The following is a 57,464-nucleotide window of genomic DNA, read 5'->3' as shown; positions in this document are numbered from 1 at the left end:
AAGCCTAACACCAGTAAAATTAGCAGAACGTGCAGCTGAATTTATCTTAAACCAAGCGGACATTTATAATGAAAAAAGTGCGGTAAGTTTTAAGATTATTTCAGGTGAGGAACTTGAGCAACAAAGTTATCATGGAATTTGGACTGTGGGTAAAGGCTCTATTAACTTACCAGCCATGTTGCAACTAGATTTCAATCCAGCACAAGATCCGAATGCGCCTGTGTTAGCTTGTTTGGTTGGCAAGGGAATTACTTTTGACAGTGGTGGTTACAGCATTAAACCAAGTGATGGAATGAGCACAATGCGTACTGATATGGGCGGTGCTGCACTATTAACGGGGGCTTTAGGTTTTGCTATCGCTCGTGGATTAAATCAACGCGTTAAACTGTATTTATGTTGCGCAGAAAATTTGGTAAGCAATAATGCATTTAAACTGGGTGATATTATTACTTATAAAAATGGCGTGACAGCAGAAGTGCTCAATACTGACGCTGAAGGTCGTTTGGTGTTGGCCGATGGATTAATTGAGGCTGATAACCAAAATCCAGGTTTTATTATTGATTGTGCGACTTTAACTGGGGCTGCAAAAGTGGCAGTAGGAAATGACTATCATTCGGTATTATCTATGGATGATGATCTCGTGAAGAATCTTTTCCAATCAGCACAAGCAGAAAATGAACCCTTCTGGCGTTTACCATTTGAAGATTTTCATCGTTCACAAATTAATTCATCTTTTGCCGATATTGCTAATATTGGTTCGGTTCCAGTTGGAGCTGGAGCAAGCACTGCAACGGCATTTTTATCGTATTTTGTAAAAAATTATCAGCAAAATTGGTTGCATATTGATTGTTCCGCGACTTATCGTAAATCTGGTAGTGATTTATGGGCTGTTGGGGCAACAGGGATTGGTGTGCAAACTTTAGCAAATTTAATGTTATCAAAATCATTGAAGTAAGGAGATATGATGACAGAAAGAACTTTTTCGATTATTAAACCTGATGCGGTAAAGCGCAATCTAATTGGGGCGATCTTAACTCGTTTTGAGCAAAATGGCTTTAAAATCATAGCTTCTAAAATGGTACGCTTAACTCGTGAGCAGGCTGAAGGCTTTTATGCAGAGCATCAAGGAAAAGAATTTTTTGCTCCTTTAGTTGATTATATGATGTCTTCACCGATAGTGGTTTCTGTACTTGAAAAAGAAAATGCAGTGAAAGATTACCGCACTTTGATTGGTACAACGAATCCAGAAATTGCAGCAGAAGGTACAATTCGTAAAGATTTTGCATTAAGTCAGCGTGAGAATTCAGTTCATGGTTCGGATAGTGTGGAAAGTGCAAATCGTGAAATTACTTATTTTTTTACTGATTCTGAAATTTTTGAGCGTTGATTGATAGTAAAAAGCACCTAAAGTAGTTTAGGTGCTTTTAAATTTTTAATGTTTATAAAGTTAGACCTTCTTAAGGTTTATAAATGAACTCAATTCCTTCATCATCTTCTTCGGTCCAATCATCATCCCAATCTTCGTCATCATCAAATTGATGCTCCGCTAGTTGTTCTTGATGGTAATCTTCCCATTTGAATTTCACTTCTTCAGGTGCAACTTGTTGTGTTTCAGCTTCCCGTGGATTCGCTATGATAAAGTCCATAATATCACGACAAAGTGGTGGAACATTTTTCCCTGTTGCAGCTGAAATCAGGTAATAGTCTTCTTCCCAACCTAATTGTTCAGCAATTTCTTGAGCTCGCTCTTCAGCTTCTTCATCACTCATCGTATCAATTTTATTAAATACTAACCAACGTGGTTTTTCTGATAATTTTTCGCTGTATTGGAAAAGTTCAGATTCAATAATAGCCACGTTATCTGCTGGATTAGATCCATCAATTGGGGCTATATCAACTAGGTGAATAAGCACTCTACAACGTTCGAGATGTTTCAAAAAGCGAATTCCTAGTCCTGCGCCATCTGCTGCGCCCTCAATTAATCCTGGAATATCAGCGACTACGAAACTATGTGAGTCGTCCACTTTCACAACACCGAGACTTGGTACCAGGGTAGTAAACGGATAATCTGCAACTTTTGGTTTGGCTGCTGAAACGGCACGAATAAAAGTGGATTTACCAGCATTAGGTAAACCGAGCATTCCAACATCGGCAAGTAGCATTAATTCGAGTAATAAATCGCGTTTTTCGCCCGGTGTTCCCATTGTTTTTTGACGCGGTGCACGGTTTACCGATGATTTGAAACGGGTATTCCCTAAACCGTGATAACCACCTTTGGCTACTAACATTTTTTGACCGTGTTGGGTTAAATCTCCCAAGGTTTCTTTGGTGTCGTTATCAATAGCACGAGTCCCTACGGGAACAGGTAAAATAATATCTTTACCTCGACGTCCTGTACAATCTGAACTCCGTCCATTCTCTCCGCGCTCTGCCGCAAAGCGTTTATTAAAACGGTAATCGATTAAGGTATTGAGGTTTTCATCAGCTTGTAAATATACATCGCCACCATCGCCACCGTCGCCACCGTCAGGGCCACCTTTCGGAATAAATTTCTCTCGACGAAAACTTACGCAACCGTTGCCACCATCCCCAGCCTCAATTCTAATAAGGGATTCATCAATAAATTTCATTAAAACTTCTCCAAAATAAACCGCACTTTAATGAGTTTTATGCGGTAATAATTTATGTCCAATCGCGGATAAAATTGCCCCGCATACTACAACAAATGCGCCAATATAGCTAATGTTATTCAATTCTGGTGCCGCAAAATCTGCTGGGCTAAAATAATGGGCAATATGGGAAAATAGTATTGTGAAAAGAGGTACAAGTGTGATAACAACACTGACTTTTGATACATCCCAACGATTAAGTGCTTCCGCATAAGAGCCATATCCAATTAAGGTATTTACACAGCAGTAAATAAAACAAATCAGAGCTAAAGGTGTGAGTTCTTGTACTTGCGAGAATTCAGCCATCGGCATAAAGGCTATGGCACAACCTAAATACATCATTAGCAAGATTTGTTGTGAATTAAATTTACGCAACATTAATTTTTGCGCCATTCCATAAGCGACCCAAATAAGGGATCCTGCTACGCTTAAGATGACACCTGTTGAATACTGATTTAGTCCAGCAAATACATCAAAACGATCATTAAAGAATAAGCCTAAACCAATTAACAATAAGAAAAGTCCAATCTTTTGGTGCAACCCCAATTTTTCTTTGAAGATCAGTACACCACAGATGAGCATTCCAAAAGAGGATAAATGAATAAAAATTTGTGCAACTGAAGGTTCAATATAATTCAGCGAACTACTAAATAATAGAAAATTGCCGGTAAGGCCAATTACCCCAATAAGAGCAAGCCAAGCATATTGACCGACTTTCATTGGTTCAGGTAATTTCTTTTTATAAGCAAGTAGAGCTAATAATGAGATTGCGGCTACAATAAAACGATACCATACGATAGTTTGTGCGTTCATTACAGACAAAGCTTGTTTTAGGGCGATAGGTAAGGATCCCCAAGCCATAGCGGTAATAAGCGCAAAGGTAAAGCCTAATATAGGTTGTTGTTTCATTGCTTGCTCGCTTATGTGAAATTAAAAAAGACAAAACGCCCCACAAAATTGTAGGGCGTTTCAATCGAATAGATTTTAAATTATTCAGTAACAATACTTACGTATTTACGGCTTTTCTCGCCTTTTACTTCAAATTTAACTTTACCATCTGCAGTTGCGAATAAGGTGTGGTCTTTCCCCATACCTACGTTGTTACCTGCGTGGAATTTAGTACCACGTTGACGAACAATGATGCTACCTGCTAATACAGATTCGCCACCGAAACGTTTAACACCAAGGCGTTTAGCTTCAGAATCGCGACCGTTACGAGTTGAACCACCAGCTTTTTTAGTTGCCATCTACTTGATCTCCTCTGAAATTATGCTTGAATCCCAGTGATTTTCACTTCTGTGAACCACTGACGATGACCTTGTTGTTTACGGCTGTGTTTGCGACGACGGAATTTAACGATTTTAACTTTCTCGCCACGACCTTGTGCAACGACTTCAGCCACTACTTTTGCGCCAGCAACTACTGGTGCACCGATTTTAACATCTTCACCATTAACGACCATCAACACAGAATCGAACTCAACTGTTGCGCCAGTTGCAAGTTCAAGTTTTTCTAAACGAACAACTTGACCTTCGCTCACACGGTGTTGTTTACCGCCACTTTGGAAAACTGCGTACATAAATACTCCGCTTAATTGTGTTTCCCTGCTCTTTAGCAGTCCACACTTAAAAATTCATATAAATAGGTCGCAAATTCTACGGAAAAATCCTACTTATGGCAAGAATTTATTTACAATAAAATAAAAAAATTCCCTTCATTTGCGGATTGATTTCAGAAAGTCTGAAAATTCGGGTAAAATGCACCGCACTTTTGACTAATAATTGATGAAAAAATGAAGAAACAAGATCTTATGAGCATAGACGAGATCCAGAAACTTGCAGATCCCGACATGCAAAAAGTGAATCAAAATATTCTTGCTCAGCTTAATTCAGATGTTCCATTAATAGGGCAGTTAGGTTTTTATATTGTTCAAGGTGGTGGTAAGCGGATCCGTCCATTGATCGCAGTTCTCGCAGCTCGATCTTTAGGGTTTGAAGGCTCTAATTCAATTACTTGTGCTACTTTTGTTGAATTTATTCATACTGCCTCTTTACTACATGATGATGTGGTGGATGAGTCCGATATGCGTCGTGGGCGAGCTACGGCGAATTCAGAATTTGGGAATGCTGCAAGTGTGCTGGTAGGAGACTTTATTTATACGCGTGCATTTCAATTAGTTGCACAATTAGAGTCATTGAAGATTTTGGGAATTATGGCCGATGCGACTAACGTTTTAGCAGAAGGCGAAGTTCAGCAGTTAATGAATGTTAATGATCCCGAAACGAGCGAAGCTAATTATATGCGTGTCATTTATAGCAAAACTGCGCGTTTGTTTGAAGTGGCTGGTCAGGCTGCGGCAATTGTTGCGGGCGGAACAGAAGCTCAAGAAAAGGCTTTACAAGATTATGGGCGTTATCTTGGAACTGCATTTCAGCTCGTGGATGATGTATTGGATTATAGTGCAAACGCACAAGCTCTAGGTAAAAATGTAGGCGATGATTTAGCTGAAGGAAAACCAACTCTTCCTCTGCTACACGCTATGCGTCATGGTAATGCTCAACAGGCAGCTTTAATTCGCGAAGCGATAGAGCAAGGCGGTAAACGTGAAGCTATTGATGAAGTATTAGCTATTATGGATGAGCATAAGTCTTTAGATTATGCAATGAATCGTGCGAAAGAAGAGGCTCAAAAAGCAGTAGATGCAATTGCAATGTTGCCAGACAGTGATTATAAGAAGGCATTGATTTCTTTGGCTTATTTGTCTGTGGATAGAAATTATTAGCCATTAATTTAGCTTATATACTTGATATCAATTAATTTTAATTAAACTTTATGAATACAGAACTTCAATCTAAACCCGAGCAAAGTGCGGTTAACTTTCAAGGCAAAACTCGTAAACAAAAGGTACGCAAAGATCCTAATGCACCTTTTATTCGTGAAAAACTTGAGTTGCCAGATGGACATAATAAACTCCTTTTACATTCATGCTGTGCGCCTTGCTCGGGTGAAGTGATGGAAGCAATCCTTGCATCTGGCATTGAATTTACGATTTATTTTTACAATCCGAACATTCATCCACTCAAAGAATATTTAATTCGTAAAGAAGAAAATATTCGTTTTGCCCAAAAATTTGGCATTCCATTTATTGATGCAGATTACGATCGTCAAAATTGGTTTGATCGTGCTAAAGGAATGGAATGGGAGCCTGAGAGGGGAGTTCGTTGCACTATGTGTTTTGATATGCGTTTTGAAAAAGCTGCTGAATATGCTCATGAACATGGCTTCCCTGTATTTACTAGTTGCCTGGGCATTTCTCGCTGGAAGGATATGAATCAAATCAATGGTTGTGGGCATCGCGCTGCGGAAAAATATGATGATGTTATTTATTGGGATTATAACTGGCGAAAAGAAGGTGGCTCGCAACGCATGATTGAGATTAGTAAGCGTGAGCGGTTTTATCAACAGGAATATTGCGGCTGTGTGTATTCTTTACGTGATAGTAATAAATGGCGAGAAGAGACTGGTCGTCAAAAAATTGAAATCGGAAAATTGTATTATAGTGCTGATTAATATGATGAACACAAAAAAGGCTTGGAATCCCAAGCCTTTTTCTTTGCGAAATTATTCGCCCAAACGCTCTTTAATACGAGCTGATTTACCTGAACGTTCACGTAAGTAGTAAAGTTTAGCTTTACGTACCGCACCTTTACGTTTAACAGCGATAGAATCTACAGCTGGAGAGTGAGTTTGGAATACACGCTCAACGCCTACGCCGTTAGATACTTTACGTAAAGTAAATGCTGAGTGCAAGCCACGGTTACGAATTGCAATAACCACGCCTTCGAATGCTTGCAAACGACGTTTGCTACCTTCAACTACCCATACTTTAACTTCTAAAGTATCACCTGGGCGGAAGCTAGGTACGTTTTGTTTTAATTGTTCTTGTTCAAGTTGTTTGATAATGTTAGACATTGTTTGATCCTTTATTGATCCTAGATGTAACTGAAACTAACTGTTATGCTCGGCTTTCGCCTCTTTTAACAGTTTACGTTGTTCGTCAGTCAGAGCTAGGCCTTCTAAGAGCTCAGGGCGTCGGAGCCAGGTTCTTTGTAGCGATTGTTTTAATCGCCATTTACGAATTTCTTCGTGATGTCCCGACATCAGCACGGGTGGTACAGTTAATCCTTCTAACACTTCTGGTCTGGTGTAATGCGGGCAATCTAATAAACCATCTGCAAAAGAATCTTCTTCTGCGGAGGCTTGTTTGCCTAATACACCAGGAATAAAACGCGCAACAGCATCAATTAATGTCATTGCTGGCAATTCCCCACCAGTTAGAACGTAATCGCCGATTGACCATTCTTCATCAATTTCAGTTTGAATCAATCGTTCATCAATACCTTCGTAACGTCCGCATACTAAAATCAATTTCTGATTTTGAGCAAGATCGGTTACGCCGCCTTGATCGAGTTTACGTCCTTGTGGCGAAAGGTAAATCACCTTTGCGCCTTCTCCTGCCGCTGCTTTTGCAGTATGAATCGCATCCCGTAAAGGTTGTACCATCATCAGCATTCCCGGGCCACCACCATAAGGGCGGTCATCTACGGTTTTATGCTTGTCGAATGTAAAATCTCTTGGATTCCAACATTCTACTTGCAGAAGATTATGTTTTACGGCTCTACCTGTAACCCCAAATTCCGTAATTGCTTTAAACATTTCGGGGAATAATGAAATCACCCCTATCCACATAAAAAGCCTACTACATTACGTTTGTGCATACTTGAGATTAGAAACCAGCGTCCCAATCCACTTCAATAGTTTTCGTGGTGAGATCGACTCTTTTAACTACTTGTTCATACAAAAACGGAATTAACCGCTCTTGTTTTCCAAAAGCATCTTTCGTATTGGCTTTCACCACTAATACATCATTAGAACCTGTTTCCATCATCTCTGTCACCGTTCCCATTGTATAACCTTCTAGGTTTACGACTGAGCAACCAATTAAATCGTGCCAGTAATAATCGCCTTCTTCTAGTTCTGGGAAAACAGATAAATCCACACCGATTTCAACATTTGCTAAAATTTGTGCGGCTTCACGATCATCAACGCCTTTTAATTTAACGATGATTTCGTGATTATGATGACGCCAGTTTTCTAATTCAGTTGGCTGCCACTCACCTTTGATTTTTAAAAACCAAGGTTGATAATCAAAAATGCTTTCAGCTTGTTCTGTTGATGAATAAATACGTAACCACCCACGAATACCGTAGGTTGAGCCTAATTTGCCCACAACTTCAATACGTTGTTGTTCCATATTTTTCACCTATCTTAGTTTAAGAACTAAATCAAAAAGCGAGATTATGCTTTTTGAGCTTCTTTTACCAAAGTTGCAACACGATCTGAAAGTGACGCACCTTGAGCAACCCAGTGGTTAACACGGTCTAGGTCGATACGAACACGTTCTGCGTTACCTTGTGCGATTGGGTTGAAGAAACCTACACGCTCAATGAAACGACCATCACGTGGTGAACGGCTGTCAGCTACTACGATTTGATAAAATGGGCGTTTTTTAGCTCCGCCACGAGATAAACGAATGGTTACCATAACCTTCCTCTAAATGTTTAATTACTAAAAGAATATTCCCAAATTCGAAAGCGATTTAAGAATATAGCTTACTTTTTTCTCTGTATATATAGACAAAAAGCCTGCGAATTTTATACTTTTTGAGCAAAATTGCAAGTTTTGGATGAGCATTCTAATAAGTACGTTACATCCCCCTTGAAAAGCTAAATATTATCATTCACATGCAATTTTGTTTTACGTATAATCTGAGAAACTCTCAAGCAGTTTTAGGTCAAGTTTACGCGTTAAGCGGTATTTTACATTGATAAAATATCAGTTAAATGAGGTTTATTATGAAAATCGGTTTTCATTCTGTGTTACTTGGATTAGCGTCATGTATTGGCATTCAACAATCTGTGATAGCGAGTCCTCCTTCGTCTTCTCACCAATCAGTATCTACTGAGTCCGCTGAGGCTTTAAAGCAACAATTTTCAATCGCTTTAGCCAAACAAGAAAAGCAACAAGTTTCGATTTTACAGAAAAAACTCACCGCACTTTTTTCTTTACCTCCTCAATTCCTAGATAATCAGATCCAAATAAGCGAAAAAATCCTCACTCGTATTTTTAAAACAGATAAAAATCTCACTCCTAAATTTCTCGATTATTTATACTTTGAGCCGATAAATACTGGCGATGCTAATTTAATTCAGGAAATGAAGAAAAACTTATTGGTGTCTTTTTTAGCGAATGAGCAGGCAAAAATTTATATTCGTCAAACAGATAATTCGGAGCAATTTGTTCAGGCTTTAATAGAACGAGGGGCAAAACCAGATCAAATCATATTATTGTCTTTGGATGCTAAAGGCATATTTCAAAAAATTATTGAACAGATACGTCAAGATTTTCCTAATCAAACAACTTTTTCTATTACCGAGAATCGAGTGAGTTTGATAACCCCATCTTCTGAAATTAAGCCCCGCCTTGCTCTAGCTAATATGATGTTTGCTCGCCAATTTAAAGGGGTCGAAGTTGATGATTTTTCGTATTTAGATCAAGCACGTGAAAATCTTCAACACAATAACTATGCTATTCGTTATAAGACTTTCCAAGCAATGCTTGAAGGCTTAAATTAATCTGTTTACTCACAAGGAGCCATTATGTTTTTATCTAAAAAATCAGTTACCTTTGCAGTTAGTGCGTTAGCAATGCTTTGCTCTGGCGCAACCTTTGCTAAAGAAGCGCCGCAAGCACATAAAGCTGTGGAGTTAAGTATCTTACATATTAACGACCACCATTCTTATTTGGAACCGCACGAAGCGAGAATTAATTTAAATGGTCAACAAACAAAGGTTGATATTGGTGGTTTTTCTGCTGTGAATGGAAAACTTTATGAGTTGCGTAAAAAGTATAAAAATCCATTAGTGCTACATGCTGGTGATGCGATTACCGGTACACTGTATTTCACCCTTTTTGGCGGTTCCGCTGATGCGGCTGTTATGAATGCTGGTAATTTCCATTATTTTACTTTGGGTAACCATGAATTTGATGCGGGTAATGAAGGTTTATTAAAACTACTCGAGCCATTAAAAATTCCAGTACTTTCAGCCAATGTTATTCCTGATAAAAATTCAATTTTATATAACAAATGGAAACCTTACGATATTTTCACTGTGGATGGAGAAAAAATTGCTATTATCGGTTTAGATACCGTGAATAAAACGGTTAATTCATCTTCACCAGGTAAGGATGTGAAGTTCTATGATGAAATTGCTACCGCACAAATTATGGCAAATGCGCTAAAACAACAAGGTATTAATAAAATCATCTTACTTTCACACGCAGGTAGTGAAAAAAATATCGAAATTGCTCAAAAAGTGAATGATATTGATGTGATCGTTACTGGCGATTCACATTATTTATACGGAAATGATGAATTACGTGGTTTAAAATTGCCAGTAATCTATGAATATCCACTTGAATTTAAAAATCCGAATGGCGAACCGGTATTTGTAATGGAAGGCTGGGCTTATTCTGCTGTGGTGGGTGACTTAGGCGTGAAATTCAGTCCTGAAGGTATTGCGTCTATTACTCGTAAAATTCCTCATGTGTTAATGAGTTCTCATAAACTTCAAGTGAAAAATGCGGAAGGTAAATGGACCGAACTAACAGGTGATGAACGTAAAAAAGCGCTTGATACTTTAAAATCAATGAAGAGTATTTCACTTGATGATCATGATGCAAAAACAGACATGCTTATTTCAAAATATAAAAGTGAAAAAGATCGTTTAGCACAAGAAATTGTTGGCGTCATCACTGGCTCTGCAATGCCGGGTGGTTCAGCAAACCGCATCCCAAATAAAGCGGGCTCTAATCCAGAAGGTTCTATCGCGACACGCTTTATTGCAGAAACGATGTATAACGAACTCAAAACAGTAGATTTAACTATTCAAAATGCAGGCGGTGTTCGTGCGGATATTTTACCAGGCAATGTAACCTTTAATGATGCTTATACTTTCTTACCTTTCGGCAATACGTTATATACCTATAAAATGGAAGGTTCGTTAGTGAAACAAGTACTTGAAGATGCGATGCAATTTGCTTTAGTTGATGGTTCTACTGGGGCATTCCCTTATGGAGCAGGCATTCGTTACGAAGCGAATGAAACACCAAATGCAGAAGGTAAACGCTTAGTGAGCGTGGAAGTATTGAATAAACAAACCCAGCAATGGGAACCGATTGATGATAATAAACGTTATCTCGTTGGTACCAATGCTTATGTAGCTAGCGGTAAAGATGGGTACAAAACTTTTGGTAAATTATTTAACGATCCTAAATATGAAGGCGTTGATACATACTTGCCTGATGCGGAAAGTTTCATTAAATTTATGAAAAAACATCCGCACTTTGAGGCTTATACTTCATCAAATGTGAAATTTAATGCTTCAACTGATGCCTTACCTAAAAAATAAAATTGAAAAATAGACTAAAAATAGCGCGTATTTAACGCGCTATTTTTGTTATGAGTTTGCTGCTTTAAGATGCCGTAGATGATTGAGAATCGTGATTATTCCACACCTGAATGGTTTCTCGTGGAAAATAAATTCCCTAGAAAGGTTGAAAAATAGGGTGGTTTATTGCGATAATCTAGGCCATTTTTGGGGAGATCTTTCAAGTAGTCAAATTTGTTTTAGACTGTGTATTTTTGTTAGAAAGATCAAATTTTTATTTCACCTTTAATTTAATTAGAAAAGAACAATGGCGGAAAAACGTAATATTTTTTTAGTGGGGCCAATGGGTGCAGGTAAAAGCACTATCGGTCGTCAATTAGCACAACAGCTTAATATGGATTTTATTGATTCCGATGCCGTGATTGAAGAGCGTACGGGAGCAGACATTAGCTGGATTTTTGATTTGGAAGGGGAAGAAGGCTTCCGTAAGCGTGAAGAACGCATTATTAACGAACTCACACAAATGCAAGGTATTGTGCTTTCAACTGGTGGTGGCGCAGTGCTTTCTAAAGAAAGCCGTAATTATTTATCTGCACGCGGTATTGTGATTTATTTGGAAACAACGGTGGAAAAACAATTCCAACGTACTCAACGTGATAAAAAACGTCCATTGCTCCAAGATGCAGATAATCCTCGTCAAGTATTGGAAGATTTAGCAAAAATTCGCAATCCGCTTTATGAAGAAATTGCGGACATCACTTTGCCAACCGATGAGCAAAATGCCAAAGTAATGGTAAATCAAATTGTTGATTTAATTGATAATATGAATGGATTGAATGGTGCACTTTAAACACACCTAAGGATAAATTATGCTGTGCGTCAACGTGGAATTGCAAGAGCGTCGCTATCCTATTTTAATTGGTAGCGGATTGTTACAAGATGAACGTAGTTACCCGATTAAACGTGGGGATCGCGTGATGATTGTAACGAATCCCACGGTTGCACAGTTTTATCTTGATACAGTCATCTATGCGTTAGAAAAACGTGGTTGCGTGGTCGATCATGTTTTATTGTCAGATGGCGAAAAATACAAAACGCTTGAATCTTTAAACTTAATTTTCACCGCACTTTTACAAGGTAATCATGGACGAGATACCACGATTATTGCATTGGGCGGCGGTGTAATTGGCGATGTTGCGGGATTTGCTGCGGCAAGTTATCAGCGCGGTGTGCGTTTAATTCAAATTCCAACCACATTGCTTTCACAAGTGGATTCTTCAGTGGGCGGTAAAACGGCGGTTAATCATGAATTAGGCAAAAATATGATTGGTGCATTCTATCAGCCATCAATGGTTATTATTGATACGCTCACGCTTAATACGCTTCCTAAACGTGAAGTAAACGCGGGTCTTGCCGAAGTTATCAAATATGGCGCCATTTTAGATTACGAATTTTTTGAATGGCTAGAACAACATATTGATGAACTTGTCGCTTTGCATCCTGAGGCGCTTCAACATTGTATTTCTCGTTGTTGCCAAATTAAAGCGGATGTGGTTGCGAGAGATGAAACAGAAAAGGGCGATCGTGCATTGCTCAATCTTGGGCACACTTTTGGTCATGCCATTGAAACTCACTTAGGTTATGGAAACTGGCTTCATGGTGAAGCTGTTTCGACAGGAATGATGATGGCAGCGGCGCTTTCGGAGGAACTTGGAGATATTTCTATTGCAGATGTGTCTCGCCTTGAAAAATTACTTGCTCGTGCCAATTTGCCCACCGTATCACCGGATACGATGCAGCCGGAGGACTATTTACCGCATATGATGCGTGATAAAAAAGTTCTAGCGGGTAAATTGCGTCTGGTGCTACTCAAATCTCTAGGCCAAGCTTATGTAGCGAATGATACCGATCATACCCTCGTGTTAAATGCAATTCGTCGTTGTACTCAAACGGATTAAGATGTTACGTCCGAAAAAACAATCTTTAAAACCTAAGTTAAAACACCGTCCATTTTTAAAATGGGCGGGGGGGAAGTTTCGTTTAACGGACGATATAAATAAAGCCTTTCCAAACAAAAAAAACTGCTTAATTGAGCCATTTGTGGGGGCTGGAGCAGTATTTCTTAATTCTAATTTTGAACGCTATATTTTGGCAGATATCAACCCTGATTTAATCAATCTATTCAATATTGTTAAAGAAAATGTAGAGGGTTATATCGAAGCTTGCAAGCCGATTTTCTTTGCTGATGATGCCAATACACCTGATTATTACTATACCAAACGTCGTCAATTCAATGCTTCTACGGATCCTTTCGAACGTTCGATTATTTTTTTGTATTTGAACCGTTTTGGTTTTAACGGATTATGCCGCTACAACAGCAAGAATGAATTTAATGTGCCTTTTGGGGCTTATAAAACTCATTATTTTCCAGAAGATGAATTACGTTATTTCGCTCATAAAGCGCAAAGTGCGGTGTTTTTATGTTGTGATTTTCAAAAAACTTTTGAATTTGCCGATAAGAATTCGGTGATTTATTGCGATCCGCCTTATGCTCCGCTACAACAGGATACTAATTTTACTGGTTATGCGGGCAATGAGTTTGGTCTGATGCAGCAACGTGCTTTGGCTGATTTAGCGAAATCTATACAAAAAGAAAAACAAATTCCGATATTGATCTCTAATCACGATACTAAATTTACGCGTGAAATTTATAACGGTGCAAAATTTAAACGGGTAAAAGTCCAACGTTCTATTAGTCAGAATTCAGAAAAACGCGTAAAAGTGAAAGAATTGATTGCGATATTTGGTGCTCGTAAATAATAAAAATAAACCGCACTTTTGTTAGTGTTCGGTTAGATGACTGTTTTCTTTAAATCATCCATCGTATTAAAATTCTCGAAGTTGCCTTCTTCTTGCGTAAACTTTACTGAAATCCCGCCATTTTCTTTCATAAACTGTAAAAGGCGTCGTTCACCCGATGCTAGATAGTGTCGCAATTTTTCCTTTAGCTGAACGGACATCAAACAAAAAACGGGATGTTCACGTTCCTCATCGCAAGCATACGCAATTAAAGTGCGGTGATTTTCAACCGCACTTTTGAGTTTATCTAAAAGATTAGTTGGGAAAAAAGGTGTATCACAAGGTGTAAAAAGGATGAAGTCGCTTTTTGTTTTTTCTAGGGCTGTTAGCATGCCACTTAATGGCCCTTGAAAATCGGGCAGTTCATCGGAGAAAACAGGAAAGCCAAATTTTGCATATTCTGTTTGATTTCGGTTAGCGTTAATTGAAATCTGATGAATTTGTGGTTGCAAGCGATGAATAACATGTTGAATTAAAGATTGTTTACCTAAAATCTGTAATCCTTTATCTTGCCCGTCCATTCTGCGTGCTTTGCCACCAGCCAAAATTACCGCGCTTATTGTGATTGTCATATTTTAATCTATCGTTATTTCAAGTATCATTTGCCTATTTTTTACGATTAAAAAGGAAATAGCAATGAAATGTAAGCGTTTAAATGAAGTTTTGGAACTTTTACAGCCTTATTGGTCTAAAGACCCGGATTTGAGCTTAATGGAAATTTTGCAAAAAATTGCCAATGAATCAGGTTTCCAAAAGCCATTAAATGAATTAACTGATGAAGTGATTATTTATCAGTTAAAAATGGATGGTACCGATAAACATGAGCCAATTCCTGGTCTCAAAAAAGATTACGAAGAAGATTTTAAAACCGCATTGCTCCGTGCTCGCGGTATCATTAAATAAGAAGGAAAGTAAATGAAAAAAGTATTACTTGCGTTAGGTTTAGGTATCAGCACGCTTATGTCTGTAAATAGTTTTGCCGCAGATTTACAAGAAGGCAAACAATATGTTCAAGTGAGTCAACAGGCTTCACAGCAAAAAGAAGTGATTGAGTTTTTCTCATTCTACTGTCCGCATTGTTACGCCTTTGAAATGGAATACAAAATTCCACAACAAGTCGCAGATGCTTTACCAAAAGACGTGAAATTTAAACAATATCATGTGAATTTCTTAGGTCGCCAGTCTGAAAACTTAACGCGTGCTTGGGCGTTAGCAATGGCATTGGGGGCAGAAAGTAAAGTAAAGGCACCATTATTTGAAGCGGCCCAAAAGGATGCTTTGAAATCAATGGATGATATTCGAGCTATTTTCTTATCGAATGGTATAACTGCCGAGCAATTTGATGGTGGCATTAATAGTTTTGCAGTGAATGGTTTAGTCAATAAACAAGTAAACGCCGCAGAACAATTTAAAGTACGTGGCGTACCTGATTTTTATGTAAATGGTAAATTCCGTGTAAACCCTGAAGGGTTAAATTACGATGATTTCGTGAAAGATTATGTGCAAACCGTAAAAGGTTTATTGCAAAAATAACGAAAAATTGGTTTAATGCCTGCCCTATTTTGTAAATATTAATGAAAGAAGAGAGAATATTATGGCTGCAAGTTTTAGCGTAACGCGTCGTTTCTTTGACGACAAAAACTACCCACGTGGTTTTTCCCGTCACGGTGATTACACAATCAAAGAATCACAGGTGCTTGAGCAATATGGCCAAGCGTTCAAAGCACTAGACTTAGGGGAACGTGAGCCAGCGACTAAAGAAGAAAAAGATTTCGTCGCTTTTTGCCGTGGTGAGCGCGCAGCAGAGACTTTCTTTGAAAAAACTTGGAATAAATATCGTACTCGTATTAACACTAAAAAACGTGTTTACACCTTATCTGGTGATGTGAGTGAAGCTGCCTCTGGCGGTGAAGATTATTCCGGTGAATAAGATACGTTAAATAAGGCAGGCGGAAGTCTGCCTTTTGTTTTTGAATAGCTTGTGAAATCTCGCGTAATTCACAGCTGATAACTTTATTCTCCTATCTTTGTATGAACGATTCGTCTTCATACACCCTATAAATACTAATTTCTATGCAATTACCGATTTCTCAATACAACGAACTGCTACAAAAAAAACTTGAAAAATTAACTGCACTTTTGCGCCCTTTCAATGCGCCGGATATTCAAGTTTTTGACTCTCCAACAAGTCATTATCGTATGCGTGCGGAGTTTCGTATTTGGCACGAGCAAGATGATTTTTATCATATTATGTTTGATCAAGCGACGTTGCAGCGTTATCGCGTGGATGAATTTCCAATCGCCAGCATGCTAATTAATCGTATGATGCAAACCTTATTACCTTTGTTAAAACAACAAGAAGTGCTACACAAAAAATTATTCCAAATTGATTACCTTAGCACCTTGAGTAATAAGATTATTGTGAGCTTGCTTTATCATAAAACACTCACTGAAGAATGGGAAAGTGCGGCTAAAAATCTAAAAGATTTACTCGAAAAGCAAGATTTTGATGTGCAAATAATCGGGCGTGCAAGTAAACAAAAAGTCTGTTTTGAGCAAGATTATGTGGACGAAGTTTTACCTGTGAATGGCAGAAATTATGTTTATCGCCAAGTCGAGAATAGTTTTACGCAGCCAAACGCAACAGTAAACTGCAAAATGCTTGAATGGGCAATTGATTGTACCCAAAATAGCGAAGGTGATTTATTAGAACTTTACTGCGGAAACGGTAATTTTTCTATCGCACTTGCACAAAATTTCCGTAAGGTATTGGCAACAGAAATCGCCAAACCTTCCGTAGCCGCCGCACAGTTTAATATCACTGAAAATAAAGTAGATAATTTACAAATTATCCGTATGTCGGCAGAAGAATTTACGCAGGCTATGAATGGGGTTCGAGCCTTTAATCGCTTGAAAGGGATTGATTTAAAATCTTATGAATGTAATACCATTTTTGTCGATCCACCTCGCGCAGGGCTTGATCCTGATACAGTGAAACTTGTACAAAATTACGATCGCATTTTGTATATTTCCTGTAATCCACATACGCTGTGCGATAACCTTGTTGAACTTTCAAAAACGCACCGCATTGAAAAAGCTGCGTTATTTGACCAATTCCCTTACACTGACCACATGGAAAGCGGCGTATGGCTCATTCGCAAGTAGGTATTCAACTAATTTCTGAATCTCCAGAAAAAACATTAGCAGAATTGACCGCACTTTGTGCTGAACATCATATTATTCATAATGAACAAAGCCCACTTGCGCTTGTTCAAACCGATGACCGTTTAGAATTGCGCAAATTAGATGAACCTAAACTCGGGGCGGTTTATGTTGATTTTGTTGGTGGTACAATGGCTCATCGTCGTAAATTCGGTGGTGGTCGCGGTGAAGCTGTAGCGAAAGCAGTTGGGATTAAAGGTTCGGAATTGCCAACGGTTATTGATGCAACAGCAGGTCTAGGGCGTGATGCCTTTGTGCTAGCCTCGATTGGCTGCCAAGTTCGTTTAGTTGAACGCCATCCTGTTGTTTTTTTACTTCTGCAAGATGGTTTAAATCATGCTTATCAAGATGAGGAAATCGGCGAGATGTTGCAACAAAATTTGCGCTTGCTGAATGTTCACCATATTAATGAACTTGATCCTAATAGCGATTATGCCGATGTGGTTTATCTCGATCCAATGTATCCGCATAAACAAAAATCTGCACTAGTAAAAAAAGAAATGCGCGTCTTCCAGCATTTAGTTGGAGCAGATTTAGATGCCGATGAATTGCTTTTACCTGCACTACAATTAGCTAAAAAACGTGTGGTTGTGAAGCGTCCTGACTATGCGGAATTTCTTGGTGGAAAACAACCGCACTTTAGCCGTGAAACGAAAAATCATCGCTTTGATATTTATATGGGACAAGCGGCTACGCCCGCTTTTGGAGAAGAAAAATAATGCTAAGAGAAAGTGCGGTTGTCATCAGTTATGAAAATGGCATTGCCAAAGTGAAATGCCAATCCCAAAGTGCTTGTGGCCAATGCGCAGCTAAAAACAGTTGTGGAACATCAAGCCTTTCAGAATTAAACGGTAAACGTGGCGAGCATATTTTTAATGTGAAAATATTAATGCCATTACGCGAAGGTCAAATTGTTGAAATTGGATTAGAAGAAAAGTCGATGTTGTTATCGGCATTATTGATGTATGTTGTACCACTTTTGACCTTATTGATTGCGACGATGTTGTCTGATTACATTAGCGATAATGAAATCCTGCGTGCAATTTTAATCTTTGAATTAACCGCACTTTCTTTCATTTTTGTAAAATCTTATAGCAGAAAATTAGGGCAGCAAACAGAGTTTCAGCCTGTTTTATTGCGCGTATTGTCTTAAGTTTTTTATTCGCTTTTTATTATTTCTGCGATCTAGATCGCAAACTATAAAGCTAGTTGAGAAATTCCCTTTCTATTTCAGCAAAATTTCTCTTTTATTCATCGGAGAAACTATGCTGAATTTATTTAAATTACCCATTGAGAAAAGCTCTTTATAGGCTTGGTCAAAACTTAGTGATGATGTGGCAAAAGTTGCTATTCTAGCAATGCCTGTTATACTTTATGGCGAGCAACCGCTTTTCTTAAAAGGATTAAATATTAGTTTTTTGCTCATTATTGCTTATGCTTGCCTTGTGATGGGGCGTAAATTTCGTCAATTAATGGAGGGAAAATAATATGTGGCTTACTATAGGGCTTGGCATTGTTGCTCTTCTTGCTATTGGCGGACTTATTTTTGCCAATTATGTAGCAAAACATTCTTAATTTATTAACCCCGATCTTTCGGGGTTTTCCGTATCTAAAGTGCGGTGATTTTTAAGGTTATTTTTATGAACAATCAGATTCCTTTACTTGGAATTACCGGTTATAGCGGTAGTGGTAAAACAACATTATTAGAAAAACTTATCCCAGAACTTATCGCTCGTCACATTCGCGTTTCAGTGATTAAACATAGCCATCACAATATGCAAGTTGATAAGGAAGGAAAAGATAGTTGGCGTATGAAAGAGGCGGGTTCTTCTCAAGTCATTTTAGCGAATGATGAACGCTGGGCGATCATGACGGAAACGCCAAAACCTGTTTCATTGGATTATTTAGCACAACAATTTGACCGCACTTTAACTGATTTAGTGTTGGTAGAGGGGTTTAAACAAGAGCCAATTCCAAAGATTTTGCTCCATCGTCAAGAAATGACAAAACCTTTACCCGAAATTGACGAATATGTGCTCGCAGTTGCAACGAATTATCCCCTTGAAATTGACCGCACTTTGTTGGATATTAACCGCATTCCGCAAATTGCCGATTTTATTGAAAATTGGTTGCACCATTTTCACGGAGCACGATGACTGAATCCAATGCCTATCGCGGTTTAGCTTGGGTAGCAGCAATGGCGCTTTTTATGCAAAGCCTCGATGCGACCATTCTAAATACAGCTTTACCCGCGATATCTTCCGATTTACATAAACCCGCTTTTGAAATGCAAATGGCGATTATTGCTTATTCTTTAGCCGTTGCATTATTTATTCCTCTTACCGCTTGGGCAGCTGCAAAATTTGGGACATTGACCGTTTTTCGCGCTGCAGTGTTGACGTTTATTTTTGGTTCTATTGCTTGTGCTGCAGCTCCTAATTTAGAAAGTTTAATCTTAGCCAGAGTGATTCAGGGGATAGGTGGTGCCTTTATGATGCCAGTGGCGCGTTTAGCTATTATTCAAGCTGTCCCGAAACAACAATTAGTTAATGCTTGGAATTTAATGGCAACTGCAGGTTTGATCGGACCCATTCTAGGGCCTATTTTAGGTGGATGGTTAGTCATTCACGCCAGCTGGCACTGGATTTTTTTAATTAATATTCCAATTGGTGCACTAGGGATTTTGGCATCGGGCAGCGTGATGAGTAACATCAAAGGAGAAGCTGAGAAACTAGATTGGACAGGTTTTTTACTGTTTGCATTGGGGTTAGTTGGCATCACGCTTGGTTTGGATTTACTCGGTGAAAGCCAGCATAGTGCAATTGCAACCTATAGCGTATTAGTTGTTGGTGTTCTGTTACTCGTGGCGTATTGTAGCTATGCCAAAAACAATGAAGATGCCATTTTACCTTTATCTCTTTTCCGCACTCGTACATTCAGATTAGGCATCATTGCCAATATGTTTATCCGATTATCTGCATCTGGCGTTCCCTTTTTATTGCCTTTGATGTTCCAATTATCTTTCGGTTACAGTGCTGAAATGTCAGGCTGGCTATTAGCACCGATTGCGTTAATTTCTGTGATTTTGAAAATATTAATTGGACGAATTTTAAATCGTTGGGGCTATAAAACAACGCTAATTTCATCCGCACTTTTGATGGCTGGCTCTGTGATTTCAATGGCTTGGTTAGATCAACAAAGTTCTCTGACTTGGATTATTTGTAATCTTATGTGGTATGGCGCTTGCATGTCGATAATTTTCACTTCAATTAATACGTTGACTGTAGGCGATCTTTCAAAACAACAGGCAGGCACAGGTTCTACAGTATTAAGTATTGTGCAGCAAGTTGGGATTGGATTTGGTATTGCTATTTCATCGATAATTCTAAATCTCTATAGACATTTCTTTAGCGCAAGTGATGGTTTACAACAGGCTTTTAGTTATACTTTCTTAACCTCATCACTTTTTGCAATCGCCTTAGTTTGGTCGCTTATGAAATTACATAAAAATGATGGCGATCATTTACGGAAGAATCCTTAGATTAATTTGTTATAATCCATAGAATTTTTTTATTTAAAAAAAGCGACATTTGCTTATATCTTATTAAACATTTATTTTAGATAGGATTTATCTAGCATCTTGGTTATATGACAATGCTCGAATAAATCCCTGCCAACAAAGTGAGGAACTATCATGAAGCTAAAAGCAACACTAACTCTTGCAGCTGTAACACTTGTATTAGCAGCTTGCGATCAATCAGGTTCAGCAAATAAACCGACCGCACAAGCTGAAACCAAATCTGCATCTAACAATACTTTCGTTTACTGTACAGCAAAAGCACCTTTAGGGTTTAGCCCTGCACTTGTAATGGAGGGGACATCTTATAATGCCAGTTCACAACAAGTGTATAACCGCTTAGTTGAATTTAAAAAAGGCTCAACGGATATTGAACCTGCTTTAGCTGAAAGCTGGGAAATCAGCGATGATGGTTTAACTTATACATTCCATTTAAGAAAAGGTGTTAAATTCCATACAACAAAAGAATTTACCCCAACACGTGATTTTAATGCGGATGATGTCGTGTTTTCATTCCAACGTCAGTTAGATCCAAATCATCCATATCACAATGTATCTAAAGGGACTTATCCATATTTCAAAGCAATGAAATTCCCTGAGTTGTTAAAATCTGTGGAGAAAGTAGATGACAACACAATTCGTATTACCTTGAACAAGAAAGATGCGACTTTCTTGGCTAGTCTTGGTATGGATTTTATTTCTATTTATTCCGCAGAATATGCTGATGCAATGCTGAAAGCAGGTAAGCCAGAAACAATTGATAATCGCCCAGTGGGGACGGGACCATTTGTTTTTGTTGATTACAAAACAGATCAGGCAGCCCAGTATGTAGCAAACGAAAACTATTGGAAGGGTAGAACACCATTGGATCGTTTAGTTATCAATATTGTGCCAGATGCGACAACACGTTATGCAAAATTACAGGCTGGCTCTTGTGATTTAATTTTATTCCCGAATGTAGCAGATTTAGCAAAAATGAAAACAGATCCAAAAGTACAACTTTTGGAACAAAAAGGTTTGAACGTGGCGTATATTGCATTCAATACCGAAAAAGCACCGTTTGATAATGTCAAAGTTCGTCAAGCGTTGAATTACGCAGTGGATAAAAAAGCGATTATTGAAGCGGTTTACCAAGGCGCAGGTACACCAGCTAAAAATCCACTTCCTCCAACAATTTGGAGTTACAACGATGAAGTTCAAGATTATCCGTATGATCCAGAAAAAGCAAAACAACTTTTAGCAGAAGCAGGTTATCCAAATGGTTTTGAAACTGATTTTTGGATTCAACCTGTTGTACGTGCATCTAACCCAAATCCAAAACGTATGGCTGAACTTATTATGGCGGATTGGGCGAAAGTAGGTGTAAAAACCAATCCTGTTACCTATGAATGGGCGGATTATCAAAAACGTGCGAAAGCGGGTGAGTTAACTGCTGGTATCTTTGGTTGGTCTGGTGATAATGGTGATCCTGATAACTTCTTATCTCCATTATTGGCAAGTTCTAATGCGGGTAATTCCAATATGGCTCGCTTTAAAAATCCAGAGTTTGATGAATTACTAGATAAAGCAATCGGATTAACAAATAAGGAAGAACGCACCGCACTTTATAAACAAGCGCAAGTTATCATTCATAATCAGGCACCTTGGATTCCAGTTGCGCACTCTGTAGGTTTTGCACCGCTTAGTCCACGCGTAAAAGGCTATGTACAAAGCCCATTTGGCTATGATGCTTTCTATGGCGTGAGTGTTGATGGTAAATAATTAATACCACTTCAGTTCTTTTAGGCCCTTATTTCGTAAGGGCCTTTTTATTTAAAATGTTATTATTTTGTGAAAAATATGTTAAATATATTTTACTTGAGTATAATGCTCAACATTATTCCTCACGGAAGAGAATCCGTAGAATAATGAGATTAATCGTAAATATAAGGAACAAAAATGGATTTCAATAGAATTATCACTCACATGAATGATCATCACCAAGATGATATGGCTGCTCTTTGTAAAAAATTTGGTGGCGAAAAGGAAATCACGGATGTGACATTAGTTAATGTAGATTTTGGTGGTTTAGATTTTAAATATAATGATGGCAAAACATTACGCGTGGAATTTCCACAACAAGCTGACGAAGGTTCAATTAAGCAAGCAATAATCAATCTTTGTGTAGAAAATAAACCAGTTGCAAATTACGATCGTATAAAAGCTAAAATTGATGAATTTCGTCAAGAGTTTAAAAGCTGTGTGCTTGCCACTTTAGATAAAGATGGCTTACCGATGGCATCTTATGCGCCAATTATTTCGCTTGGTGGAAAATATTATATTTATATCAGTGCCATTGCAGAGCATTATGACAATTTAAAACGCAATCCGAATCAAGCGGAAGTGATGTTTTTAGAAGATGAAAGCAAAGCGAAATCGATTATTGTACGTACTCGTTTACGTTACAAAGCAAGTGCACGTTTTATTCCTCGTGAAGATCCAATTGTTGAAAAGGTCTTAGATAAATTAGCCGAAACTATGAATGATGTAGGCGGAATTAAAACGATTCGTGAATTTACTGATTTTGATTTAGTTGAACTTACATTTGGAACAGGTCGTTTTGTAAGAGGTTTTGGCCAAGCTTATTTGATTGATGCTAATGGGGAAATTTCTCATATTGGTGTCAAAGGTAATCCACATGAAAAAGATAGAGCATAAAATAACTAGTATTTTCTCATTAAATAATATGGAATAATTTTCATACATAAAGTTAAGAAATACCTGTTTATTAATTTATATAATAAACAGGTATGTATATAAGATTATATTGCATATCCTACATTTAAGAAAATTACCTTTTATTGTATGTAGCTTGGTAAGTAAGGTATTTTATTTTGCTCCCGCGGAAAACTCGAATCCCCAGCCGTAATATTGGCTACAATCTGCATGTCCATTAAAGAAGTTAATGTCTTTACGAACTGACATCTGAGAATCATCAAAGTCAATGCTTGCAATCGCACAGAATGTGCGAGGATCAGTTTGTTTCCCCATTTCAACAACGATTTCAGGCTGGTTAGGCACTTTAACGGTTACTACGGCATCAGACTCGGCCCATTTAGCAGCCCCCTCATAAATGAAACAATAGATAACCAAACGACGTAGATCTCTGATACCTTTTGGGTTGACTAAAATATTTTCACCTTCGGCTGAGCTGCCATTCCGATCATCTCCACAATGCCATACCCAAGGTGCTTGGCTATAACATCCTTGGCGTGTTAGACGTTCTCTTGACCCGCCACGGCCTTTGGAAAATTGCAAACCGTCAATAAGTGAAGCTGTTCCGTCTTGTAACTCCCAGTAACACCCAAGATCTAAATCAATCTCTTTATTTGAACCAAATAAGCTACTGAAGAAACCAGAGGGTTTTTGTTGAGTCCAATTTAAGTTAATAGTAATTTGCTGATCAGTTGATTTCGATAAATCAATTTTATGCGAATCACCTTTTTTTTCTAAAGTAATTTTATTTAATGAAACCATTTTTCACTCCAATTAACCAACATTTACACCATATTGTTGACAAAGTGAATATAATCCCCCTGTATATCCTTGACCAATTGCACGAAATTTCCATTCACCGTTATGACGATAAATTTCACCAAACACCATTGCTGTTTCGGTGCTGTAATCTTCAGAAAGATCAAAACGAACAATTTCATCACTAGTATCATTATTAACAATACGTACGAATGCATTGCTGACTTGACCAAAATTTTGACGACGAGCTTCTGCATCGTGAATAGTTACAGTAATAAAAAGTGATTTGATATTACTTTCTACTTTGTCTAAGCGAACTATCACGCTTTCATCATCACCATCTCCATCACCGGTGAGGTTATCGCCAGTATGCTCTACACCACCACAAGGTGAAACTAATTGATTATAGAAAATAAAATGTCTATCAGAAGGCACTTTACTATTTTCTGTTGCCATAAATACACTTGCGTCTAAGTCAAAGTCTTGCCCATCAGTTGAACGAGCATCCCACCCTAAACCAACCAATACATTTTTTAAGCTCGGATCGGTTTTACTTAATGAAACGTTTTGACCTTTGGTTAATGAAATTGCCATATTATAATTCTCCAGTTATTATTAGGTTAATAAATCTTATGCACCAGTCATTTGAACAACGATAAGCCGTCCGCCTTCGCCTTTTTTCAAAAGAATTTTGGCGCCTTCCTCGAGTTTCACTTTTCCACCAATAGGAATAGATTGTTTAGTATTGACATCTACCATATCAGTCAGATTTTCGTTCACAAGCCACCAATTTCCTTGATATAACACGAAATATCCAATGCGTTTTGCATCCTCCACTTTTAATTTCTCATTCGGGAAAATACGATTATCTGAATGCCATTTGAAAAGTGATTGCCCGCTGTAGACCATAATTCTGTGATTATCAGGACGATAACTACCATTTGGTGCAGAAGAATATAAATTTAACACGGGCAATTTACCTTGATGTGCTGTGCCACAAAACGGACATTTAGGCGATTTAGAATTATCAAAAGCATACCATTTCTGTTCACAATTAGCGCCTTGACAAGGCTGAAGCAAATCTACTGTTTTGACTAATGCCTGTTCCCATTCATCTGCTGTCGGGCGAGCAATAGGATTATGCAAGCCGTCAATAAAAGCTCGTTTAAATAATTCGCTTAAATAAGGGCCAGTAATGGTATAAGGCATTTTTTGTGTGTCTTTCCAAGGCTGTTCGCTAGGTTTAACATTCCCTACTTTTATACGATTAGAATGATCAGTTGGGTGTTCAATGAATAACGCCTTTTCTCCCATTCCTAATTCTTCATCACGCTGGCTATCATTCATATCAAAGACTTTATCTCCCCGAAGTGGATGGCGATAAAGTAAATACATATAAATCAAAACAGCTAATGCGTGTAGATCGGTGGTTCGACTTGGTAATTTACGTTTCGGATCACTTTTGTCTAAATGTTGAGTTGCCACTACTTCAGGTGCAATAAAATCAGGTGTTCCCACCACTGTTGGTGGATGTTTCCCCGGCACAACTAAGCCGTCAATATCAATTAAACTTGCTTGACCAGTTGTTGGATCGATTAAGCAGTTTTTGTAACCTAAGTCACTATGACTTAATCCGGCCATATGCATACGGCGAACGGCACGAGCCAGCATCAAGCAGACTTTCAGATGCAACATCCAATCACCTAACTCTCGCGAGTCAAGAAACTTATTGCGATTAGATGCACTGGCGAACCATTTACCATCTTTATCTTTGCCTTTAATGCCTAACATATCGTTATTACGGCTGCCATATTGGAAGAAAAAGCAATCACGATAAAAAGGGCTAACCACACCGAGCTTGCCTTGATATTCCACTACAGCGGTAGGCCAACAGAATAATTTTTTAAGATATTCGCCACCTTCTTGATTAAAGATCTTTTCGCGGTAAGTTCCTGTTATCATTTCTAACCGCTCTTTCGTGGCAAGATCAGCAGGTTCACGGAAGAATGCAACAACATAATCTTTATTAGGTGAGAACATCACATCTTTCATTCCGCCTTGGGCTTTGATTTCATCAACAAATTGAATAGTTTCACCATTTGTTGCAGTGAGCGTGATAACTTTACCCATTATTCAGTTCCTTTTTGAAGTGGTATGTCACTTGCTTTCTGGAGCGTGATTGTTTTTGTTTCATTGTTCTGAGTAATGTTGATAGTTCTGACTTTTTCATTAGCAAATTCTTGATTATTTTCAGTCGCTTGTAGAACTATCTCATTCACTATTCTTGACTCTTCCTTCAAGATTTCATTGCTCATTGATGTATAAGTCATTCCCTGCCATTCTGACTGCGGAATAAATATCGCTAAAGTGCGATCATCGTGCTCTCCTTTTGAGAAGAAATCTAGCCATTCCTCTAAGGCTTTTTCTGGTTGCTCTTTTTGTAATGGTTCACGTAATTCTTGCCAAAATGTTTGCCAAGCCTCAAAGGTGTTAAGCTGTACATCACTATGAAATTTAGGATCGGAAACGCCATCTGTCATTAATATCAGGATTGGAGGATAATCACGAATATCTGTATAAATGCGTGCGGTGATTTTTTCCGCATTGGCTTCAGCTAAGGTTAAAAATTGGGTTTCACCTGAATATTGTCCTGAGTCCACCTCACCCAATAATTTGATTTTTTGTATAGCGGTATCAAAGATTGCAGCTGCACCATCTCCCACCCAATAACAAGCAGTGAACCATTTCCCATCGATTAAAGGTAATGTAAACGCAAGCAGTAATGTGCAAGAAAGAGATTTCTGTTCAATAACATAATCTTTTGCTGCTGTTTCTTGGGCAAGATAAGCGGCTTGAACCGCTTCTTTAAACATCACTTTGGTAATATAAGCGAGTTCTTGTTCGTTTTTTTGGGAAAGTTTTTGGTAGTCCTTACCTTCAATATTCAGTAACTCAAAAAATTTATCTTTTGCGGCCTCTACAGCTAGTTTTGAGCCTTGGCGAGAAAATTCTGCACTTCCTGCACCGTCAGCAACAGCAATGAAATGAAATTTTGATTTCTCGTGATAGCCGATAGTAAAATCATCATCGCAGCACGTTCCTTTCATTGCGTGAGTACGTCCGCGCATACGTGCTGCGATTAATTGTCCTAAGTCTGTGGAAATCTGGCTACTTGCACTATCTGGTTTCCAAAAACGGCTATTTTTATCGGAAGGAATGTTCTTCCATAAATATTTCGGATTAGGATTGATAAAAAGGGTTGAGTGTGCTGTATTACCGTCAGTAAGTTGAAAAGTCAGTAAAAATTCACCGCTCTTTATCGGTACACCATCTAATGCTTGGGCTTCTACATTCCAAGCTAATCCAAGGTCCTCTTCGACTTTTAGAGATTGAATTGTAGGGAAATCATTGGTTTTTTGGTAAAAATAAGGTTCATCTTGTTTTGCATTTGGCAATGTAATGATGAGCTCTTTTTTATATACTGGTGTTGTTTCTGTTGGTTGAATGGTCAACATATTATTTTCCAATGATGTTATATTTTTAGCTTCCTGAAAACGTTGCCATATTTCACAAATATGGGATATTAATGTCTGATTTTGACTGGCAAAGGCATCAAGATATTTTTCATCAGCCTGATTTAACCAAGATTTTATTTTTTCTAATTGTTCGGTTGCATTCATCCCTAGCCCCTTGCACGCGTAATATCAAAATCAGCACCGTCTGCTTCATCATTAAAATACAAGGTTTCATTACAACCAGGGCAGACGACTTCTTTTTCGCCGTTAGCACAGAAAATTTGCCCACAGTTGCACATACACAAACCAAAAGCAGCTCCACAATGGGGACAACCGCCACTACCCCATAATTGTGAAGTAGAAATTTGGCTGTGATTTGGCCGATGATCAGACCAATCTGCGTAATCTTTTTCAGCTGGGTAAACACCAACATATTGAAAAATCGAATTATCAAGCGGACTGTTTTCAAGCCGTTCATATTTCATTAAATAAGGCAATTTCACCTTGCTACATTTACCCACGATGATTGCATAATTTTCATCTAAAGCGACCACTTGCTCTTTTTCTTTAATCAAAGAAATCGCACCGCTTTCTAAAATTTCTTTATTCAGTGATATAGGCAATTCCACACCCAGCGAGCGACTTTGACTTAGAATGGAATCCGCAACAGATTCACATAAAGCACGGTAAACTTTTTCTATATCTTCATCATCTAGTTGATAGGTTAAATCACTAATTTCACTTAATGTATCAAGGTTGGCAAATTTACCAATGCCAATATTGATTAGCTTCGCTTTATTTTGAAAATGGTGTTTCCAGCGAGAAATAGCTTGTGCAGGATCATCTGTTGGCGAACCGTCTGACATAATGTAAATCAATGGTTTCCAATCGCCTTTTTTCTCTGGCGTACTACGCACAATATCTTTTTCTAAAGAATCCATTAAATGATTTAGTGCTGCACCAATAGATGTTCCAGAACCAATCGGCAAACGAGGCGGGTAAAAACTCATTAATTCCGTTAATGGTGCAAGCGTACCAGCCGCCCCAGCAAATGCGATCACAGAAAGATAAACAGATTCTAACGCGTAAGGATCACGGCGAAGTTGATTAACCAAGCGGCTAATGCCTTCTTGCATTTGACGAAGATTTTCGCCAGCCATACTTTCGGAGATATCAACAACAAGATAAACAGGTAAACGACGCATAATTTCTCCTAAAATACAAGAGTGATTTCATCAGGTGGAGGCGGGAGAGCATTGCTTGTTGAGCCCACACTGACACTGGTTTGAGCAACCGAAGCAGAAACCCATTGGAAGAACTGTGCAAAGCTATTTGCATCCATTGTATCGAGTGATACAACGGTATCCGTTAATTTTTTTAAGATGTTTGGATCCGCTTTTGGACCTGCTGCACAAGCGACAATGTTGCCAAAATTTAAGGCTTTAATTTGTGGAATGGCGAGTTCATAAGCTAATGTATCGGAAGGTTTTCCGTCTGTGAGTAAAATTAAAATCGGTCGCCAATCGCCTTTTTGTTCAGATGTAGCAAGAATACGATCTTTTTTAACCGCTTGTGAGATTTCTTCTAACATTTTGCCAAGAAAGGTTGCCCCACTATCAGGGCAACTAATGGTCGGCAATACCACATCTTCAAGTGCGGTTAATGGCAGCACATTTTTGATTTGAGTATCAAATGTTGAAATGGAGAGATACACACTTTCTAACGCATAAGGATTTTGTCGTAAGGCGGAAAGCAGTGATTGCAAACCAACATTCACTGCTTCAATTGGTTCGCCTTTCATCGAGCCTGATGTATCAATACAAATATAAGTGAGTAGTCTTCTAGACATATCTACTAACCACCTAAATTATAAAACAATATTTAATTCTGCTGGTGGTGGAGGAAGTTCACCTAATCCGCTTACATCTTTTTTGTTGAGATCTACTTTTTGACTTGATACAGAAATAGAGGCAGATACCCATTTAAAGAAGGCTTTAATAGAGTTGGCATCTGCGGTATCTAATGACACTACACTTTCTGTAATTTGTTTTAATACATTGGTATCTGCTCCAGCGCCTGCCGCACAAGCCACAAAAGTTCCTGTTTTCACTGTTTTTAATGCATTAATTCCTTTCTGCAAATCGTCAGTTGGTACACCATCTGAAAGTAAAAATACAACTGGTTTCCAGTCACCTTTTATTTCTGCAGATCCTTTTTGTACCTCGCGATTGATACAATCTGTAAGTAAACTTAACGCTTCGCCCATTGATGTTAAGCCTGATGCTTCAATAATTGGAAGCTGAAAGCTCATTAGCTCCGTTAGTGGTGTAACTTGTTTGGCTTTGCTATCAAAAGTAATCACAGATAGATAAGCCGTTTCTAATGCGTAAGGATCTTGACGCAATGCAGAAACTAGCATTTGTAAACCATTACGCACAGATTCAATAGCCTCGCCCATCATTGAGCCAGAAGTATCGACTAATAAATAAACAGGTAAACGACGCATAAATTTCTCCTAATAGCAATTTTGTGTTGGTATCCCATTTTTACGATTTAGTTCCATTGCAGCTTCACAAGCAGAACGTGATTGTTTTCCTGCGCAATTTTGATTAAACCAATTTATCATTTGTGAATGTTGAGCTATTTTTTGGTTATAAGCATTTACTGATGCACTCGAATATTGATCAACATAAGTATTTTGAAGTGAATCACCTAACCATTTTGATTGGTTATAAATTTCAACACATTTCTCCATTTGTTCATCACTAATAACCGGAACATGCCCCCTCGTAGAAGATGTTGGTGGGGCAACATAATATTGATTAGCCATTGTATTAATGGAAATTAAACCGATTGAAAGTAGTATTAACTTTTTAGTAACCATATAGATTATTCCTGTTCTTTGTCAGGGAAAATAAATGAAGCAATAACTCCTATTAGCAAAACACCTAATACAATATAAAGACTTACGTTTGCTGGAATATGAATACCTGTATCAAATACCGCATGATTCCAAGATTGAATTCCCATTTTGATACCAATAAAGAACAATAAGGCAATGACAGCTTTTTCGAGGTGAACAAGATATTTTGTGAGTGCAGCAAGAATAAAATAGAGACTACGTAATCCTAGAATCGCGAAAATCATTGCAGCATAAACGAGTAATGGTTCTTGAGTAACAGCAATAACAGCAGGTACTGAGTCAAAGGCAAATGCTACATCGGATGTTTCAATAGTCATTAAACATAAAAATGCAGGCGTTGCGTAACGAAAACCTTGACGAGTAACGGAAACTATTTGATCTGCATTTAATTCGTTATTTTTTACAAAGAATTTTTCTTGCATTAGTTTTGGGAAAACAGGCATTATTTTCCCTACCAAACGAACACTCCAGTGATGAGTATAGTCTTCGATTTCTTCTTCATTATCATCTCCGCCTCGTAACATTTTCCAACCACTCCAAAGTACAAATGCAGCAAAGATAAATCCAATCCAAGGACTGGCGGCAAATAATCCTGTTCCAATCACAACGAAAATAGCTCGGAAAATCAATGCGCCTAAGATTCCCCAATAAAGAATACGGTGTTGAAGGTGATCTTTGATACCAAAAGATGTAAAGATCGCAACAAATACCATCAAGTTATCAATGGATAAACTTTTTTCAAGTACATAACCGGCAAGATAGAGATCTGCCCATTCCGGCTCAAAGCGGAAATAAAGATAAAAGTAGAACGATAATGCCAATGAAATCCAAAAAATTGACCAAAGCGCGGCATTTTTTACGGTAATTCCTTTACTATGTCGGTGAGAAACTAAGTCAATATAAATTGAGAATAAAATTGCACAGAAGAAAACAACCAAAACCTCGAAAGGAAATCCAAAATGATGCATAGATGAAACCTAAAACAAAAATCTATAAACCAACACAGTTTATATAAAAACCTAAATGGTTTACAAGATCTTTTTGGATTTCGTCATAATTATTTTCATTATGAAAATATTAAGTGAAAAAGAAAAATTTAGTGCACGTTTAAAACTAGCTCTTTCAGCAATGGCTATGCAGAATTTGAAGACAAGTGAAATAGCAACTAAATTTAATTTACAACACCCAAATGAGTCTGTTACTCAACAAGCCGTACATAAATGGCTTAATGGTTTGGCTATTCCATCAATGGATAAAATTGAAACATTATCTAAGTGGTTATCAGTTAAACCAGAATGGTTGCGTTACGGTGTGGATGATAATGAAAAAATGACAATGTTAGATGAAGTTTTGTTGAAGATGATTATTGGACTATCGGAACAGCAAAAATCAGCATTAATTGCTTTTATTAGTTCTTTTCAAAATAAACTTTAATCAAAATTATACACAATGAGAGCGGTAAAAATTATATAGATTTTTCACCGCATTTTATTTTCATTAAGGACAAGGTTTACTCACCATGATTTCAATAACCTGTCTGTCGATATGTTGCATGCTTTTTGATGCAATAGCACAGAGATTATCAATAGTTCGATCAAGATCATGTTCGACAATACCTTCATTGCCAGTAACGTGAGTCTCATCCATTGCCATAAGTACCGATTTATAGCCTGAAGCAACGCTGGTGGAGACTTTCATGGCACAGCTATTGGCTGCACCATCACAGATGATGCCACTAATATCGCCAATCATACTGCAAATGCCCATGCTGGCTGTTTCAAATTTGCCTGTGAGTAAATACGCAATGCCAGCGCAACTTCCCATTGATGCTGTAGTTACAGCACAAAGTGCGGAGAGTTTTGGTAATTTACTATGAATATAAATGGCCATTAAGTGTGATAAGAAAAGTGCGCGGATTCGTTTTGCCTCACTCACCTTGAGATAATCTGCAACAATGACAACAGGCATCGTTGCAGCGATCCCCTGATTGCCGGAACCAGAATTGCTCATCGCTGGCAAAGTTGCTCCGCCCATTCTTGCATCTGATGCGGCGGTGGTTTCAATCATAATTTTGCTTAGCAAATCATCAGAAATTAAACCGCTACCCACTTGTTTTCTCAATGTGCGGCCAATATGCAACCCATAATTTTCTCGCAAACCTTCATCTGAAAGTGCCCGATTAAGGTCTGCAGCTTGACTAATAAAACGAATTTTTTCTAATTCAACCGCATTGGAAAATTCAAAAATCTCGCGTGCACTAATTTGTTTAAAAACCTCATAAGGATCGCAATGAGTACATTCATCTTCCACTTTCTGAAAAATGATTTCACCATTTTTTTCGATCAAAATAACATTGGTATGCTGATCTTGAATTGCTACTTTCACGTAATCATTATCGGCAAACAATGTTGATTCTGAATATAAAATATGTTCGGTTTGATGAATATCTACACTCACTAATTTTTGTTCAAGCATAGATTTAGCGGCAGTAACTTGCTCTGGCGTAATATGTTTTAATACTTCCAAACCGCCATCTGGATTACCGCCTAATGCGCCAATTGCCGCAGCAATAGGTAATCCCACCATGCCTGTTCCTGGCACTGCAACACCCAATCCATTTTTCATGAGATTAGGTGAGACTTTAGCTTCAATGCGTTCAGGTGTTTTGCCCAAATATTTCGCTGCTGTAGCAGATGCGAGCGCAAGAGAAATAGGTTCGGTACAGCCTAGGGCTGGCACAACATCATGTTTAACGATGTGGAGTAATGGTTTTTCAATTTCGTTAAGTCTTTCTTGATTCATAAAATTCTTTTTAATTTGTTAAATACTGTCTTCTTTCTCTATGACTAATATACGCGCTTCACCTTGTGGATGAGCAACATGTTCGGTACCGATACCCGCATAAAAAATATCACCCGTATGGAGCAATACGGCTTTCTCTTGACTATCTTCTTTGTAGCGCATTTCCACCGTACCATCCATGACAGCAAAGACTTCTTCACCGTCATTGATATGCCACTTGTAAGGTTTATCTGTCCAGTGCAGACGCACCGAAATACCATTCATATTGGTAATATCGAGGGCTCCCCAAGCACGTTCTGCCGTAAAGTGGCGACTTTTAATAACTTTATTCATGATTAAATTCCTTAGTGCGCTTCATCCCAATTTTGTCCAACACCTACTTCCACAATCAACGGAACAACTAATTCAGCAGCTGCTTCCATGTTTTGTTTAATTTGCTCACGGAAAAATTCTACTTTTTCTGACCGCACTTCAAACACTAATTCATCGTGTACTTGCATAATCATTTCAATATCTGGATCGTGACGGATTACTTCATCAAGTTTAATCATCGCTCGTTTAATAATATCCGCAGCTGTGCCTTGCATCGGTGCATTTATCGCTACACGTTCTGCTCCTTTACGACGCATTGCATTACTAGAATTAATATCAGGTAAATATAAACGGCGACCAAATAGAGTTTCCACATAACCTTGTGCTTTCGCTTTTTCACGAATATCGCTCATAAATTGCTGTACGCCAGGGTAGCGTTGGAAATATAAATCCATGTATTTTTGTGCATCTGGACGGGAAATACCCAGTTGGCGTGAAAGTCCAAAGGCGGACATTCCATAAATTAAGCCGAAATTAATTGCTTTAGCATTGCGACGTTGCTCGCTGGTGACTTCATCTAATGATACACCGAAGATTTCAGCTGCGGTGGAGAGATGAATATCCTTGCCTTGAGAGAAGGCGTTAATTAAGCCTTGATCGCCGGAAAGATGCGCCATAATGCGTAACTCAATTTGAGAATAGTCAGCGGCGACAATAGAATAACCTTCACGCGCGATAAATGCTTGTCGAATACGACGACCTTCTTCATTCCGAATTGGGATATTTTGTAGGTTTGGATCACTAGATGATAAACGTCCTGTCGCCGTGACTGCTTGATGATAAGAGGTATGCACTCGCCCCGTTTGTGAATTGACCATTTGAGGCAGTTTATCCGTGTAAGTAGATTTGAGTTTGCTCAACCCACGATGTTCAACCAAAATTTTGGGTAATTCGTGACTATAGGCTAATTCTTCCAATACTTCTTCATTCGTTGATGGCGCACCTTTTGGCGTTTTTTGTAAAACAGGTAGCCCAAGTTTATCGAACAAAATTTCTTGTAATTGTTTGGTGGAGGCCAAATTAAATGGCTGTCCTGCTAATGCGTAAGCTTGTTCCTCAAGTGCGGTTAATCTTGAGGCAATTTCGTTAGATTGCATAAACAGGGCATCACTATCAATCAAAACGCCTGTACGTTCCATACGAGAAAGCACATGGAGTAATGGTAATTCCATTGTTTTATACAATTCAACAAGCGTTGGTTCTTCTTGCAGTTTCAACCACAGTGCTTGTTGTAATTTCATGGTCACATCAGCATCTTCTGCTGCGTATTCAGTGGCTTGTTCTAATGGAATTTGATTAAACGTAAGCTGACTTTTCCCTTTTCCTGCAATGCTTCCAAATGCAATAGTCTCATGGCCTAAATAACGTTTAGCTAAATCGTCCATATTATGACGACCAGTACTATTTAGCGTATAAGAAAGCAACATCGTATCAAATTCAACACCTTGTAATTCAATGCCATGACGGGCAAAAATACTTTCATCAAATTTAATATTTTGTCCAATTTTGTGAATATTAGGATTTTCTAAAATTGGTTTGATAGCAGCAAGTGCGGTCGATTTTTCAAGTATTTTTGGCGCATCCAAATAATCTAATTGCAATGGTAAATAAGCGGCTTCGCCATTTTCAAGAGCAAAAGAGATACCCACTAAATTCGCAGACATATAATCAAGACTGTCTGTTTCAGTATCGACTGCAATGAGTTTTGCTGCATTGAGTTTTTCAATCCAGCGGGTTAAATCCGTTTGAGTGAGCAAGGTTTCATATTTTGTACGATCGATTTGAATTTTAGGCGTATTTTCCACCGCACTATTTCCCACCGAATTTTGAGCTGGTGAGGTCGCCTGATACTGGTTCATTTTCACTGGCTGTTCAGTGGTTTGGGTAATAGAATCTGCCCCATTCATCACTTCATTAAGCCAGCGTTTAAATTCGTAGCGAGCAAAATATTCAATAAGTTGATCCTTTTGGCTTTCTCCAAGCAACAATTCATCTGTTGTCACGTTAAGTTCAACATCCGTTTTGATTGTTGCTAATGTATAAGAAAGATCGGCATTGGATTTTTCAGCCAATAATTTTTCACCTAGTTTTTTGGCACCACGAATTGGCAATTCCGCTACTTTTTCAAGATTGGCATAAATTTCAGCCATACTTCCGATACCTTGTAGTAAACCAAGTGCAGTTTTTTCGCCCACGCCAGCAACGCCGGGAATGTTATCTGCACTATCGCCCATGAGTGCTAGATAATCAATAATGAGTTCAGGTGGAATACCGTATTTTTCAATCACACCCTCGCGATCCAATAAGCTATTATTCATGGTGTTGATGAGCATAATATTGTCATCAACTAACTGTGCCATATCTTTATCGCCAGTACTAATGAGCACTTTTTTACCCAAACGAGAGGCTTGTAGTGCGAGTGTGCCGATCACATCATCAGCTTCAACCCCTTCCACCACTAAAAGCGGAATCCCCAATGCACAAATCATATCGTGCAACGGCTGAATTTGTTTGCGCAAATCATCAGGCATTGGTGGGCGGTGAGATTTATATTGTTCAAACATTTCATCACGAAATGTTTTCCCTTTGGCATCAAAAACAACGGCTATATGAGAGGGTTGTACTTGTGAGATGAGGCTTTTTAACATATTTAAAACGCCATACATCGCACCCGTTGGCTCACCTGCTGCATTGGTTAAAGGAGGAAAGGCATGAAATGCGCGATATAAATAAGAAGAACCATCCACTAGCACAAGCGGATTTGTTGCAATTTGGGCCATAAAAATCTCGTTTTAAACTGAAAAAATGCGAGCATTATAACGTAATTTATGGTGATGAGCGAACGGCGGATTCAATGTAAAATTTGTGACGAACGTTTTTTGCTATGGCATAATATCAGCCACTCAAATATTTAATTTAAGGAAATCAAATGTCGTTAAAATTGGTCGAAATTTTAGTTTTGGGTCAGGTCTTGCGTTTAAATGTGCCCGTTGAGCAAGAAGAATTACTGCGCCAAGCTGCCCGTAATTTAGATATATTGGTTTCTGAAATGAAAGAAAAGACAGGCCTTATTCAGCTTGATCGTGTGCTTTCTATTGTGGCGCTTAATTTGAGTTTTGAATTAAGCCAAGAAAAAAATAAAGCGGCTAAAATTGAAGAGGTATTGAGAACGGGTATCCAGCAATTAGACCATTCGTTAGAAAATATCCGTGTCAATAAAGAACAATATTAAATTGGAAAGTGCGGTGAAATAGAGCTGAGATTTTTTAAAATTAAAAGATGTAGTTAATTCAGAGCAATCAGTTAAAAATCACTTAAGTCACCGCTATATTCTTTAGATTCTCCTCTCCAAGATAAAGAAATACCTAAAACTAATTTGTGTTATCACACTCTTTTGTCGTTTTATAATCAACTCGTTAAAATTGACAAATAAATGCTAGTCAATACTGAGAATTTGGGCTAGTATAAACCTATAAGAATTACCTGGAGTGTTCGTCAGTAGGCTATGTCCCTGAGCCGATACTTTAAATCTTATAAATTGGTTTCCTATCGTTGGTGTGTAGGCTTAACCTTTGACTCGTTCATTGGGCTAAGAAACCTGAAAACGGTATCAACTGATTTCCTTGAACCGTCGGGTTCAAGGACTACTGCCCGCAGCGGCACTCTGGGTTCTATCTTCTCCTTTCATGTCTATGAATACTCAAAAACGCCAGCAAATCCGCTCTGACATTCGAAAAATACGAGCAAATTTAACCGCACTTCAACAGAAAAAAGCTGAGCAATCGGTTACTCAACAGGCGTTAAATCTTATCGAGCAACGACAAGCCCAAAATATTGCATTATATTTTTCTTTTGATGGCGAAATTTCTACAAAAGCCCTAATCCAATCCCTTTGGATGCAAAACAAAAATGTGTATTTGCCTGTTTTACATCCTTTTACTAAACATCATTTATTGTTTTTACGCTATTTACCTGATACGCCAATGAAACAAAATCAGTTTGGTATTTGGGAGCCAAAGCTGAATGTTCAAAATGTTTTGCCATTAAATGAACTGGATATTTTGTTTACGCCATTGGTGGCTTTTGATAAACAGGGAAACCGCCTTGGCATGGGCGGTGGATTTTATGATCGCACCTTGCAGAATTGGCAAAATAAGTCTTTTATTCCAGTTGGTTTAGCGCATCAATGTCAGCAAGTAGAAAATCTTCCCACTGAGCATTGGGATGTGCCACTGTTCGATATTTTGGTAGGTTGAAACCTATCATCAAATTTTTATTGATAGATAAAATCAAAAATATTTCATTTTTTCTCTTGAAATCCTTTTAAACGATCTTACTTAATTTGAGCAAACGGCGAAAGCCAAAACCAAATTGAGGAAAGTGTATGAACATTGAAAAATTTACAACAAAGTTCCAAGAAGCTTTAAGCGAAGCACAATCACTTGCTATCGGAAAAGATAATCAATTTATTGAACCCGTGCATTTATTGACTGCACTGTTAAATCAACAGGGCGGTTCAATTGCACCAATTTTAACTGCAAGTGGCGTAAATGTAACTTTATTGCGTAATGAATTAAAGACTGAACTAAATAAATTGCCACAGGTTATTGGCAATGGCGGTGATGTACAACTTTCACGCCAGCTCATTAATTTACTTAATTTATGCGATAAATTTGCACAACAAAACCAAGATAAATTTATTTCGAGCGAATTGTTTTTGCTTGCAGCTTTAGAAGAACGAGGAGCGCTCAGCGATATTTTGAAAAAGTGCGGTGCGAAAAAAGAACAAATTTCGCAAGCCATTCAGCAAATTAGAGGGGGACAAAACGTGAACGATCAAAATGCAGAAGAAAGCAGACAAGCATTAGAAAAATATACAATTGATTTAACTGCTCGTGCAGAAAGTGGCAAACTTGATCCTGTAATTGGACGTGATGAAGAAATTCGTCGAGCCATTCAAGTATTACAACGTCGTACCAAAAACAACCCAGTGTTAATTGGTGAGCCGGGTGTAGGTAAAACCGCTATTGTCGAAGGTTTGGCACAACGCATTGTAAATGGTGAAGTGCCAGAAGGTTTGAAAAATAAACGCGTACTTTCATTAGATATGGGGGCGTTGATTGCTGGTGCGAAATATCGTGGTGAATTTGAAGAGCGTTTAAAAGCGGTTCTCAATGAACTTTCGAAAGAAGAAGGTCGCGTTATCCTCTTTATTGATGAAATTCATACTATGGTCGGCGCGGGTAAAACCGATGGTGCGATGGATGCGGGTAACTTATTAAAACCAAGTTTAGCGCGCGGTGAATTACATTGTGTGGGTGCAACAACGTTAGACGAATATCGTCAATATATTGAAAAAGATGCCGCACTTGAACGCCGTTTCCAAAAAGTATTTGTGGACGAACCAAGTGTAGAAGATACTATTGCGATCTTACGTGGTTTGAAAGAACGTTATGAAATTCACCACCATGTAGATATTACTGACCCTGCGATTGTCGCTGCGGCAACGCTTTCACATCGTTATATTTCCGATCGTCAGTTACCTGATAAAGCGATTGATTTGATTGATGAAGCGGCGTCTAGCATTCGTATGGAAATAGATTCTAAACCTGAACCGCTGGATCGTCTTGAACGTCGTATTATTCAATTAAAATTGGAACAACAAGCGTTACAAAAAGAAGAAGACGAAGCAAGTCGCAAACGTTTAGAAATGTTAGAGAAAGAATTGGCTGAAAAAGAACGTGAATATGCTGAACTTGAAGAAGTGTGGAAATCTGAAAAAGCAACGCTTTCTGGCTCTCAACATATTAAACAAGAATTAGATACTGCAAAAACCGAACTAGAACAAGCTCGTCGTGCGGGTGATTTAGCTAAAATGTCTGAGTTGCAATATGGCCGCATCCCTGCTCTTGAAAAGCAACTTGAGCAAGCTGAAACTAGCGAAGGAAAAGAAATGACGCTTTTACGCTATCGCGTCACGGATGAAGAAATCGCAGAAGTGCTTTCTAAAGCCACAGGCATTCCAGTATCAAAAATGATGGAAGGCGAGAAAGAAAAACTCTTGCGCATGGAAGATGAACTACATAAACGAGTGATTGGTCAAGAAGAAGCGGTTGATGCCGTCGCGAACGCGATTCGTCGTAGCCGCGCTGGTCTTTCTGATCCTAATCGCCCAATTGGTTCTTTCTTGTTCCTTGGGCCAACAGGTGTGGGTAAAACAGAGCTTTGTAAAACCTTGGCTAAATTCTTGTTTGATAGTGAAGATGCGATGGTGCGCATTGATATGTCAGAGTTTATGGAAAAACACAGTGTCTCTCGCTTAGTTGGTGCACCTCCAGGCTATGTTGGATATGAAGAAGGTGGTTATTTAACTGAGGCTGTTCGTCGTCGTCCATATTCGGTCATTTTGCTCGATGAAGTGGAAAAAGCCCATGCAGATGTGTTCAACATCTTGTTGCAAGTGTTAGATGATGGTCGTTTAACTGACGGGCAAGGTCGTACTGTGGACTTCCGTAATACGGTGGTGATCATGACCTCTAACTTAGGTTCTGATTTAATCCAAGGTAACAAAGATGAAAGCTATAGCGAAATGAAAGCCTTAGTGATGTCTGTAGTGGGGCAACATTTCCGCCCGGAATTTATCAACCGTATTGACGAGACCGTGGTATTCCATCCGCTTGGTAAAGAAAATATCCGTGCAATAGCCAATATTCAATTAGAACGTTTGACAAAACGTATGGAAACTCGTGGTTACGAATTGGTGTTTACCGATGCTTTATTAGATTTCATTGGTGAAGTGGGGTACGACCCAATTTATGGCGCGCGTCCATTGAAACGTGCAATTCAACAAGAGATCGAAAACAGCTTGGCACAACAAATTCTATCTGGTGCGTTATTACCTGGTAAGGTTGTTACCATTGATTACGCCAACGCAGAAGTTCAAGCTAGACAATAGGTATTAAAAAAGTTCGGTAAATTTCATCTGAGCCTAAAAAACTGGGCTATTTACTTAAGGACTGATGACGATATTGTATCGGACTCAGTCCTTTTAATTTTAGTTAAACTCCAACTATAAAAACATTCCGTTTTTAATCGACCAAATAAACTTTCTATTTCCGCATTGTCTAGATAGTTTTCTTTTCTTGACATGCTTTGTATGTCATCGGTCGCTTATTTAGTCCAACTTTTAGGGCTGCAGCTCAATTTACCGCACTTTGTGTATGATTAGCTTCGTTTTGCCGTTTGTTTTAAGAATAAATACCCAAGCGTTGCTGAAACGGTTGAACCAAGTAAAATACCTAAACGAGAAAGCGTATTGACACTTTCTCCAGCATCTGCATCAAAAGCAAGGCTTGCTAAGAACATTGACATCGTAAAGCCGATACCACATAAAACTGCGACCGCAAAAATTTGTTTAAAATTGATTCCATCCGGTAATTTAGCTAATCCCAACTTAACGGAAATATAACTAAATCCGAAAACGCCGACTGGTTTACCTATAATTAAACCGCACGCGATAGCCAATAATAATGGCGATGAAATCATACTCACATCAATACCGTCAAAACTAACACCTGCATTGGCAAATGCAAAGAGCGGTAAAATAACGAAGGATGACCAAGGCGCTAGAATGTGCTCAAAATCATGTAACGGTCGTTCACCTTTTTTACCTTTTAATGGAATACAAAAACCAATAATCACACCAGCCAACGTCGCATGAACACCAGATTTTAAAACAGATGCCCATAAAATTGCCCCTATCACCATATAGGCACAAAGTGCACTAACTCTAAAGCGGTTTAATAAAACCAAAGTCAAAATAGAAATACCTGAGAAAATTAGAGCCTGTACACTTAATTCATGAGAGAAGAACAGCGCAATTACAACAATCGCGCCTAAGTCATCAATAATAGCGAGTGCGAGTAAAAAAATCTTTAGGGGCAATGGTACTTGCTTACTCAATAATGCCATGATACCAAGCGCAAAAGCGATATCAGTCGCCATAGGAATAGCCCAGCCGTTTGCAAGGCTAGGATCCTGTTTTGCAATGAACCAATAAACCAATGCGGGCACGATCATTCCCCCCACCGCAGCAATAGCAGGGAAAATAGCTTGTTGGTAGGAAGAAAGTGCGCCTTCGAATAATTCTTTTTTAACTTCCATTCCCACTAACACAAAAAACACCGCCATAAAACCATCGTTAATCCAGTGGATTAAGGTTTTATTAATAGAGAAACTGCCAATTTGCAAACTGACTGGCAAATTCAAGAAATCATTATATTGACTGCTTAATGGCGAATTAGCCAGCAACATCGCTACTGCAGCAGAAAAAAGCAACAAAATACCACCAGCGGATTCTAATTTTAAAAAGCGTTGAATCAGTTGTACCACGCAAACTCCTTCCCAAAATAAATAACAAAAAATTAACAAAGGCTGAATCCTAGCATATTTTTGCCCTCAAAGGAAAAAGTGCGGTCGATTTTGCAGGGATTTTTATCGAATTGTCGATAAGATTCTTCATATTGTGACGAAATTCACATTTTTAGTTTTACAGAATAGGGATTTTCTACACTTTGTAGTAGAATGCAGGCCTTTTTATTTTTAGAGTCAAAAAATTATGTTTTCACGTAAAGATATTATCGTTTTAGGAATGATGATCTTCGCCTTATTTTTAGGCGCAGGTAACATCATTTTTCCGCCAATGGAAGGCTTCACCGCCGGACAGCATTGGGCAGGCGCCTCCTTCGGTTTTGTATTAACCGGCGTTTTAATGCCTTTTATTACACTTGTTATTGTATCTATTTTAGGTCGTGGTGAAGAACTCACGAAAGATTTACCTAAATGGGCGGGCACTGGTTTTCTCGTTATACTTTATCTAACCATTGGCTCCACTTTTGCAATGCCTCGTATCACGAATGTTGCTTACGAAATGGCATGGTTACCTTTAGGATTAGTGGAAGATAATGCGAGTGTTCGTTTCCTCTTTTCACTCATTTTCAACTTAATCGCGATGGGCTTTATGATTCGCCCAAATACCATTATTTCAAGTGTTGGTAAATTCATGACACCGGCATTGCTTGTGTTATTAGTTGCTGTAGCCGTCACTGTATTTATTTCACCTTTATCTGAAATTCAAGCGCCAAGTAAAGCGTATGAAAATGGCCATTCTTTATTAATCGGATTAACCAGTGGTTATCAAACCATGGACGTACTCGCAGCTATTGCTTTCGGTGGAATCGTCGCTCGTGCACTCGCAGCAAAAAATGTAACTCAACCCAAAGATATCGTGAAATACACTATCTCAGCCGGATTTGTTTCAGTCATCTTACTGGCGGGTTTATATTTTTCGCTTTTCTATCTAGGTGCGACTAGTGCTGCAGTTGCAGAAGGTGCAACTAATGGCGGACAAATTTTCTCTCGTTATGTAAATATCTTATTCGGTTCTGCTGGTACTTGGATTATGGCAGGGATTATTGTATTAGCGAGCTTAACAACCCTTGTTGGTGTAACGAGTGCCGCTGCTGACTATTTTTCAAAATTCTCTGTACGTTTTTCTTATCCGTTTTGGGCCGCACTTTTTACCGCAATGACAATCACTGTTTCACAATATGGTTTAACGGATCTACTTCGCATAACGATCCCTGCTTTGTTATTAATTTATCCAGTGGCTATTGTGCTTGTATTATTGCAATTCTTACGCAAAAAAATTCCATCAATCAAATTTACATACAACAGCACATTAATCGTAACTGTTTGTTTTAGTTTATGTGATAGCTTAAATAACGTTAAAATGTTACCAGAAAGCATTAATTCATTATTGGAACACTTCCCTCTTTCATCTGAAGGAATGGCCTGGTTGGTTCCGACTTTAGTGATGTTAGTTGCAAGCATTTTAATTGGAAAAGCATTGCGTAAAACCCATTCTTAATATCACAAGGTGTTTTATTTATCCTTCAACACTCTCAATGGTTGCATATCACTATTGCCTACAATCACTCGACTCGAATCAGAACGTAGGCAAGTGCCACCATAATGTCCTCCAACAGTAAAAGTACAGACTTGCAAATATTGATCTTCCACTTGTGGTAAGCACCAAAGTTGTTGATAGATACTATCTTGCTGACTAAACTGTCCATCGGTTATGCCTAGCATAGAGTTATTTTCACCAATTAATTTAACGTTATCACCTCGGCGACCTGCAATTGGTTTTTGTGCATAGCCGTTTTGAATTAAGTTTGGTGTGAGATGAAAACTTGCCTCTAACAAATAACGATGATTAGGGAATAAAGACCAAAGCACAGGCAAAATCGCTTTGTTGCTTGGAATTGCCGTCCAAAGCGGTTCATAAACCAACACTTCTGGACGAAGTAGTACGTCAATTAACCGCACTTTATCTTCTGGATAACCTGTGCGAATAGGTGGAGCAACTTCCATTCCTGTTGCATCTTCACGAAGTTGTTCTAGCATGGTTTCCCATGCCCAAGTTTTCCAAACAGTTTGAACTTGGTTATTTTCCTCATCAATCAGGCGACCACGATTATCCCAATGTAAGCCTTCAGTTCCGTGAATAATTTTGGCTTGAAATCCCGCCTGCACTAATGCCTGTTGCATAAACATGGCGTGGTAATCTTCTTCATCATCGTGATCTTGCAGAATATGAACTAATTTTGAGGCTTGACTATGTTGCCAACAATCAGCTAATGCATTACGCAAGCCATCGGAAGGATTTTCCCCCAATACGCCACCAGCTTGTTTTGCCCAGCGATTCATAATATCGCCAGCCTCAGCATGGCAAGAAGCTGAGTCGGCATTATATTCATAGACTTTCAAACCTCGTTCACTCATACAGAAATCTAAACGACCGGTAATCGTCTGATAACGACGATTTTGCCAAGAAAGTCTTAAGCGTGGCCAAAGGAGCTTCGGAATATTGAAATACTGCAACAGGCTATCATCTTTGAGTACTTTGTCTGTCGCATGTAAATACATTAAATGCAGCTCATTAGTGGCGTGAATTAATTCTTGTTGAGCACTTTCAGACATCGCAAAATAGCGATATTGATCAGAATGGCTCACTTTATGTCCGCTCATTGCTTTAATATATGCCGCACCAAATGGCTCATTTTCATTTAACCATTTCTCACTAAATTGACCGTGATTGTCAACATGATGAGCGTGTAACCGAAGTGCGATTGATTTTGGGAAAGGTTGGGGTTCCGAAAACTCAGTATCGTCTGTTTGGATCATCCAACCAAGAATCTTAGTATCATCAAAAGTATCTTGTATAAAATAACCTTGTTCTGAAACAATCATCGGCAATTCACGCGTCCATTGCTGGCCACTTGGCAAGCGGGAATGAATTACATTTTGCTCGGCGATTTGAATTCTATCAGCCAATACCTCAGTGATAATTGCCACATGCCCCGTGTGTTTAAATTCGCCCCCTTCTTGCCAAATTAATAAGGAACCTGCTTGAGGTTTACGTTTGCAACCATTAGCAAATGCCTGTAAGGGCAACAAGGCATCGTTCACCACTTGGCGTAAAAAACGTAAAGAAAAGATCTCATACGCCATACCGACATCGGCAAACACAACGCCATGATTGAGATATAAATAACGACGAGCAAATTCCACACACTGCCATTTATAGCCCATATATTCTCGCCCTAGATAACTGCGAAATGCGGCATCATTCGGGAACTCTTTATCATCTGCAGTATTGTAATCTGAGGAATAAATTGCTACGCCACCAGGCGCATATCCAAGCAAGCTACCAAAAGGATCGTGGGTAATGATATTGGCTGAACGTTCTGTCATAGTATCTTCCGAGTAAAAAATGAACGCAGTTAGTATAGATCTTTTATTTTCATTACGACAATCAATAAAAATTTTACCGCACTTTTTTCCTACCAAATTTTTGATTTATCTCATCTTTTCATCAAAACATTCTTTACCATTTAACTTCTTGGATTAAAATGAACGTGCTTTTCGAGTATTCGAGAGTACACAATTTAGTTTAACTTTAGATATCACAAGGGTTTCATTATGAAAGGATCAAAATGGCCTGTGGTTGCAGGTGCTGCACTTGGTATCATCGCTCCACTACTTACTTATAGCGGAAATCCAGGCAACATGGGATTCTGCGCAGCCTGTTTCTTACGCGATACGGCTGGCTCCATTGGCTTACATCAAGCCGCTCCACTTCAATACATCCGCCCCGAACTCATCGGATTAATTTTCGGTGCGTTAGTGAGTGCGTTATTTGCGAAAGAATTTCGTGCTCGTGGTGGTTCATCACCATTCATTCGCTTAATTTTAGGCGTATTTGCCATGATTGGTGCTCTAACTTTCTTAGGTTGTCCATGGCGTGCATATTTGCGTCTAGGGGGCGGCGATTTATCTGCGATTGCCGGTATTGTCGGTTTATTTGTCGGTGTATTAGGTGGAATTTTCTTTAGCAATCGAGGATTTTCGCTCGGCAAAGCCAAAGAACAAGCCCCCGTTACAGGCTGGATTTCTGTCATTATTGCGGGTTTATTACTTATTGGCGTTATCACACAATTTAGTTTTGGCGAAGGTTTACCGCTTTATTTTTCACAAAAAGGCCCTGGCACACAACATGCATTTTGGGCATTATCTTTAGCAGGCGGGCTAATCATAGGCGTATTAATGCAAAAATCACGTTTCTGCTCAATCGGTGCATTCCGCAATTTCATTCTATTCCGTGATTCTTCATTATTGAATGGTGTCATCGCTTTAGTGGTATTTGCTGCCATTACCAATGCTTTACTTGGTCAATTCCATTTAGGGTTTGAACAACAACCTGGTGCACATAATCAATATCTTTGGAACTTCCTCGGCATGGCACTTTGCGGATTATGCTTCGCCCTTGGCGGTGGTTGCCCTGGCAAACATTTGGTTCATCTTGGTGAAGGTGATAATGACTCCGCTATTTTTGTGCTTGGTATGCTTTTAGGTGCAGCCGCGGCGCATCGTTTAAGCCTTGCAGCTTCAGGCTCTGGCATTGGTGAATTTACGCCATACGCTTTAGTGCTTGGATTTATATTCTGCGCCTATATTGGCTTTACCAAAAAATCGGCTTAATTCACTTTCTATCTGCACTCATCACGAGTGCAGATTTTATTCTTTCCCAAAAGGTTAACTATATCTATCCATCTGAATATCTATATAATATTTAAATAAATAGATAAATAAAAAAGGGCGTACATCACGCCCTTACTCACTTAGTTTAAAGATTATTTTCTTAATGCTTTTTTCAATTCAGCCAATTCTTTTTGCATTGCCGATACTTCTTGTCGCAATTGTAAAACTTCAGCAGAATTGACCGCACTTTGTGTTGAAACCGCAGGTTTTGATTTTTTACCGAATTTCCAAGAAACACCTGCGCCAAAGGTTTTTTCCGAACCAGAAAAACTCCCCGCTACATTAAGCAATACGTTTTCAGCTGGCTTAAACACTGCACCCATTGCCATCGCCTGCGCATTTTTATAACTACCAACGCCCAAAGACAATGCAAATTTATCATCTTCGCCTAATTGTGCAGGTTTTAATGAAGCCAACGCCGCCGCACTTGCGCCAACGCGGTTAATACGTAAATCTGTTCGATTTAAACGGGTATCAACTTGTGTAAATTGATTATTCACTTGACCAATTTTAGCTTCTACTGCATTTAATTGACGCACATTAACTGCATCATAATCTTCTGTACCATCGGCGACATTAGTGATTTGACGGTAAAGATTATAATTACTATCGCCTACAGAAACGGTGTTAGGACGGTTAGCAAGTGAACTTGCGCCCAAAGCAACGGAGTTATAAGCGGTTGATTCGCTTTCATAACCCAAAGCTAAACTTTTTTCTGCTTCTGCCTTGCTGTGCATACCGAAAGCAGAACCGCGATAGCCGGTTACCTGACTACCGCCGCCGACGGCAGTACCTTCAACCGCGGCAACTGTAGAAAATGCCCCCAAGGCTGTGCTGAATAAGTTATGCGAAGATGCTTTCAAACCAAAAGCTATTGCTCCATAGGTTTCACCCTGCTTTTCGATTAAAGATTGTTCACTTTCACGTTTAATATTAATTTTGGTTGCTTTGCCATTTTCATCCACTTCAATGCTTTTGTTGTCTTGTCCTTGAATAGTATTCTTTTTACCTTTTTCTAGTTTTTCTACACGGCTTCCTGTGCCGAAAGCGGTTGCACCGTATCCGTCCTTGCTTTTTGCAGCAGAACCGATGGCAAGAGAGTTTTCTCCTTCAGCTTCTGCACTGAAGCCAAGTGCAACCCCGCCTTTGGGTGCTTTGGTTTTTGCACCAATAGCAGTACTGAAATTCCCGCCCTTATCGCCTAAACCTGCTTGTGCCTCATAACCCACCGCTAAAGAGCCCAAGTTTTTTGCTTGAGAATTTCCACCGATGGCGGCAGCTCCGTGAGATTTGCCATTTTCAGGATTGAACACTTTACTGTCATCCCCCAAGGCTATTCCCCAAATAACATTACTGGGAGCAGTCCCATACTCAGGTGTCCATTTTGGATCAACGGCAAAAGATTGGATAGAATAAAAAGAAGTAGAAATAAGTAGACTAATTAAGGAAAGGCGGGTTAGACTTGCTTGCTTGCTTGCTTGCTTGCTTGCTTGCTTGCTTGCTTGCTTGCTTGCTTGCTTGCTTGCTTGCTTGCTTGCTTGCTTGCTTGCTTGCTTGCTTGCTTAATGATTGTCATAATATTGTTCCTTTTGTCAAATGAATAATAATTAAGGGTTTGAAACTTTAACAAAAAATAAAAAAGAAAAACAGGTGTTTATTTACACATTGAAAAAGTTCATTGGTTTTACTGATAAATAAACCTCCCCCGTCTTGCATTATCCCCCTTACAGTGTCAAACTCTCCGCACTTTTTAAAACTGTAAAAAATAATGACAAAAAAACGTAAAAACTTAATCAGCCAAGATCCTCATTACAAACGAGAATTGGAAAAATACGGCAATCTAATCCCGAGTCGTGAATTTATTTTAAGCGTTATTCGAGACAATAATGCACCGATGAATCGGGATGAAATTTTGACCGCACTTTCCATTCGAAATGAAGATCAAATAGAAGCGATGCGTCGCCGGTTACGCGCGATGGAAAATGACGGCCAATTAGTGTTCACCAAACGTAAACGCTATGCCTTACCAGAAAAATTAGATTTATTTAAAGGCACGGTAATTGGTCATCGCGAAGGTTTTGGTTTTTTACAGGTCGATGGCAAAAAGGATGATTTATTCATTCCAAACCATCAAATGCAAAGAGTCATGCATGGGGATTTTGTCTTAGCGCAACCTGCTGGATTAGATCGTCGTGGTCGCCGTGAAGTGCGAATTGTACGCGTATTAGAAAGCCGTAAAAAACAAATTGTGGGGCGCTTTTTCTTAGAAAACAGCTTTAGCTATGTGGTGCCTGATGACAGCAGAATTGGCCGAGATATTCTTGTGCCTAATGAACATCGTAATGGCGCTCGCATGGGACAAGTTGTCGTTGTCGAGTTGCAAGAACGCTCTGCCAGTTTTAACCAGCCAATTGGCGTGATCACTGAAATTCTAGGAGATAATATGGCGAAAGGAATGGAAGTGGAAATCGCCTTGCGTAACCACGATATTCCCCATAAGTTTCCAAGTGCGGTGGAAAAATACGTAAAAAAATTCACTGAAGAAGTGCCTGAAGAAGCCAAAAAAGGTCGTGTGGATTTACGAAATTTGCCGCTTGTGACCATTGATGGCGAAGATGCGCGGGATTTTGATGATGCCGTTTATTGTGAAAAACACGGCAAGGGCTGGAAACTTTGGGTCGCGATTGCGGATGTCAGTTATTACGTACGTTTACGTTCCGCTTTGGATATAGAAGCACATAATCGTGGTAACTCGGTCTATTTCCCGAACCGAGTTGTACCCATGTTACCTGAAATTTTATCGAATGGCTTATGCTCGCTGAACCCACAAGTGGATCGTTTGTGTATGGTGTGTGAGATGCAAATTTCGGCCAAAGGTAAGCTCACAGATTATCGCTTTTATGAAGCGGTGATGAATTCTCACGCCCGCCTCACTTATACCAAAGTAGCAAAAATGCTTGAAGGCGATGAAGAATTACGCACTCGTTATTCTACGCTTGTGCCTCATTTAGAAGAACTTTATAAACTCTATCAAGCTTTGCTTAGTGCGCGTCATCAACGTGGAGCGATCGATTTTGAAACCATTGAAACTAAGTTTATTTTCAATGCAATGGGGCGAGTTGAGCGCATTGAACCCGTTGTTCGCAATGATGCCCACAAAATCATTGAGGAATGTATGATTCTTGCGAATATCGCAGCAGCTAATTTTATGGAAAAACATAAAGAACCTGCGTTATATCGTATTCATGCTACCCCTAGCGAAGAAAAATTAACATCGTTCCGCACTTTCTTAAGTGAGTTTGGTTTAACTTTAGAAGGTGGCTTAAAACCAACCACAAAAGACTATGCTGCTCTCTTAGAAAAAGTTAAAGAACGACCTGATCATGAACTTATTCAAACAATGTTGCTACGTTCATTAAGTCAAGCTGTCTATCATGCTGATAATATTGGGCACTTTGGTTTGGCTTTGGAAGAGTATGCACACTTTACTTCGCCAATTCGCCGTTATCCAGACTTAACACTTCATCGAGGCATCAAATATTTACTCGCTAAAGAACAAGGCGCAAAACGTAAAACAACGGATACTGGCGGTTATCATTACTCTTTTGATGAAATGGATTTACTTGGCAATCACTGTTCAATGACCGAACGCCGTGCTGACGACGCCGCTCGTGAAGTGGCAGATTGGCTGAAATGTGAATATATGCAAGATCATGTTGGCGGTGAATTTAGCGGTGTTATTTCATCTGTGGCGGGATTTGGTTTATTTGTGCGCTTAGATGATTTATTCATCGATGGTTTAGTCCATATTTCCACCTTAGAAAACGATTATTACCAATTCGATGCAGCAAAACAGCGTTTAATAGGCGAAAATAGCGGAATGCAATATCGCTTAGGCGATAAAGTTCGCATCAAAGTTGAAGCGGTACATTTAGAAAATAAAATGGTCGATTTCTCGCTGATGGGGAGTGAACGTAAGCCTCGTCGAGCTGGAAAAACCGCGAAAGAAAAAGCCAAGAAAGTCTTTAAAGGGCTACCGTCTAAATCCCCTAAAAAACGAAAAAGTGCGGTAAAAAAGAAAGAAGTTTTGAAGAAAACATCTAGAAAACGAAAATAATTCACTTCCTATTTTTAGGATGAATTAAAAATTCAAATAAAAAAAAGAGAAATTTATGTCAGAACAAATCTACGGCATTCATGCTGTTAATAGTATTTTAACCCATTCACCAGAACGTTTAATTGAAGTCTTCGTACTTAAAGGACGTGAAGATAAACGCCTACAGCCACTCTTAAACGAACTGTATTCCCTCGGAATTGGTGTGCAATTCGTTAATCGACAAACACTTGATAAAAAAGCCGATGGTGAGGTTCATCAAGGTGTCATTGCTCGAGTACAAGCAGCAAAAGAACTTAATGAAAATGATCTTGATGAAATTCTTGCGAATAAACAAAATCCGCTTTTATTAGTTTTGGATGGCGTGACGGATCCACACAACTTGGGCGCCTGCCTGCGAACAGCGGATGCCGCGGGCGCAGTGGCCGTGATCGTACCGAAAGATAAATCAGCACAATTAACATCTATCGCGCGTAAAGTTGCTTGTGGCGCGGCAGAAACCGTGCCGTTAATTCGTGTAACCAATCTTTCTCGCACACTACGCGATTTACAACAAAACCATAATATTTGGGTGGTTGGCACTGCTGGCGAAGCCACTGAAACCATTTATCAAAGCAAACTGACAGGGCCACTAGCACTTGTTATGGGAGCAGAAGGCGAAGGGATGCGTCGTTTAACACGTGAACATTGCGATCAACTGATTAGCATTCCAATGGCTGGTTCAGTTTCATCATTAAATGTATCTGTCGCAACAGGGGTATGTTTATTTGAAATTGTACGCCAGCGTTTAGGTTCATAAGAAAAGTGCGGTAAATTTACTTTGACCTTCAAAACTAGACTATTTACTAAAGGACTGACGACGATATTGTATCGAACTCAGTCCTTTTAATTTCAGTTGAATTTATCAGTAATGATTGAATCCCACTTTGTGGGAGAAGAGCAAAATTTACTGCGCTGTTCTATAAGATAATTCCACTATCTGCTTTGGTAAAATTCATTACAAATAAACTTTTATAAGTTCTTACATGAAATTCGCCAGTCAATACTCGACGTGTGAATGCGTGATAGCTTTCCATATCTTTTGCATGAAGTAGCAACATAAAATCATAGTCCCCTGAAATTTCGTAACAGCTCACCACTTCGTCTTCTTGGCGCATTTTTCGTTCAAATTGCTCTTGGTAATAAGAGTGTTGATTATCCATTTCGACCATAACAAACACGCTTATAGTACGCCCAACAGCTTTTGGGGAAACTACTGCAACACGTTTTGTAATAACGCCTGAATCAGTTAATGCTTGTACACGTCGTTGACAGGTTGCAACGGAACTATTCACTTTCTCTGACAGTTCTTTTAACGGAATCATGGCATCTTGTTGTAATACATTCAAAATATGACGATCTAATTTATCCAGTGTTTGCATAAGATAATTTCTCAAAAATGTAATAATTGGGAAAAATATTATCACAATAAAGATAAAGTTGAGATTTTTTATTGTCTTGGGATTTTATAATAATCATATTGATGAGATGAGGTCTAAGATGAAAGTAGTCACTCAAGGCGTATTATTGTGCATTTTTTCACAATGTTTATTTGGCATATTGTATTTATTTAGCATATGGCTCCAACCACTTAGCGGAACAGATGTGTTTGCGTGGCGTATGTTAACCATGATCTTTGGGCTACTTTTAATTTTATTCCCGACTATTGGTTGCCGCTCTCTTTTGTCTCTTATCACGACAACTTTAGGAAAAAGTTGGACGCGTTGGGTTTTATTTTTACTGGGGACATTAGATGCAGGAAGTCAATTCTGGCTCTTTATGTGGGCACCGCTAAATGGCGAAGGGATAAATATTGCGATGGGATATTTCCTTTTCCCACTGATCATGGCTATTTTAGGATGGGCTTGGTTAAAAGAACGTTTATCATTTATTCAGAAAATCGCTCTTTTACTGGCTGCCTGCGGTGTTATACATGAATTATGGCACACTCAAAGTTTTTCATGGACAAGCTTGTGGGTTTGTACGGTTTATCCATTTTATTATCTAAGCCGTAAATTGATGAAAATCCCTGCCCTACAAGGAATTACATTGGATATTATTTTAATTTCGATTCCTTGTTTTATTTATATTCTTTATCAAAGCACGACGCTTTCTTTGGTTACGCAAGAATATCGTTATTGGTTATTATTGCCTGCACTTGGTATTGTGAGTGCGATTTCGCTTTCAGCCAACTTAAAATCTAGCCAACAAATTCCGGTCAGTATTTTTGCGGTGTTGAGTTATATCGAACCCATATTGCTTTTTTTAATAGCTGTCTTTGTGCTAGATAATCAAATAACCACAAGCGACTATTTTACTTATGTGCCTATTTGGTTAAGTCTCATTGTGATTGGTATAGAAGGGATTTTAAACAAAAATAAAGTGCGGTGAAAATTAACCGCACTTATTAAAGTTACTGAAATAATTAGAACGTATCTGAAAAAGTGATTTTTTATTCCCACTCGATAGTTGCTGGTGGTTTTCCGCTAATATCATATACGACGCGGGAAATGCCGTTCACTTCATTGATTATGCGGTTAGATACTTTACCTAATAAATCATAAGGCAAATGTGCCCAATGTGCGGTCATAAAATCGATTGTTTCTACGGCGCGCAAGGAAATTACCCAGTCATATTTACGTCCGTCACCCATTACACCTACAGATTTTACTGGTAGGAACACGCTGAAGGCTTGGCTGGTTTTTTCATACCAACCGCTATTGCGCAATTCTTCGATAAAGATTGCATCCGCACGGCGTAATAAATCGCAGTATTCTTTTTTCACTTCGCCTAATACACGGACGCCTAAACCTGGGCCAGGGAATGGGTGGCGGTTGATCATTTCAGCCGGTAAGCCTAATGCTAAACCGATTTTACGTACTTCATCTTTAAATAATTCACGTAAAGGTTCAACTAAACCAAGTTTCATATAGTCTGGTAAGCCACCTACGTTGTGGTGAGATTTAATCACATGTGCTTTACCGGTTTTGCTTGCTGCAGATTCGATTACGTCAGGGTAGATCGTACCTTGTGCCAACCATTTCACATTAGTGAGTTTTTTCGATTCATCATCGAATACATCAACGAATACTTTACCGATAATTTTACGTTTCGCTTCTGGATCTGATACGCCTGCAAGTTCGCCTAAGAAACGGCTTTCAGCATCAACACGGGTAATATTTAAACCGAATTTGTCACCGAACATTTCCATGACTTGGTCGCCTTCGTGTAAGCGGAGTAAACCATTATCCACGAAGACGCAGTGTAAGTTTTTGCCGATAGCGCGGTGTAAAAGTAATGCAACCACAGAAGAGTCTACACCACCAGATAAACCTAAAATTACTTCATCATCGCCCACTTGCTCTTTAATGCGAGCAACGGCATCTTCAATGATGTTTTCAGCTGTCCATTTGGTTTCGCAACCACAGATATTCACGACAAAATTAGTTAATAATTCTAAACCTTTTTTGGTGTGGGTTACTTCTGGGTGGAATTGTACGCCGTAGAAACGACGGCTTTCATCAGACATAGCTGCAATTGGGCAGGTTGGAGTAGTACCTGTTACTTGGAAGTTTTGAGGTAAACGAGTGACTTTATCACCATGGCTCATCCAAACATCTAAAGTCGGCTCATTTGCTGTCAAGTTATCATTAAGATTTGCAAAAAGTGCGGTGCAATTTTCAAGAGAAACTGAAGCATAGCCGAACTCTCGGTGGTCAGACGTTTCGGTTAAGCCGCCAAGTTGCATTGCCATCGTTTGCATTCCATAGCAAATGCCTAATACTGGTACACCAGCATTAAATACATATTCCGGTGCACGAGGGCTATTTTCTTCGGTAGTACTTTCAGGACCACCTGAAAGAATGATACCCGTTGGGGCAAATTCACGAATTTGTTGTTCGGTTACATCCCAAGCCCAAAGTTCGCAGTATACACCGATTTCACGCACACGACGTGCAATCAGTTGAGTATATTGTGAACCAAAGTCGAGGATCAGGATTTTATGGTTGTGGATGTTTGTCATTTTTTGCCTTATGTTAATTTTGTTTTGTCATATTGATGTAAGTTCCACCATGTCCATCGCTGATATATTTGATTTGAAATGTTTCGGTCTTATTACAGCCTTTTACTGTCCAAGTTTCATTCACTAAATCTACAGTGGAAGTTTTGTTGTTTAGTTTTACATCATCGATCTGAGTGTGAATTTGTTTAGGCGTACAATTATGGATTGCTCTGAAAAATAGGTTAATGTTACTTGCCGTATCATATTTTAGTAAATCGTCTGCGGTTGTTTCCCCAGTATAAGTTGGACCGAGTAATGTGCAGGCCGATAGAATAAATGGAATCAGTAATATAAATTTCTTCATTATAGTTCCTTTTATTGCCTGAAACAGTTCAAAAGAGCGGGCAAATTTAACCGCTCTTTTATTCATTGTTAGCCCATACGATAGTTTGGCGCTTCTTTAGTAATAGTTACATCGTGAACGTGAGATTCTTTAATACCAGCACCACTGATGCGAACGAATTCTGCTTTTGTGCGTAATTCTTCGATAGTTGCGCAGCCAGTTAAGCCCATGCAAGAACGTAAGCCACCCATTTGTTGGTGGATGATTTCTTTTAAGTAACCTTTGTATGGAATACGGCCTTCGATACCTTCTGGTACAAGTTTGTCTGCAGCGTTATCAGATTGGAAATATCGGTCTGATGAACCTTTCGCCATGGCACCTAGTGAACCCATACCGCGGTAAGATTTAAATGCACGCCCTTGGTAAAGTTCGATTTCACCCGGTGCTTCTTCGGTACCTGCGAACATAGAACCAACCATTACACAGCTTGCGCCTGCAGCGATAGCTTTTGCAATATCACCAGAGAAACGGATGCCACCATCCGCGATAACTGGAATACCACGATCTTTTAATGCTGCTGCTGCATCTGCGATAGCGGTGATTTGTGGAACACCTACACCGGTCACGATACGAGTTGTACAAATTGAACCAGGGCCGATACCTACTTTCACTGCGCTTGCGCCTGCGTCTGCAAGTGCGATAGCACCTTCAGCCGTTGCGACGTTACCCGCAATAATAGGTAAGTTTGGATATTTTGCACGAGTTTCACGAACACGTTGTAATACGCCTTCTGAGTGACCGTGAGAAGAGTCGATTAACAATACATCTACGCCAGCTTTTACTAATGCATCAATACGTTCTTCGTTACCTGGGCCAGCACCGACAGCAGCACCGACACGTAAACGACCGAATTCATCTTTACATGCGTTAGGTTTTTGTTCCGCTTTTTGGAAGTCTTTAACGGTAATCATGCCTTTAAGTTTGAAGCTATCATTAACCACTAATACTTTTTCAACACGGTGTTGATGCATTAATTCTAAAATTTCTTCGCGACTCGCCCCTTCTTTTACTGTCACCAAGTCTTCTTTTTTCGTCATTACTTGTGAGACAGTTTTGCTCAAATCTTTTACGAAACGGGTGTCGCGTCCAGTAATGATGCCAATTAGGTTATTTTCACTATCTACAACAGGGTAGCCAGCGAAGCCGTTTTTCTTCACCATTTCAGCAAGTTCGGCAAGGGTTAAATTTGGTGAAACAGTTACTGGTTCAGAAACGATACCACTTTCGAATTTTTTCACTTTACGAACACGGTCTGCTTGGCGTTCAATGGTCATATTTTTATGAATAAAGCCGATGCCACCTTCTTGTGCTAAAGAGATCGCAAGTTTGGTTTCGGTTACGGTATCCATTGCAGCTGAAAGCATAGGAATATTCAAATTAATTTCTTTAGTGAGTTTGGTTGAAAGATTGGCTGTATTTGGAAGCACTGTTGAATGTGCTGGGACGAGTAGAACATCGTCAAAAGTAAGGGCTTCTTGTTTAATGCGTAATGACATTGCAATATTCTCGCTAAGTTGAAGTTAAAAAATATTGCGGCGGGATTATACAGATTTTACTTGATTTTGAAAACGAAATTTTTGGATTTATGCTATGATTTTCGCTCCGTTTGCTACAAGGGATAAATGATGAATTTCGCTTTATTGACATATTTATCGGACTGCCAGCCGAAAGTGCGGTTTGAATTGGAAAAGTTTTCTCTGGATATTGAAGAGGACATTAAACAATTACGTGAGCTAGGTTTGGAAATTGTCGTTGATGGCCAAAATTATAGGTTAGTGC

Annotated in this window: 57 protein-coding genes, 1 other RNA gene and 1 pseudogene (2 of these 59 running past the window's edge); 31 read left to right on the top strand and 28 right to left on the bottom strand. The window is 38.9% G+C overall.

The genetic code is table 11. The features are described from left to right. On the top strand, positions 1–955 hold the 3' portion of the coding sequence (gene pepB, locus DV428_RS09060; protein ID WP_114909481.1) for an aminopeptidase PepB. The gene continues 350 nt to the left of window position 1, outside the view; only the last 955 of its 1,305 coding nucleotides appear in the window; its start codon lies beyond the left edge, outside the window; the stop codon is at positions 953–955. A 9-nt stretch (positions 956–964) separates the two neighbouring features. Then, the gene (gene ndk / locus DV428_RS09055; protein WP_162790807.1) at positions 965–1,387 is read left to right on the top strand and encodes a nucleoside-diphosphate kinase; all 423 of its coding nucleotides are present in this window, start codon (positions 965–967) and stop codon (positions 1,385–1,387) included. A gap of 70 nt (positions 1,388–1,457) precedes the next feature. Here ndk and cgtA read toward each other — a convergent pair whose 3' ends face one another. From cgtA to rplU, 4 genes are all read right to left on the bottom strand, one after another. Next, positions 1,458–2,630, bottom strand: coding sequence for an Obg family GTPase CgtA (gene cgtA, locus DV428_RS09050; protein ID WP_114909479.1), 1,173 nt, complete (start codon positions 2,628–2,630; stop codon positions 1,458–1,460). 27 nt (positions 2,631–2,657) lie between these two features. Next, positions 2,658–3,578 (bottom strand): DMT family transporter, encoded by a 921-nt coding sequence (locus DV428_RS09045; protein WP_114909478.1) that lies wholly within the window; start codon positions 3,576–3,578, stop codon positions 2,658–2,660. A gap of 80 nt (positions 3,579–3,658) precedes the next feature. Next, positions 3,659–3,916 (bottom strand): 50S ribosomal protein L27, encoded by a 258-nt coding sequence (rpmA, locus tag DV428_RS09040; protein ID WP_114909477.1) that lies wholly within the window; start codon positions 3,914–3,916, stop codon positions 3,659–3,661. A 20-nt stretch (positions 3,917–3,936) separates the two neighbouring features. Further along, a complete protein-coding gene (rplU, locus tag DV428_RS09035; RefSeq protein WP_005626416.1) occupies positions 3,937–4,248 on the bottom strand; it encodes a 50S ribosomal protein L21 in 312 nt (103 codons plus the stop codon). Between the two features lie 213 nt (positions 4,249–4,461). On the opposite strand from rplU, the gene ispB reads away from it, so the two are divergent. Continuing rightward, the gene (gene ispB, locus DV428_RS09030) at positions 4,462–5,451 is read left to right on the top strand and encodes an octaprenyl diphosphate synthase (RefSeq protein ID WP_046949924.1); all 990 of its coding nucleotides are present in this window, start codon (positions 4,462–4,464) and stop codon (positions 5,449–5,451) included. Positions 5,452–5,501: 50 nt separating this feature from the next. Next, positions 5,502–6,239: an epoxyqueuosine reductase QueH gene (locus DV428_RS09025; RefSeq protein WP_114909476.1), complete on the top strand. Its 738-nt coding sequence runs from the start codon at positions 5,502–5,504 to the stop codon at positions 6,237–6,239. Positions 6,240–6,290: 51 nt separating this feature from the next. On the opposite strand, the gene rplS is transcribed toward DV428_RS09025, so the two are convergent. Genes rplS through rpsP form a run of 4 tightly spaced genes read right to left on the bottom strand, consistent with a single transcriptional unit; the run spans position 6,291 to position 8,273 of the window. After that, positions 6,291–6,641, bottom strand: coding sequence for a 50S ribosomal protein L19 (gene rplS / locus DV428_RS09020; protein WP_005626422.1), 351 nt, complete (start codon positions 6,639–6,641; stop codon positions 6,291–6,293). 36 nt (positions 6,642–6,677) lie between these two features. Further along, positions 6,678–7,418 (bottom strand): tRNA (guanosine(37)-N1)-methyltransferase TrmD, encoded by a 741-nt coding sequence (gene trmD, locus DV428_RS09015; protein ID WP_114909475.1) that lies wholly within the window; start codon positions 7,416–7,418, stop codon positions 6,678–6,680. Positions 7,419–7,455: 37 nt separating this feature from the next. Beyond that, the gene (gene rimM / locus DV428_RS09010; RefSeq protein ID WP_065244522.1) at positions 7,456–7,983 is read right to left on the bottom strand and encodes a ribosome maturation factor RimM; all 528 of its coding nucleotides are present in this window, start codon (positions 7,981–7,983) and stop codon (positions 7,456–7,458) included. 44 nt (positions 7,984–8,027) lie between these two features. Then, the gene (rpsP, locus tag DV428_RS09005) at positions 8,028–8,273 is read right to left on the bottom strand and encodes a 30S ribosomal protein S16 (protein WP_114909474.1); all 246 of its coding nucleotides are present in this window, start codon (positions 8,271–8,273) and stop codon (positions 8,028–8,030) included. 311 nt (positions 8,274–8,584) lie between these two features. On the opposite strand from rpsP, the gene DV428_RS09000 reads away from it, so the two are divergent. The 5 genes from DV428_RS09000 (at position 8,585) to DV428_RS08980 (ending at position 13,999) form a co-directional block, all read left to right on the top strand. Beyond that, positions 8,585–9,364 carry a hypothetical protein gene (locus DV428_RS09000; RefSeq protein ID WP_114909473.1) on the top strand — a complete coding sequence of 260 codons (780 nt, stop codon included), beginning with the start codon at positions 8,585–8,587 and terminating at the stop codon, positions 9,362–9,364. Positions 9,365–9,388: 24 nt separating this feature from the next. After that, positions 9,389–11,200 carry an NAD nucleotidase gene (gene nadN / locus DV428_RS08995; protein ID WP_005626434.1) on the top strand — a complete coding sequence of 604 codons (1,812 nt, stop codon included), beginning with the start codon at positions 9,389–9,391 and terminating at the stop codon, positions 11,198–11,200. A 286-nt stretch (positions 11,201–11,486) separates the two neighbouring features. After that, positions 11,487–12,029: a shikimate kinase AroK gene (gene aroK, locus DV428_RS08990; RefSeq protein WP_005631111.1), complete on the top strand. Its 543-nt coding sequence runs from the start codon at positions 11,487–11,489 to the stop codon at positions 12,027–12,029. Between the two features lie 19 nt (positions 12,030–12,048). After that, positions 12,049–13,137 carry a 3-dehydroquinate synthase gene (gene aroB, locus DV428_RS08985; protein ID WP_114909472.1) on the top strand — a complete coding sequence of 363 codons (1,089 nt, stop codon included), beginning with the start codon at positions 12,049–12,051 and terminating at the stop codon, positions 13,135–13,137. 1 nt (position 13,138) lies between these two features. After that, the gene (locus tag DV428_RS08980) at positions 13,139–13,999 is read left to right on the top strand and encodes a Dam family site-specific DNA-(adenine-N6)-methyltransferase (protein WP_114909471.1); all 861 of its coding nucleotides are present in this window, start codon (positions 13,139–13,141) and stop codon (positions 13,997–13,999) included. Positions 14,000–14,031: 32 nt separating this feature from the next. Here the strand turns inward: DV428_RS08980 and mobA are convergent, their stop codons facing one another. Continuing rightward, positions 14,032–14,610, bottom strand: coding sequence for a molybdenum cofactor guanylyltransferase MobA (mobA, locus tag DV428_RS08975; RefSeq protein WP_114909470.1), 579 nt, complete (start codon positions 14,608–14,610; stop codon positions 14,032–14,034). A gap of 64 nt (positions 14,611–14,674) precedes the next feature. Between mobA and DV428_RS08970 the strand changes: the two genes are divergently transcribed. The 11 genes and pseudogenes from DV428_RS08970 to DV428_RS08920 all read left to right on the top strand — a co-directional run bounded on the left by DV428_RS08970 (position 14,675) and on the right by DV428_RS08920 (position 23,534). Then, positions 14,675–14,941, top strand: coding sequence for a YihD family protein (locus tag DV428_RS08970; protein WP_005631120.1), 267 nt, complete (start codon positions 14,675–14,677; stop codon positions 14,939–14,941). Between the two features lie 12 nt (positions 14,942–14,953). Continuing rightward, entirely contained in the window at positions 14,954–15,571 is a 618-nt protein-coding gene (dsbA, locus tag DV428_RS08965) for a thiol:disulfide interchange protein DsbA (RefSeq protein WP_114909469.1), read from the top strand. A gap of 61 nt (positions 15,572–15,632) precedes the next feature. Then, positions 15,633–15,968, top strand: a complete 336-nt coding sequence (locus tag DV428_RS08960) for a MaoP family protein (RefSeq protein ID WP_005626449.1) — start codon at positions 15,633–15,635, stop codon at positions 15,966–15,968. Between the two features lie 143 nt (positions 15,969–16,111). Beyond that, positions 16,112–17,203 (top strand): tRNA (uridine(54)-C5)-methyltransferase TrmA, encoded by a 1,092-nt coding sequence (gene trmA, locus DV428_RS08955; protein ID WP_114909468.1) that lies wholly within the window; start codon positions 16,112–16,114, stop codon positions 17,201–17,203. Then, the gene (locus tag DV428_RS08950; protein ID WP_114909467.1) at positions 17,185–17,979 is read left to right on the top strand and encodes a class I SAM-dependent methyltransferase; all 795 of its coding nucleotides are present in this window, start codon (positions 17,185–17,187) and stop codon (positions 17,977–17,979) included. The genes trmA and DV428_RS08950 overlap by 19 nt, the downstream gene beginning before the upstream one ends. Further along, positions 17,979–18,413, top strand: coding sequence for a SoxR reducing system RseC family protein (locus DV428_RS08945; RefSeq protein WP_114909466.1), 435 nt, complete (start codon positions 17,979–17,981; stop codon positions 18,411–18,413). The genes DV428_RS08950 and DV428_RS08945 overlap by 1 nt, the downstream gene beginning before the upstream one ends. Before the next feature lie 112 nt (positions 18,414–18,525). Continuing rightward, a pseudogene (locus DV428_RS08940) lies at positions 18,526–18,747 on the top strand (hypothetical protein). A 153-nt stretch (positions 18,748–18,900) separates the two neighbouring features. Next, entirely contained in the window at positions 18,901–19,416 is a 516-nt protein-coding gene (mobB, locus tag DV428_RS08935) for a molybdopterin-guanine dinucleotide biosynthesis protein MobB (RefSeq protein WP_032828329.1), read from the top strand. After that, the gene (locus tag DV428_RS08930) at positions 19,413–20,801 is read left to right on the top strand and encodes an MDR family MFS transporter (RefSeq protein ID WP_114909465.1); all 1,389 of its coding nucleotides are present in this window, start codon (positions 19,413–19,415) and stop codon (positions 20,799–20,801) included. The genes mobB and DV428_RS08930 overlap by 4 nt, the downstream gene beginning before the upstream one ends. Positions 20,802–20,954: 153 nt before the next feature. After that, the gene (locus DV428_RS08925; protein ID WP_114909464.1) at positions 20,955–22,598 is read left to right on the top strand and encodes an ABC transporter substrate-binding protein; all 1,644 of its coding nucleotides are present in this window, start codon (positions 20,955–20,957) and stop codon (positions 22,596–22,598) included. Between the two features lie 177 nt (positions 22,599–22,775). After that, positions 22,776–23,534: a HugZ family heme oxygenase gene (locus DV428_RS08920; protein ID WP_114909463.1), complete on the top strand. Its 759-nt coding sequence runs from the start codon at positions 22,776–22,778 to the stop codon at positions 23,532–23,534. A 171-nt stretch (positions 23,535–23,705) separates the two neighbouring features. Here the strand turns inward: DV428_RS08920 and DV428_RS08915 are convergent, their stop codons facing one another. The 9 genes from DV428_RS08915 to DV428_RS08875 are packed head-to-tail and all read right to left on the bottom strand — an operon-like array spanning position 23,706 to position 31,756. After that, a complete protein-coding gene (locus DV428_RS08915; protein ID WP_114909462.1) occupies positions 23,706–24,353 on the bottom strand; it encodes a stress protein in 648 nt (215 codons plus the stop codon). Positions 24,354–24,365: 12 nt separating this feature from the next. Continuing rightward, a complete protein-coding gene (locus tag DV428_RS08910; protein WP_114909461.1) occupies positions 24,366–24,944 on the bottom strand; it encodes a TerD family protein in 579 nt (192 codons plus the stop codon). 36 nt (positions 24,945–24,980) lie between these two features. Beyond that, entirely contained in the window at positions 24,981–26,480 is a 1,500-nt protein-coding gene (locus DV428_RS08905; protein ID WP_114909460.1) for a helix-hairpin-helix domain-containing protein, read from the bottom strand. Continuing rightward, positions 26,480–28,030 carry a PP2C family serine/threonine-protein phosphatase gene (locus DV428_RS08900; protein WP_114909459.1) on the bottom strand — a complete coding sequence of 517 codons (1,551 nt, stop codon included), beginning with the start codon at positions 28,028–28,030 and terminating at the stop codon, positions 26,480–26,482. Before DV428_RS08900 ends, DV428_RS08905 begins: the two co-directional genes overlap by 1 nt. Positions 28,031–28,032: 2 nt before the next feature. Then, entirely contained in the window at positions 28,033–29,070 is a 1,038-nt protein-coding gene (locus tag DV428_RS08895; RefSeq protein ID WP_114909458.1) for a TerY-C metal binding domain-containing protein, read from the bottom strand. 8 nt (positions 29,071–29,078) lie between these two features. Beyond that, on the bottom strand, positions 29,079–29,714 hold the full coding sequence (locus DV428_RS08890; protein WP_114909457.1) for a vWA domain-containing protein: 636 nt from the start codon (positions 29,712–29,714) through the stop codon (positions 29,079–29,081). 18 nt (positions 29,715–29,732) lie between these two features. Next, complete coding sequence (locus tag DV428_RS08885; RefSeq protein WP_114909456.1) at positions 29,733–30,371, bottom strand: vWA domain-containing protein; 639 nt, start codon at positions 30,369–30,371, stop codon at positions 29,733–29,735. A 9-nt stretch (positions 30,372–30,380) separates the two neighbouring features. Beyond that, positions 30,381–30,749 carry a hypothetical protein gene (locus DV428_RS08880; protein ID WP_039851547.1) on the bottom strand — a complete coding sequence of 123 codons (369 nt, stop codon included), beginning with the start codon at positions 30,747–30,749 and terminating at the stop codon, positions 30,381–30,383. Positions 30,750–30,754: 5 nt separating this feature from the next. Further along, positions 30,755–31,756: a TerC/Alx family metal homeostasis membrane protein gene (locus tag DV428_RS08875; RefSeq protein WP_114909455.1), complete on the bottom strand. Its 1,002-nt coding sequence runs from the start codon at positions 31,754–31,756 to the stop codon at positions 30,755–30,757. Positions 31,757–31,856: 100 nt separating this feature from the next. On the opposite strand from DV428_RS08875, the gene DV428_RS08870 reads away from it, so the two are divergent. Further along, entirely contained in the window at positions 31,857–32,222 is a 366-nt protein-coding gene (locus tag DV428_RS08870) for a transcriptional regulator (protein ID WP_114909454.1), read from the top strand. Between the two features lie 63 nt (positions 32,223–32,285). Here the strand turns inward: DV428_RS08870 and DV428_RS08865 are convergent, their stop codons facing one another. The 3 genes from DV428_RS08865 to polA are packed head-to-tail and all read right to left on the bottom strand — an operon-like array spanning position 32,286 to position 36,742. After that, positions 32,286–33,590: an L-cysteine desulfidase family protein gene (locus tag DV428_RS08865; protein ID WP_114909453.1), complete on the bottom strand. Its 1,305-nt coding sequence runs from the start codon at positions 33,588–33,590 to the stop codon at positions 32,286–32,288. A gap of 18 nt (positions 33,591–33,608) precedes the next feature. After that, positions 33,609–33,923 (bottom strand): cupin domain-containing protein, encoded by a 315-nt coding sequence (locus tag DV428_RS08860; protein WP_114909452.1) that lies wholly within the window; start codon positions 33,921–33,923, stop codon positions 33,609–33,611. Between the two features lie 11 nt (positions 33,924–33,934). Continuing rightward, positions 33,935–36,742: a DNA polymerase I gene (gene polA / locus DV428_RS08855; protein WP_114909451.1), complete on the bottom strand. Its 2,808-nt coding sequence runs from the start codon at positions 36,740–36,742 to the stop codon at positions 33,935–33,937. 149 nt (positions 36,743–36,891) lie between these two features. On the opposite strand from polA, the gene DV428_RS08850 reads away from it, so the two are divergent. The 4 genes from DV428_RS08850 to clpB all read left to right on the top strand — a co-directional run bounded on the left by DV428_RS08850 (position 36,892) and on the right by clpB (position 40,917). Further along, complete coding sequence (locus DV428_RS08850; RefSeq protein ID WP_005632126.1) at positions 36,892–37,194, top strand: cell division protein ZapA; 303 nt, start codon at positions 36,892–36,894, stop codon at positions 37,192–37,194. Positions 37,195–37,439: 245 nt separating this feature from the next. Next, a non-coding RNA gene (ssrS, locus tag DV428_RS08845) (6S RNA) lies at positions 37,440–37,637 on the top strand. Positions 37,638–37,654: 17 nt separating this feature from the next. Further along, entirely contained in the window at positions 37,655–38,218 is a 564-nt protein-coding gene (locus DV428_RS08840) for a 5-formyltetrahydrofolate cyclo-ligase (RefSeq protein ID WP_114909450.1), read from the top strand. A 128-nt stretch (positions 38,219–38,346) separates the two neighbouring features. Beyond that, on the top strand, positions 38,347–40,917 hold the full coding sequence (gene clpB / locus DV428_RS08835; RefSeq protein WP_114909449.1) for an ATP-dependent chaperone ClpB: 2,571 nt from the start codon (positions 38,347–38,349) through the stop codon (positions 40,915–40,917). A 269-nt stretch (positions 40,918–41,186) separates the two neighbouring features. Here clpB and nhaA read toward each other — a convergent pair whose 3' ends face one another. Beyond that, positions 41,187–42,353: a Na+/H+ antiporter NhaA gene (nhaA, locus tag DV428_RS08830; protein ID WP_162790806.1), complete on the bottom strand. Its 1,167-nt coding sequence runs from the start codon at positions 42,351–42,353 to the stop codon at positions 41,187–41,189. Between the two features lie 226 nt (positions 42,354–42,579). Between nhaA and brnQ the strand changes: the two genes are divergently transcribed. After that, on the top strand, positions 42,580–43,890 hold the full coding sequence (gene brnQ, locus DV428_RS08825; RefSeq protein WP_114909448.1) for a branched-chain amino acid transport system II carrier protein: 1,311 nt from the start codon (positions 42,580–42,582) through the stop codon (positions 43,888–43,890). 14 nt (positions 43,891–43,904) lie between these two features. On the opposite strand, the gene gss is transcribed toward brnQ, so the two are convergent. Beyond that, positions 43,905–45,779 (bottom strand): bifunctional glutathionylspermidine amidase/synthase, encoded by a 1,875-nt coding sequence (gene gss, locus DV428_RS08820; protein ID WP_114909447.1) that lies wholly within the window; start codon positions 45,777–45,779, stop codon positions 43,905–43,907. Positions 45,780–46,007: 228 nt separating this feature from the next. Between gss and yedE the strand changes: the two genes are divergently transcribed. Next, entirely contained in the window at positions 46,008–47,066 is a 1,059-nt protein-coding gene (yedE, locus tag DV428_RS08815) for a YedE family putative selenium transporter (RefSeq protein WP_114909446.1), read from the top strand. A gap of 152 nt (positions 47,067–47,218) precedes the next feature. On the opposite strand, the gene DV428_RS08810 is transcribed toward yedE, so the two are convergent. Further along, positions 47,219–48,457 carry a YadA-like family protein gene (locus DV428_RS08810; RefSeq protein WP_208623857.1) on the bottom strand — a complete coding sequence of 413 codons (1,239 nt, stop codon included), beginning with the start codon at positions 48,455–48,457 and terminating at the stop codon, positions 47,219–47,221. A 437-nt stretch (positions 48,458–48,894) separates the two neighbouring features. Between DV428_RS08810 and rnr the strand changes: the two genes are divergently transcribed. Next, positions 48,895–51,243: a ribonuclease R gene (rnr, locus tag DV428_RS08805; protein ID WP_114909445.1), complete on the top strand. Its 2,349-nt coding sequence runs from the start codon at positions 48,895–48,897 to the stop codon at positions 51,241–51,243. A 55-nt stretch (positions 51,244–51,298) separates the two neighbouring features. Then, entirely contained in the window at positions 51,299–52,039 is a 741-nt protein-coding gene (gene rlmB / locus DV428_RS08800) for a 23S rRNA (guanosine(2251)-2'-O)-methyltransferase RlmB (protein WP_005655733.1), read from the top strand. A gap of 160 nt (positions 52,040–52,199) precedes the next feature. On the opposite strand, the gene DV428_RS08795 is transcribed toward rlmB, so the two are convergent. Continuing rightward, a complete protein-coding gene (locus DV428_RS08795) occupies positions 52,200–52,661 on the bottom strand; it encodes an Lrp/AsnC family transcriptional regulator (RefSeq protein ID WP_005629427.1) in 462 nt (153 codons plus the stop codon). 118 nt (positions 52,662–52,779) lie between these two features. Here DV428_RS08795 and rarD point away from each other — a divergent pair, with 118 nt between their 5' ends. Further along, entirely contained in the window at positions 52,780–53,670 is an 891-nt protein-coding gene (gene rarD, locus DV428_RS08790) for an EamA family transporter RarD (RefSeq protein ID WP_162790805.1), read from the top strand. A 61-nt stretch (positions 53,671–53,731) separates the two neighbouring features. On the opposite strand, the gene guaA is transcribed toward rarD, so the two are convergent. The 3 genes from guaA to guaB form a co-directional block, all read right to left on the bottom strand. Further along, positions 53,732–55,303, bottom strand: coding sequence for a glutamine-hydrolyzing GMP synthase (gene guaA / locus DV428_RS08785; RefSeq protein ID WP_114909443.1), 1,572 nt, complete (start codon positions 55,301–55,303; stop codon positions 53,732–53,734). Positions 55,304–55,316: 13 nt separating this feature from the next. Beyond that, positions 55,317–55,646 carry a hypothetical protein gene (locus tag DV428_RS08780; RefSeq protein ID WP_114909601.1) on the bottom strand — a complete coding sequence of 110 codons (330 nt, stop codon included), beginning with the start codon at positions 55,644–55,646 and terminating at the stop codon, positions 55,317–55,319. 68 nt (positions 55,647–55,714) lie between these two features. After that, entirely contained in the window at positions 55,715–57,181 is a 1,467-nt protein-coding gene (gene guaB, locus DV428_RS08775) for an IMP dehydrogenase (protein ID WP_114909442.1), read from the bottom strand. A gap of 129 nt (positions 57,182–57,310) precedes the next feature. Here guaB and birA point away from each other — a divergent pair, with 129 nt between their 5' ends. Next, positions 57,311–57,464: the beginning of a bifunctional biotin--[acetyl-CoA-carboxylase] ligase/biotin operon repressor BirA gene (gene birA / locus DV428_RS08770; protein ID WP_162790817.1), read on the top strand. 755 nt of this gene lie beyond the right edge of the window; 154 of the gene's 909 nt are visible here — the first part of the coding sequence; it begins with the start codon at positions 57,311–57,313; its stop codon lies off the right edge, out of view.

The organism is Haemophilus haemolyticus (assembly GCF_003352385.1).
Classification (GTDB): Bacteria; Pseudomonadota; Gammaproteobacteria; order Enterobacterales; family Pasteurellaceae; genus Haemophilus; species Haemophilus haemolyticus_I.
This window is presented reverse-complemented; position numbering and strand designations above follow the sequence as displayed.

Excerpts from the sequence above, each read along its gene's own strand:
- ndk (WP_162790807.1), top strand. The coding sequence starts at position 965 with ATGACAGAAAGAACTTTTTCGATTATTAAACCTGATGCGGTAAAGCGC.
- cgtA (WP_114909479.1), bottom strand. The coding sequence starts at position 2,630 with ATGAAATTTATTGATGAATCCCTTATTAGAATTGAGGCTGGGGATGGT.
- DV428_RS09045 (WP_114909478.1), bottom strand. The coding sequence starts at position 3,578 with ATGAAACAACAACCTATATTAGGCTTTACCTTTGCGCTTATTACCGCT.
- rpmA (WP_114909477.1), bottom strand. The coding sequence starts at position 3,916 with ATGGCAACTAAAAAAGCTGGTGGTTCAACTCGTAACGGTCGCGATTCT.
- rplU (WP_005626416.1), bottom strand. The coding sequence starts at position 4,248 with ATGTACGCAGTTTTCCAAAGTGGCGGTAAACAACACCGTGTGAGCGAA.
- ispB (WP_046949924.1), top strand. The coding sequence starts at position 4,462 with ATGAAGAAACAAGATCTTATGAGCATAGACGAGATCCAGAAACTTGCA.
- DV428_RS09025 (WP_114909476.1), top strand. The coding sequence starts at position 5,502 with ATGAATACAGAACTTCAATCTAAACCCGAGCAAAGTGCGGTTAACTTT.
- rplS (WP_005626422.1), bottom strand. The coding sequence starts at position 6,641 with ATGTCTAACATTATCAAACAACTTGAACAAGAACAATTAAAACAAAAC.
- trmD (WP_114909475.1), bottom strand. The coding sequence starts at position 7,418 with ATGTGGATAGGGGTGATTTCATTATTCCCCGAAATGTTTAAAGCAATT.
- rimM (WP_065244522.1), bottom strand. The coding sequence starts at position 7,983 with ATGGAACAACAACGTATTGAAGTTGTGGGCAAATTAGGCTCAACCTAC.
- rpsP (WP_114909474.1), bottom strand. The coding sequence starts at position 8,273 with ATGGTAACCATTCGTTTATCTCGTGGCGGAGCTAAAAAACGCCCATTT.
- DV428_RS09000 (WP_114909473.1), top strand. The coding sequence starts at position 8,585 with ATGAAAATCGGTTTTCATTCTGTGTTACTTGGATTAGCGTCATGTATT.
- nadN (WP_005626434.1), top strand. The coding sequence starts at position 9,389 with ATGTTTTTATCTAAAAAATCAGTTACCTTTGCAGTTAGTGCGTTAGCA.
- aroK (WP_005631111.1), top strand. The coding sequence starts at position 11,487 with ATGGCGGAAAAACGTAATATTTTTTTAGTGGGGCCAATGGGTGCAGGT.
- aroB (WP_114909472.1), top strand. The coding sequence starts at position 12,049 with ATGCTGTGCGTCAACGTGGAATTGCAAGAGCGTCGCTATCCTATTTTA.
- DV428_RS08980 (WP_114909471.1), top strand. The coding sequence starts at position 13,139 with ATGTTACGTCCGAAAAAACAATCTTTAAAACCTAAGTTAAAACACCGT.
- mobA (WP_114909470.1), bottom strand. The coding sequence starts at position 14,610 with ATGACAATCACAATAAGCGCGGTAATTTTGGCTGGTGGCAAAGCACGC.
- DV428_RS08970 (WP_005631120.1), top strand. The coding sequence starts at position 14,675 with ATGAAATGTAAGCGTTTAAATGAAGTTTTGGAACTTTTACAGCCTTAT.
- dsbA (WP_114909469.1), top strand. The coding sequence starts at position 14,954 with ATGAAAAAAGTATTACTTGCGTTAGGTTTAGGTATCAGCACGCTTATG.
- DV428_RS08960 (WP_005626449.1), top strand. The coding sequence starts at position 15,633 with ATGGCTGCAAGTTTTAGCGTAACGCGTCGTTTCTTTGACGACAAAAAC.
- trmA (WP_114909468.1), top strand. The coding sequence starts at position 16,112 with ATGCAATTACCGATTTCTCAATACAACGAACTGCTACAAAAAAAACTT.
- DV428_RS08950 (WP_114909467.1), top strand. The coding sequence starts at position 17,185 with ATGGCTCATTCGCAAGTAGGTATTCAACTAATTTCTGAATCTCCAGAA.
- DV428_RS08945 (WP_114909466.1), top strand. The coding sequence starts at position 17,979 with ATGCTAAGAGAAAGTGCGGTTGTCATCAGTTATGAAAATGGCATTGCC.
- mobB (WP_032828329.1), top strand. The coding sequence starts at position 18,901 with ATGAACAATCAGATTCCTTTACTTGGAATTACCGGTTATAGCGGTAGT.
- DV428_RS08930 (WP_114909465.1), top strand. The coding sequence starts at position 19,413 with ATGACTGAATCCAATGCCTATCGCGGTTTAGCTTGGGTAGCAGCAATG.
- DV428_RS08925 (WP_114909464.1), top strand. The coding sequence starts at position 20,955 with ATGAAGCTAAAAGCAACACTAACTCTTGCAGCTGTAACACTTGTATTA.
- DV428_RS08920 (WP_114909463.1), top strand. The coding sequence starts at position 22,776 with ATGGATTTCAATAGAATTATCACTCACATGAATGATCATCACCAAGAT.
- DV428_RS08915 (WP_114909462.1), bottom strand. The coding sequence starts at position 24,353 with ATGGTTTCATTAAATAAAATTACTTTAGAAAAAAAAGGTGATTCGCAT.
- DV428_RS08910 (WP_114909461.1), bottom strand. The coding sequence starts at position 24,944 with ATGGCAATTTCATTAACCAAAGGTCAAAACGTTTCATTAAGTAAAACC.
- DV428_RS08905 (WP_114909460.1), bottom strand. The coding sequence starts at position 26,480 with ATGGGTAAAGTTATCACGCTCACTGCAACAAATGGTGAAACTATTCAA.
- DV428_RS08900 (WP_114909459.1), bottom strand. The coding sequence starts at position 28,030 with ATGAATGCAACCGAACAATTAGAAAAAATAAAATCTTGGTTAAATCAG.
- DV428_RS08895 (WP_114909458.1), bottom strand. The coding sequence starts at position 29,070 with ATGCGTCGTTTACCTGTTTATCTTGTTGTTGATATCTCCGAAAGTATG.
- DV428_RS08890 (WP_114909457.1), bottom strand. The coding sequence starts at position 29,714 with ATGTCTAGAAGACTACTCACTTATATTTGTATTGATACATCAGGCTCG.
- DV428_RS08885 (WP_114909456.1), bottom strand. The coding sequence starts at position 30,371 with ATGCGTCGTTTACCTGTTTATTTATTAGTCGATACTTCTGGCTCAATG.
- DV428_RS08880 (WP_039851547.1), bottom strand. The coding sequence starts at position 30,749 with ATGGTTACTAAAAAGTTAATACTACTTTCAATCGGTTTAATTTCCATT.
- DV428_RS08875 (WP_114909455.1), bottom strand. The coding sequence starts at position 31,756 with ATGCATCATTTTGGATTTCCTTTCGAGGTTTTGGTTGTTTTCTTCTGT.
- DV428_RS08870 (WP_114909454.1), top strand. The coding sequence starts at position 31,857 with ATGAAAATATTAAGTGAAAAAGAAAAATTTAGTGCACGTTTAAAACTA.
- DV428_RS08865 (WP_114909453.1), bottom strand. The coding sequence starts at position 33,590 with ATGAATCAAGAAAGACTTAACGAAATTGAAAAACCATTACTCCACATC.
- DV428_RS08860 (WP_114909452.1), bottom strand. The coding sequence starts at position 33,923 with ATGAATAAAGTTATTAAAAGTCGCCACTTTACGGCAGAACGTGCTTGG.
- polA (WP_114909451.1), bottom strand. The coding sequence starts at position 36,742 with ATGGCCCAAATTGCAACAAATCCGCTTGTGCTAGTGGATGGTTCTTCT.
- DV428_RS08850 (WP_005632126.1), top strand. The coding sequence starts at position 36,892 with ATGTCGTTAAAATTGGTCGAAATTTTAGTTTTGGGTCAGGTCTTGCGT.
- DV428_RS08840 (WP_114909450.1), top strand. The coding sequence starts at position 37,655 with ATGAATACTCAAAAACGCCAGCAAATCCGCTCTGACATTCGAAAAATA.
- clpB (WP_114909449.1), top strand. The coding sequence starts at position 38,347 with ATGAACATTGAAAAATTTACAACAAAGTTCCAAGAAGCTTTAAGCGAA.
- brnQ (WP_114909448.1), top strand. The coding sequence starts at position 42,580 with ATGTTTTCACGTAAAGATATTATCGTTTTAGGAATGATGATCTTCGCC.
- gss (WP_114909447.1), bottom strand. The coding sequence starts at position 45,779 with ATGACAGAACGTTCAGCCAATATCATTACCCACGATCCTTTTGGTAGC.
- yedE (WP_114909446.1), top strand. The coding sequence starts at position 46,008 with ATGAAAGGATCAAAATGGCCTGTGGTTGCAGGTGCTGCACTTGGTATC.
- rnr (WP_114909445.1), top strand. The coding sequence starts at position 48,895 with ATGACAAAAAAACGTAAAAACTTAATCAGCCAAGATCCTCATTACAAA.
- rlmB (WP_005655733.1), top strand. The coding sequence starts at position 51,299 with ATGTCAGAACAAATCTACGGCATTCATGCTGTTAATAGTATTTTAACC.
- DV428_RS08795 (WP_005629427.1), bottom strand. The coding sequence starts at position 52,661 with ATGCAAACACTGGATAAATTAGATCGTCATATTTTGAATGTATTACAA.
- rarD (WP_162790805.1), top strand. The coding sequence starts at position 52,780 with ATGAAAGTAGTCACTCAAGGCGTATTATTGTGCATTTTTTCACAATGT.
- guaA (WP_114909443.1), bottom strand. The coding sequence starts at position 55,303 with ATGACAAACATCCACAACCATAAAATCCTGATCCTCGACTTTGGTTCA.
- DV428_RS08780 (WP_114909601.1), bottom strand. The coding sequence starts at position 55,646 with ATGAAGAAATTTATATTACTGATTCCATTTATTCTATCGGCCTGCACA.
- guaB (WP_114909442.1), bottom strand. The coding sequence starts at position 57,181 with ATGTCATTACGCATTAAACAAGAAGCCCTTACTTTTGACGATGTTCTA.